The following is a 50,951-nucleotide window of genomic DNA, read 5'->3' on the forward strand; positions in this document are numbered from 1 at the left end:
TCCGCACTCCAGCAGACGTCGCTACCCACCTCGACAGGTACGGCAACCAGCCGCCAAGGAAGATCAAATCAGCGTGTTGATTCTCTGCGCGCCCTAACGACGTTGTGAACGAAATCGGGTGGGGTGTCTTGATCGAGGCCCGAGGCTTCTGGTGCCCACGCCGCGTCCACTGCTGGGGGCGGTGATGGTGCACTGAGGCCCGGTGGCTAATCTCGTCTCTCCGTCGATCTGGAGTGGAGGGGAGCAGGCTGTGCGCAGTGCCGCCGTGACGCCCGAGGGCGGCCGGATCCGCTGGGTTGAGCTGCCTGGACAGGAGCCGTCCCGCGTCTACGTCCATGGTCTGGGCGCCACGTCCCCGGCCTACTTCGCGGAGGTTGCGGTTCATCCTCTGCTCGCCGGACGTCGTTCGCTGTTGATCGACTTGCTCGGGCACGGCATCAGCGACCGGCCGACGGAGTTCGACTACACCCTGGAATCCCACGCCGATGCCCTTGCCGCGGCCCTGAACAGCGCGGGTGTCATGGGCGCCGAGCTGATCGCGCACAGCATGGGTGGCTCGGTGGCCATCGTCCTGGCCGCCCGGCACCCCCATCTGGTCTCCCGCCTGGTCCTGGTCGACGCCAACCTTGACCCGATCCCGCCCGCACCGGGCGCCGCGGGCAGCAGCGGCATCGCCGCGTACTCCGAGGAGGAGTTCCTGGCGGCCGGCTGGGAAGAGATCCGCGACCGGGCTGGTTCCCACTGGTGGTCCACGATGCGCCTGGCAGGCCGGGAGGCCCTGCATCGCAGCGCGGTCCACCTCACCCGCGGCACCGTCCCCACCATGCGTGAGCTTCTGCTGGACCTGAAAATCCCCCGCACCTACCTGCTGCCCCAGGCCGACGGCCCGCTCCCGGGAACCGATGCGCTCACCGCAGCCGGGGTGGCCGTGGTCTCCATCCCGGACTGCGGGCACAACATCATGCTGGACAACCCGGAAGACTTCGCCCGCGCCACCGCATCGGCGCTCTCGGACCACAACCAGCGATAGCGCCCAAGCGGCCCGTAACGCGGAGAGAGCCGCGCGGGTTCCTCCTGTGTGATGACGAAGGAATGGGCCCGTGCGGCCCTGTCTCATCCTGCCTTCACCGGCATCTCCCGTGCACATCTCGGCGGTTTGATCGACGAGCTGGCCGGGCCATGGACCGCGCGCTGTGAATCCGCACTGCACGAGCGGCGCGGCGGCAACCGCAGGCAGCGGCCTGGTGCCGGACCAAACTGTCCCGTCTGCTCGCAACCCTTCGACGGCCAGCCCGGCTACCTCGTCCAGGGATCGCGCTGGATGCACCGCCGGTGGCACCGCGGCACCTTACTTATCTGCCAGACCTGCCACACCGACCAGCGCGGCGCCTGGAACCACGACCACAAGGCACTGTCCGTTTCCTGGACGACCCTCGTCGGCCGAGGGGAACAGATGGCGCCCACGCCGTGCACGTCCTGCGGGCAGCCCGTCATCCGTAATTTCGACCCCTTGCTGAAGCGGGTCACCTGCTCGACCACCTGCCGAACAGACCTCACGCGTAGCCGTAACGGCAACAAGGGGAGCGGACAGCCGTGCGAGTCGTGCGGCGAGCAGATCACCACAGGCCGTGCAGACTCCCGGTTCTGCTCGCCGAAGTGCAGGCAAAAGGCCTACCGGCAGAGGATCTCTCACGCACAGCCGTAACGTACCGAGAGGCTGAGACGGACTCTCTGCCCGCCTTGAGAGTGGCGGCCGGCCGCCACTGACAGCCGTCTCCCGAATGCGCCTCACCTGCCGCTGGGGAAGGCTGAGGCCATGGCTGAGCGTCGCGTGATCGTGGATCCACCCGGTGAGGGCGGCGGCCGTCGCGTCCGGGTCGACAGTGAGACACTGGGCACCGCGTACAGCCTGCACGACCTGTCGGTGTTCCTGGAGCGTGCCGGCCTGGAGGGGTTGGACGTGGTGGACTTGGTGAACTCGCCGCTGATCGAGTGGCGGAGTGGCGGGCCGGAGGTTTGGCCGGCGGTTGAGTGACGTACGACGCCCCGTCCTGGTTCGGTCCGATGAGGGCGTGGCTTGCCCTGCGCCCGGAGCCGGCCGAGGGAAAGATCAAGACGGGCAACGGTCGGCCCATGCTGGACTTCACCGTGGCAGACCTCTTGGGCACGCAGCCTGAGGAGCTGCACCAGGGAGACGCCGTCGAGTTCAACTTCGACGAAGAATTCGAAGGACACGCGGTCCAGGTCATCAAGGTCTGAACCCCGAGGCCCGGTGCGGCAGGCACCATCTGGAGGTGAGTGGGTGGTGCCTGCACGGGCCTCTGCACCACGCAGCTCTGCCGCGGCCTGGTCGTGAAAGAGCCGGGCGGGGCTTTGCCCCACAGTTGCGACCGAGCACGGCTCAGTCGCAATGGGGCACGCGACCGGCGTGCCCCATTGGGGCAGCACAGGTGATGTCCCGTCTCGGCGAGTGCGCAGGCTCGGCGAGAACCACCAGAAATGACGAATCGCGGGGCAACGGCGCTCCCGCCTTCTCCCTCTGACAGGTTGCGACCGGTGACCTGATACGACGGATGCGGGCCGAGGAACAAGTTCACGTCCTCCGTCATCTCACGGTTGCCGAGCACGACACCATCCGCAGGGGGAGACAGATAATGGGCTTTCTCAACCGGCGCGCCGCGCGTGCCGCCGTCGTTACGGCAATCGGCATATCGGCACTCGGGCTGAGTGCGGTGACAGCTTCCGCGAAGATCAGTTACGACTTCAAGGTGAGCCCGCACACCGTGAAGGTCGGCGCGCGCGTCCACGTGAAGGGGTACGCCGAGAACGACAGCGATGTCCTTCAGAAGTTCTGCGTGCAACAGCGGCAGGACAAAGGGTCCTGGCATACGGTGAAGTGCGCTCACGGAGGCATCGGCCTTGGCGGCGCAGTCGATACCTGGGTACGGGCGAAGCACCGAGGCACACTGCAGTTCCGCGGCGCGCTCTACGAGGCCGACTTCGGCTCGAACAAGCTCCACCTGCAAATGGTCACGCCGACCGAGACCGTCAGGGTGCGCTGACCGCGAAGCCGCATCAGAGGGTGCCGGGGCCCATCCGGATCCCCGGCGAGTCCCGAAGGCCCTCATCGGCGGGACAGCAGCAGCATAGATTCGCGACGAAACGGTCCACGCCCAGCAGCGGCTCAATCACCGTCCAGAGCTCGTTGTCGACTTCCCACGGCTTCGGCCGAGCCGCGCTCGTGTACGAGGCTCGGCACTTGGGCGCGATCCGGCTGGAGCGGCACCGGCTGTGCAACGCGGAAGGTGTCCAGGAGAGTTTCGACTCGCTGGGCGAGATCCTCAGCGCCTTGTTCTGACCAGCCCAGATGGGTACATCCGTCACGCAACCAAGGCGCCGGTGCGGTCCGCGAACTCGCGCAGACCTTCGATGCGGGTCGGTCCGTACAGCAGACCGGCGGTCAGCGCCCGCAGAGCGGGCCGCCGCACCTCCTGCGGCGCCTCCTGCTCGACCTTGCGCAGCGCAGTGAACGTCTGCTTGCCGGCCCCGAGTGCGTTCCACATCCGGGCGACGTCAGTCCACGCCCGCGCCCGACGCTCCGCCGTCGGCATCCGGTCCACATTCAGCCGGGCCGCGACCTCGACCGCCTCGTCCGGAGTGCCCAGTGCGTTCAGCACGCTGATTCGGTAGGCGTCGACCTGGGTACGGGTGGCCTCCACCGTGAACAGGCCCGGCACCGCCGGATGCCTGCTCGTCTCCTGCTCGGCTTCCTCCAGCAGTGACAGGGCCGTTGTGCGGTCCCGGCTGGTCGCCGCCGAGTACGCGCCGGTCAGCAGCAGCGTCGTACGCACGGCACCGGTGCGGTCACGGGAAGCGTCTAGGTCGGAGGCCTCCTTGGTCAACAGGTGCACTGCGGCCGTGGACCGGCCCGAGCGGCGCATGGCGATCGCCAGCTGCCGGGACGCCTCCCCGACGGCCACAGGGATACCGCTGCAGCGCGCAGCCGCCAGCGCCCGGTCGGCCGCCACCCACGCCGCGTCCGAGTGCTGCTTGGTGGCGAGTTCGGCCGCCAGCACGTACGAGCGGGCCAGAGCCATGTCCGCCTGCTCACGGGCCCGACCCGACGAGGCGTCCCTCGTTGCGGTCGCCGATGCAATCAGGCTGGGCAGCACCTGCCCGAGACGTGTGTACTGGGTGGCGCAGTAGTCCTGCCGGGCGGCAGCGATCTGCCCCACGAGCCGGGGTAGCGGCATTGGCTCCGCCTGCGGCAACCGGAACAACGCCACATCCAGATCGACCGGAGCGGCGGCAGCCGGCTCAGCGCCGACGACGGCCGTCGCCCCCGCTGCCACCACTCCCGTCAGCAGGTTCCTACGACGCACCTCGTCCTCCTCAACCGACGGACAACCTCCGGACACCGTAGCGATTTTGGTCATGCGGGGTGTGGCAGACGCACGCAGCTGCTCGGGTGCGATCCGCAGGACAGCGGCGAACCTCAACAAGGTCGGGTAGTCGATGCCCATCTGCCCGTTCTCGATGCGGGATACGGCCGACGCCGAGTAGCCGCAGGCCTTGCCGACCTCGGTCTGCGTGAGCCGGAGGGCGCAGCGCGCTCCGCGTAAGAGGGCACCGATTTCGGCGTCCGCGCCCATGGGTACCTCCTCGGACCCTGGATGGGGTGGTGCAGAACTTAGTGTCGCCCGAGGGGTGTTGGGAGGGCGCGCGGATGCACACTGTGTGCCGGATCCGCACACCAGGTGCCGATGCCTACTCGGCAGCTTCGCACCGCCGGCGCGGGCCTCCATGGTGAGGACCGCACCCGGCAACTGCCGGGCGTCTCCACGACCGGACTCCCAACCGCGGCACGCCCCTGCCGCCGGCCGGTCATCCTTACCGGAGGCATCTATGAAGCTGCTGGTCACCGGCGGAGCCGGGTTCATCGGCTCCCACTTCGTCAGGCGCATTCTGGCTGCCGACGACGTCGAGCAGGTCACCGTGCTCGATGCGCTGACCTATGCCGGCCACGTCGCGAATCTCGGGTCGGCGTTCCTTTCTCCCAAGCTACAGTTCGTGCGTGGCGACATCTGCGATGCCGAGCTGGTCGACGCCCTGGTCCGCGAGCACACCGCGGTCGTCCACTTCGCCGCCGAGTCCCACGTCGACCGCTCGTTCGCCACCGCCGGAACTTTCCTGGCCACGAACATTCACGGCACCCAGATCCTCGTGGACGCGGCCATGCGACACGGAGCCGAGCGGTTCGTGCACGTGTCCACGGACGAGGTGTACGGGCCGCTGCGGGAAAGCGCGGCCACCGAGGACTCCCCGCTGCGCCCGTCCGTCCCCTATGCCGCGTCGAAGGCCGCCAGTGACCTGATCGTCCTGAGCTATTGGCAGACCTACGGTGCGCCTGTCTGCGTCACCCGCTCCTCGAACAACTATGGGCCGAACCAGCATCCCGAGAAGATCATCCCGCTGTTCGTGACCCGCCTGCTGCGCGGCGAGCAGGTCACCCTCCACGACCGTGGTCAGCATGTCCGCAACTGGCTGCACGTCGAGGACAACTGCTCTGGCATCGAGTTGGTCTTGCGCCTGGGCCTGCCCGGTCAGGTTTACAACATCGGCGGTGGCACCGACCTGTCCACCAAGGAGCTGACCGGGGAGCTGCTGCGGATCTGCGGCGCTGACTGGGACCGCGTCGAGTACATCCCCGACCGGCTGTCCAACGACCTGCGCTACGCCATAAACTGGTCGAAGCTTGCCGCCCTCGGCTACCGGCCCGTCCGCGACTTCCAGGCCGGGCTGGAGGAGACCGCCGACTGGTACCGCCGCAACCCAGACCGGTGGGCGCCGCTGTCCCGCAGCCCCCTGCCGGCCCTGTCCTCCCCGCGGATCGCGGCCGTCTCCCAGGAGGAGCGACAGCATGCCTGAACCAACGACCCCGCGCCGGATCCTCGTCACCGGCGTCGGCGCCGCACCCGGCCTTGGCCTCGCCCGCAGCTTGCTGCGGCTTGGCCACCGGGTCGTCGCCGTCGACGCCAACCCGCTCGCCCCCGGCTTCTTCCTGGAGGACGTCTCGCCGTACGTCGTCCCGTTAGCCAACGACCCCGACTACCCGTCTGCCATCGCCGAGCTGTGCCGGGCGCTGGCCGTCGACGCGATCGTGGCCGGCATCGAGAACGACCTGCCACCGCTGCTCGACCTGCGGCCCCGCCTGGAAGCCAACGGCGTACGCCTGTGGCTGCCGGACCCCGAATCGGTGCACGACTGCATCGACAAGGCCCGCTTCCACGATGTCCTGACCGAGCATGGCATCCCGACCCCTCGCACGTGGGAGCCCGAAGACCTCGACCTGGTGCCCGTCGGCGTCGAGCTGGTCGTCAAGCCGCGCAGCGGGCACGGCGCCCAAGGCGTGCACATGGTGACCTCGTTGCGGCACGCCCGCGTCCTGTGCGAGCTGGTCCCATCTCCGATCGTGCAGGAACGCGTCTACGGCACCGAGTTCACCGCCGACTGCCTCGTGGACCGCGACGGCCAGGCCTCCGTGATCCTGCGCCGCCGCGACCTGGTGAAGGCCGGGTGCGTCGCCGTCAGCACGACGTTCGACGACCAGGCCGTGCACGGCCTGGTCGTGGACACACTGCGCGCCGTCCGCGCGGCCGGCCTGTGCTGCGTCCAAGGGTTCACCACCGACGACGGCCGAGTCACGATCACCGAGCTGAACGTCCGCGTGGCCGGAGGGTTCGCGCTGACCGAAGCCGCAGGCGCGGACCTCGTCGGCCAGATGGTCAACGGCCTGTTCGACGAGCCGGTCGATCACGGCCGGCTCACCTACCGCACCGGCGTGTTCCTCACGAACTACCTGGAGACGCTGCGCGTAGGCGATATCACCGAGCTGCAGGTCTCCGCTGCCCCAAAGGGAGCTGCCGTATGACCACCACCGTCAGGCCCAACGCCGGGCGCAACGCCAGCCCGTTCCTGTTCGGCGAGGAGGCCGCAGCGGTCGCCGAGGTGCTGGAGAGCGGGCAGTACGGGCACACCGACGTCACCGAGGAGTTCGAGCGCCGCATCGCTACCTTCCTCGGCGTCCGTGACGCCGTCGCCGTCATGTCCGGCACCGCGGCCCTGCACACGGCGCTGCTCGCCGCCGAGGTCGGCCTCGGCCACGAGGTAGTCGTGCCGTCCATGACGTTCAGCGCGACCGTCCAGGCGATCCTCGCCGTCGGCGCCACCCCAGTCTTCGTGGACGTCGACCCGGCCACGCTGTGCGTGACTGACCGGCTCGTCATGAACGCCGTCACCGACCGCACGCGCGCGGTCATGCCGGTCCTGTTCGGCGGCCGGGCCATCGACTTCTCCCGCGTCCGCAAGGAGCTGACCGCGCGGGACATCGCCATCGTGGAGGACGCCGCGCACGCCTTCGGCTCCCTCAACGGCGCCCGCCGCGTCGGGGCGACCGGGGACCTGACGTGCTTCAGCTTCGGCCCGATCAAGAACCTCACGTGTGGGCAGGGCGGCGTCGTGATCCCGCGCGGCCATGTCGAGGCCGCCGCGCTCCGCCGGATCCGGATGCTCGGTGTCGTCCAGTCCCAGGCCGAACGCGCCAGGACAACCCGCTACGCCGTGGAGGGGTTCGGGTTGCGGTACCAGATGTCCGGCATCAACGCGGCCATCGGCCTCGCCCAGCTCCCGCACTTCGAGAAGACGGAGACCACCCGCCGAAGCCTGTGGCGCGCGTACCGGCGAGCCCTCGCCGGCCTGGACCGCGTGAGGCTGGTCGACGTCGACCCCGACCGGTCCGTGCCTCACCTGTGCCAGGTCCTCATCCCGCACCGGGACGAGGTGCACGCGCGGATGAAGGCCCGCGGCATCGGCGTCGGTGTCCACTACCCGCCCAACCACCTGCAGCCGGCGTTCGCCGAGTGGCGGCGCGACTTGCCCAGCACCGAGCAGGTCGGCCAGGAGATCCTGACGCTGCCGTTCCACCAGCACCTCACCGAGACCGACATCGACCAGGTCGTCACCGTCCTCGGCCAGGCCCTGAAGACCGTGGGAGCCGCATCGTGCGCAAGGTCCTGACCGTCTGCCTCGGCAACCACTGCCGATCGCCGTTCGCCGCGCTCGCCCTCGCCCGGCGGGGCCCCGCCGAGCTGGAAGTCCGTTCGGCCGGGCTGATCGGGAAATGGGCGGGTGAGCCCGCCAACGAGTCGATGATCACCGCTGCTCGGCGCCTCGGCCTCGGCCTCACCGCCCACCGCGGCCAGCAGATCACCCGCGACATGCTCAGCTGGGCCGACAGCGTCCTCGCGATGGACACCGCCGTCCTCGAGACGCTCCGCGCGATCTGTGGAAAGGCCAACGAGCGCAAGCTCGGGCTCTACCTCGGCGACCGCGACGTGCCCGACCCGATGGGCAAGGACCAGGAGGCGTTCAATGCCTGCGCCGTCCTCATCGAGGCGGGGACGGCTCTCCACGTCGACCAGCAGTGACCGGCTGCCCGGACGCGGCGGACAGGATCTCGTCCACGAGCCTGTCGGCCGCGTCCGGACGGCCGTACGCGCGGGCCCGCTCCGCCATGCCCCACCGAAGGTGAGCATCGGCAAGGAGCGGGCCCAACGCGTTGCACACCTGGTCCGCCGTCACGTCACCTTCGAGCGCGACCGCTGCCCCGGCCTCCTGCAGGTGCCGCGCATTGTGTGCCTGCTCGTTGCCCGCCGACGACGCCAGGGGTACAAACACCGCGGGCTTGCCCAGCGCGGTCAGCTCCGCCAGCGTCCCCGCACCGCTGCGGGAGATCACCACATCGACGAGGGCCAGCACGTCCGGTAGCTCCGGACCGACGAACCCGGCCAGGTAGTATCGGCCCGCGAGCCCGGAGGGCAGCCCAGCCGCCCGCGTCTGCAGGCTCTCGACGTTGGCGGGGCCGCACTGGTGCACCACGTTCGCCTGCTGCAGCAACCACGGCAGCACCTCGCCGACCAGTTCGTTGATCTGCTGCGAGCCCTGCGCGCCACCGGTGACGTACACGGTCGGCAGCTGCCGGTCGAAACCCCACAGCTGCAGCGCCTGCACGGCCCTGTCCGCGTGTCCGGACAGGATTTCCGGCCGTACCGGGTTGCCCGTCACCACGGCGATCTGCCGCGCCGACTCCGACAGCAGCGCCAGCGTCGACTCCGACGACACGCAGATCCGCGCAGCCGACGCTGCTAGCTTCCGGTTCGCCAGCCCCAGCCGCACCGTCTGCTCGTGCAAAACCAGCGGGCGGTGGCACATCCGCGCCGCCAGCCCGGCCGGGACCGCCACGTAGCCGCCCGTCGCGAGCACCGCATGCGGCTGGAACTGGTCGATGGCCCGGCGGGCCTGGATCACCCCGAGTGGCACCCGCGCCATGTCGCGTACGTTCGCTGGGGACGCCAGCTTCAGCGGGTTCTTGGAGCGGCGGATCTTGCCGGTCACCACGGTGGTGAGGGGGATGCCCTCGTCCGGCGCCACTCGCGCTTCCAGGCCGGTGGCCGTTCCGATCCACAGAGTCTTGAGCGCCCGGTCCTCAGCAGCGAGCCGAGCCTGCAGGGTACGCACGGCGGTCAGCGCGGGGTACGTGTGTCCACCGGTCCCGCCGCCCGTGACGACGAGACGGAAGGGGGCGATGTTCATCCGGAGCTGCTCCAAATCTGGCGGAGATCAGACGAGTCGCCACAGTAGCGGCTGTGGACCACGCTCTCGCCCTCGCAGGTGAGGGTTCAGCGGTCGACGACGCCCTTGTCGAGGTCGCGGTGGAGGAGGTGCACCGTCAGGCCCCGGCCGAAGTGGCATCCCCCGCCCATCCGCCGCCGACCCCACCCGAACCCGCACCGCATTGGCCAGCGCTCGGTGCTGAACACTGTCCGAGCCATCCTCACCAACCCCCGGCCCCTCAGCCCGGCGCACAGAACACAGCGCACCCCCTCTTCACCGGCTCATTACACGAACGAGCCCCGCCTCTTTGAAGCGGGGCTCGTCCCTCTGGCCAGAATCAGTGCCCGCAAATATGTGTCACGGTGTCCGGACTCAGCTCGGTTCACGCAGGAAGACCTCCAGCGCCGCGTCGGGCTGATCCCTCGTGGCCACGAGCAGAGTCATCCCCTCAGTCGGAGCGTTCTGCACCTCTCGGACCAGGGATCCCCTGGTACCGTCGCTTAGCGGGGTCAGTCCAACCCGGGCCACTCCGTCAGCGTCTCGCCGGTGTGCTCGTTAGTGAGGGTGATTCGGGCGTCGGGCAGGCTGCCGTACTCGCCGACCCAGCTGACGAATTTGCGGTGCGCGGTCTCCTCGACCTGCCACCAGCCGTGCTGTACCGGCCGGCCGTCGGAAGCGAGCCGCAGGTGGTAGCGGCCAGCGTTTGTCATGCGGGGCGGATTCCACGCGTCTGGCCGGGCTCGCGGACGATCGCCTGCTTCGATTCGAGCTCGACCAGCTGGTAGTGGACGGATGATCGGCTGCGCATGCCGACCGCGGCGCCGATCTCGGTCACGGTCGGTGCCTCTCCGCGGTCGCGGATGGCCTCCCGGATGCAGCGGAGGATGCGTTCCTGGATGTCGGTGAGGTGGTCTACGCGGTGCATAATCAGGATTAGAGCGCATGTTCGAATTTCTCGGCAAGTGAAGACACGGCAATCAGGAGCACCCGTGGGCGAGGAGATCTCCCGCCTAGACGCCCTCCGCTTCGCCCGCCGCGTCTTCCAGGAGCACACCGCGCGCCAGCTCGCCACCATCGACCGGTGGATCGCCGACGAGGAATGCCGCGAGGCCGAGAAGCGGCAGGGCGAGGAGAGTCGTCCTCCGGCGCCCGACTGGCTCCTCGAGCTTGGGCTCAACCGCGACCACGCCGTATACGTCCACCGCGCCGGTTGCTGGAACGCGGGCAAGCGGTCCCGCGGCGTCGGCGAGGCCGATGCACGCCAGGCGCTCGCCACAGGCGTCTCGGCCTGCCCGCACTGCCATCCGACCATAGCTTGATGGATCGCTCACACGACTGGTCCCCCGCCGGATGCGCAGGGGACCAGTTCCGGAGCTGTTTACGCAACCCCGCGTGAGCCGCGCCAGAGGTCAGCGCTTGAACATGTCCTTGATCTTCTCCTTGGCCTGGCGTGCATCGCCCTTGGACTTTTCCGCCTGGCCTTCGGCGACCATCGGTTCATCGACGGCGGCCCGTCCCGTGGCCCTCTTGAGTTTTCCCTTGGCCTGCTCAGCCTTGGCCTTGGCCTTCTCACCAGCCGACATGACAGACACGCCTCCTGCCGTGGTTAACGATTTGTCCGCGTTTGGCGACGAATCCCGTGTGCCCAGCACCGCCCCTCGCAAACGGGTGATGACCATGAAATGGCGGTATGCCGCGATCAGGCGCTGCGCGGCCGGCGCCCCGCGGTCTTCTTGGCCAGCTGCTTCTTCCCGACCGTCTTCTTCTTCAGCCCGTGTACCTCGGCGGGCCCGGTGTCCTCGCCGCGGGGGCGGCCTTGACCTTCGATACGGACTCTTGCAGTGCGGCCATGAGGTCGAGCACCTGGGTCGGCTGCTCAGGCTCGGGGGCTTCGGGGAGCGGCTTCTTCTGGCGCTTCGCCTCGATCAGCTGAGTCATTGCTTCGGTGTAGCCGTCCTGGAACTCGGGGCCTTCCAGTCTTTCGGTGGTCATGGTGTCCATGAGGGCGAGCGCCCCAGTGATCTCGTCCTCGGTCACCTCGATCGGCGGCGGGAGCAGCTCGGCGGGGTCGCGGATCTCGTCTGGCCAGCGCATGGCGTGGAGGACGAGGACATCGTCGCGGACGCGGAGCAGGCCGAATCTCTCGCGGCCGCTCCAGGCGTACTTGGCGACGGCCACCTTGGCGGAGCGGCCGAAGGCCTGAACGAGGAGCTTGTACGGCTTGGCCGCGACGGGGCTGGACGGCTGGAGGTAGTAGCCCTCCGCGATCCGGATCGGATCGATGGATTCGAGGGGCACGAACGCGTCGATCTCGATCGCCCTCGCCGTCGGCAGCGGAAGGTTGCTCAGCTCCTCGTCCGTGATCGGGATGACCTGGGTCTTCGACAGCTCGTAGCCCTTGCCAATCTCGGACTGGTCGACCTCACGGTCCTCCAGCTCACACACCTTGCGGCAGCGCACCCGGCCCATGTCCTCGAGGTGGTACTGATGGAAACGGATGCTGTGATCTTCGGTCGCACTCACCACGTCGCAAGGCACCGTCACCAGCCCGAACGAGATGGCGCCTGACCAGATAGTTCGAGGCATGGCAGACCTCCGCAGTAGCCCCAAGCAGCATCAGCCGGCCCGGGCCGCGAGCGGGAGTTCATCCCAGCGGGGTGGGGTGCCGACGAGGAGCCCGCTCCTGCAACACCTCAAGGACCGGACCTGGACTTCGGGTGACGCAGGGCAGAGGGACCGGGCAGGATCGCACCTTCCCGGCCCCGCTGCCCGGCAGAACCCATCCACAGGTGGCCCGGGGCCCGCCTCAACGCACCGTCAGCCGACCTGAACGGTGACCGGCGAGGAGTGGAACGTGCCGGACCTGACCGCCACCCGCACCTGCTCGGCGCCCTTGCGGGTGAACGCCCGCTTGATCGTGTAGGTGCCGTTCTTGTTCACCATCGCGGTCGTCCGCAGCGTGGTCCACCTGCCGTGGTGCAGATGCTGCAGCACCAGCGTGGAGCCGGCCTTGATGCCCTTGACCCGGCCGGTGAACACCACAGTGTCGCCCGCCTTGACGGCCTTGCGGTCGGCCGAGACGCTGATCGATCCCATGGCCCCTGGCATCCGCGACGGCTTCACGCTCGGCATACCGGTACGCGTCATGGAGGGCTTGGGCGTCGGCGTCCTGGTCGCAGCGCCGGTACGCGTCGCGGAGGGCGTGGATGTCGGCGTTCCCGTCACGGAAAGTGCGGGCATCGCTGTCCCTGTCGCAGCGACGGCCGGTGCCGTGCCGGCCGACAACACGGCGGCAGACACAGCACCAGCGGCAAGCGCACGGGCACGGCGGGTTCGGGTGAAGCTCATGATGCGTCTCCCGTTTTTGGTCGGAGCCCCCCTTGCGAGCGAGCCAGAGCGGCCCGCGGAATCAGACTGGCCCGAGCACACCCGAACGGCATGCCGAAACGGACACACGAACCGTTCAACGTTCCACGAATCCGAGCAAAACCGCAGGTCGAGCGGCATCTTCTCCCCCCAACCCCGATTACCCTGCCCCCTACCTTTCGTCACTCAATCGGCGCAATACAAGCACTCACAGTAATGCCAGCGGGTGCGGTCAGCACTGCCGGCACGTCGTCCGATCGATCCTCCGGCCGGCGGCGGTAGCCCAGAGAGATCCGCCGGGCGCGTCCATGTCGACGGCTATGACCCGTCCGCGTCGACGGCGATGCCCCCTTCGGCAGCGACGGAGCCGAAGGGGGGAAGGCGCCGGGTGCTTGGTGCGCGTGAACGTCGAGCACCCGACCGCGTACAGGACGCTGCCGTCAGGCGGTGGCGAACTCCGGCGCGATACGCGCCGCTGCGGCCGCCGCGTGACGCCTGACCTCTTCCTCGTCCAGGTGGTCCAGGCCGAGATCGACCAAGAGCCGGTCAGCCTGCTGACGGGCCAGCGCCTCCAGAGCGTGGGGCAGGCTCTGAGCGTCGGTAGACTGCCCGGACTCCTTCAGCTTCCGAGTGGCCTCCCAGGCAGCCGCGTGACCAGCCTGCTCCTCGGTGACCAGACGATCCAGGCTGCTGCTGCCGTAGATGACGGTGTGCGCGTCCTTGTACTGCTTGATGCTCTGGGACATGGTCTTCTCCTCGCACAGGGGTCAGACCGGCGCTTCACAACGCCGGCCGGTAACCACCCCAGACAAACCCGATACACCGCCCCGCGCCCGACAGTGACCCCCGAACAGGTGGCCCGCAAAGTCGTCCGAGGCGGGTGCAGCAGAGCGCGGAGAGGCCGCCTTCCACGTCGAAGTCCTGCCGGACGGCAGAGAGGTCCGCCTCGGCGTCCTTCTGTCGAATACCAACACCAGGAGGGCGAAGCTGAACGCGGAGCAGCTCCAGCGGCTGGCCGGCCTCGGGTTGGAGTGGGCGGCGCAGGCCCTGGGCGCGGCGTAGTAAAAGCGGGATCCGGACCGGCGCGGACCGGCTCGTACCTCTCTGCCGGCCGTCGGCCCGGCTCGGTTGCGACCGGCCTTTCCGCTCAGGAGGCCGGCCGCAACCGTCTCGGGAAGATCCGCGACCTGAGCTGAGCCGCCTCGGCAAAGGACGCTCGGTTCGCAGCCGCAAGCCCCGTCATCGGCTCTGTGCCGTGACGGCTATGCGTGCTCATCGCGGAGTCCCTCAAGCGGCCCCGGGTGGCCGCCAGGGTGCGGTGGCCCGCCCGAGCAGCCCTCGTCCTGGAGATCCTGGTCCTCTTCTGCGTGGGCCTGCTGCCGTCAGGACCGCCGACACCGCCGCCGCCGTGCTGGTGGCCTTCACCGCCTCACTACAGGTAGCCACCTTCCGCAAGCTGGTGGACACCCCCTACAGCACCGTCATGACGACGGGCAACCTCCGCACCGAATCCGCCAACAAAGTTCTGAAGGCGCGGGGTTCCTCGCCAGAAACAGCTGAAGTGATCACGACCTGGGCGTTGCCGCGCCTGAGCAGCACCGAGCTGCGGTCGACCTCGACGGAGTCCGCCACTCGCACGAAACCCAGGTCGGAGACGAGACGGCGCATGACCGGCTTCTTGTCGCGCGTGTGGATCTCGATGTGCAGTACGTCCGGTGCCTTCACGGGGGTCGCTCCTTCCGGGACCGGTCATTCCTGGTCATGCGCGGCTGGCCCGGCCGTACGGCCGGGTGTGCTCACCGTGCCAAGGGCTCGGTGGCGTACCGGCGTTCGTGTTCGCGTTCGCGTTCGGGCCGCTGTGCCCGTCACGGTGGCTCCAGACGTCGGTGTACGAGGAGGACGAGCGGCGGGTTCTAGGGGTGGGGTGGTCTGCCCGTGCCCGTCCGGGTGGTGCTCGCGGCAGGAAGGCCGAGCATCGACGTCAGGTCCGTGGCGATGACGTCGGCGACGGTCGGCAGCGCGTCGTTGATGAAGAAGTGGCCGCCGGGCAGGACGCTCTGCCGGAAGACGCTGTGCGTCTCCATCCGCCACGCCCCCATCCGTTCGGGAGAAGCGGGCCCGTCCTCGGCTCCGGAGAACGCCCGGACGGCTACCGGCAGTGTGGGCCGCGTGCGGTGGGGCCAGGTCGCGATCACGGTTAGATCGGCTCGGAGGGTGGGCAGCAGGAGGTCCAGCAGGTCGGGGTCGTCCAGGACGTGCGGTGCCGTGCCGCCGAGTTCGCGGAGGTACTCGACCAGCCGGTCATCGGACTCGTTCCAGGCGGGCACCTCGCGTTGCAGATAGGGTCCCGGGCTCGCGGCCACGAACAGGCCCACGGGAAGCGGCAGTCCGCGGTCGCGCAGGGCGTGCGTGAGGTTGAACGACACCTGTGCGCCCATGCTGTAGCCGAAGAACGCATAGGGCAGGTCGAGCCGCCGGCAGAGCGCCTCGGCCAGCGCCTCCACCAAGGGTCCCATCCGGTCGTAGGGGCGTTCTGCGATCCGGTTCTCGCGGCCGGGCAGCAGCACCGCTTCGACGGAGACGCAGTCGGGCAGATGAACCGGCAGGTCTCGGAACATGCCCGGTCCGCTGCCCGCGGCGTGCAGGCAGAACAGCCGACAGCGCGGATCGTCGCCGGAACTCAGCCGCCGCACCCAGCGGTCCTGACGGGCGGCGGTGGAAGCCGTGCCGCTCACCGCGGGTGCCCCGTGGCCGGGGGCAGGAGACCCGCCGAGGACACTCCGGGCGGCGCGACGGGCGCGGCGGCCCGCTCGGCAACCAGTCGGTGCATGCGGCGCGGTGGTTGCGGCGTGCGGTCGCCGACGCCGTCGCCCGCGGTGCCGTCGCCGGAGACGTGACGGTCGGCGGTGGCGTCGTTGTGGCCGGTGCCCCGGTGGATCACAGCGGCGAAGGAAGCGAGGGCGTGCGACGCCGTCACGCGCCGCGATACGGCCGGCCGGCTCATGCGTTCGGTCATGGGCGTCCTTGTCGAGGGAGGGATCAGGGATTTCGGCCGCCGGCCAGGCGGCTGTCGTGCCGTTCGTCACGGCCGCCGACGTTTCCCGGGAACGGAATGCGTCGCACCTTTCCGCAGACCCGGAGACCCGCAGACCGGAAGTCCGTCCCGTATCGCCCTGTCCGTCCATGTCCTGCGGTGCCGTCGGAAAGAGGGTCGGTCGCCCCGAAGCCGAAGCGTTGGAATTGAGCGCATTCCATGTCAGCGGTCTGTTGGTTTCAGTCGGTCCGTCGGGTGAAACGGACCGGGAGGGAGGTGACGCCGTAGAAGGACGTGATGTCGGGAAACCAGGTGACGGCATCGCGGTCGCTCACCCGGTAGTCCGGGATCCGGCTGAGCACCTCTTCCAGCATCACGGTGAACAGGGCCCGCACCAGGGAGGCGCCCAGACAGTAGTGCGAGCCGGCGCCGAAGGCGAGGTGTCCCGAGGTGTCGCGGCCGAGGTCGACGGTGTCGGGGTCGGCGAAGACCGTCTCGTCGCGGTTGGCCGAGGCCCAGCTGACGAAGACCCTCTCGCCCGCCCGCAGCGTACGGCCCCCGAGCTCGATCTCCTCGGCGACGGTGCGGCCGGTGCCCTGTACCGGAGACATCCACCGGAGGTATTCGTCCGCGGCACGCGGGATGAGGGCCGGGTCCGCGATCAGGCGGGCCCTGAGCTGCGGATGCTCCTCCAGGTGCAGAAGCGCCGTCGCGGTCAGGGAGGACACCGGGTCGATGCCCAGCAGGATGAGGTACAGCATCGACAGGATGTCCTCGTCGGACACGGGATCGCCGTCCACCCTGCCCGCCAGGAGAAGCGGGAACAGACTGCGGTCCGCGGGGTCGGTGCCGTGTTCTCGGCGTACGTCCAGCTCCTCCACCAGAGCCATCGTGATGCGCTGCGCGTGGGCGCGTGCCCCGGCGAGATCGTGCGGTGCGGCCAGCAGCGCCTGGTGGACCAGCGAGTCGATCTCGAACCAGCGGTCGTCCGGTAGTCCCAGATCGCGCATGGTGACGATGCCTGGCACCCGCAGCGTCAGCGCGGTGACCAGATCGCAGGCGCCCTCGCGGATGACGGCGTCCACGCTCTCCCGGGCCACCCGGCGCAGTTCCGGCATTCGTTCTCGCACCTTGCCCGCGGAGTAGAACGACGACAGCAACTTGCGGAACTTGAGGTTCCGCGGTGTGTCCTCCTCCAGCGGAACCAGCCTGCCGGTCTGTCCCAGAGGCGGAATGGTCACGCCCTGAAGGGTCCCGTCGGCCAGTACGTGCCCGGTGCGGAACACTCCGTCGCGCCCTGCTTCCGAGACCTCCGCATGCCGTGTCACGACCCAGAAGCCACCCCAGGCCCGGCTCCAGGAAACAGGGCACCGCGATCGCAGGCGCGCGTAGGAGGGAAAGGGGTCTTCGGCCAAGGCCGGGTCATGACTGTCGAAGTCCTCGGTGCCCGAGTCCGCACCGCCGGCTCGCCCGGCACCGCCGATGCTCTCGGCCCGCGCGCCGCTGTACGGACACCCGTTGCCGTACGCTCCTCCGACACCGGAGCCGGAACCGGCAATCCGGTCCGGCCGGTCACGCCGGTACGACTCGAGCTGGTCGTCCACGTTCACCTCTTCCTGCCTCCCCTTGGTCTCAGCGCCACGGGCACGGCCAGGGTCCGCCCTCCCGGTCGGGGCATCGACGGCGTCGCGCGGAGTCGGCACACGCTCGGGAAGGCGGGCCCTGGCGTCCGGTACGGCCGCTGGGGGCCGTCGGCCGTGCCGGTCTCAGGTCCAGCTCACCACCGTCTGGGTGTCGGTGAAGCCCATGATGAAGGACACCGTGGTGCGGTTGCCGCTGTTGGCGTCCACTGCGTGCACGAAGGCCCCGTTGAAGGCGTAGACATCGCCCTCGTGGATGTCCAGGCGCAGTTCCTCGAAGCCGGCCAGGGCCTCGGCCGTGTAGGGCAGGCCGGTCAGCTCGATGCCCAGGGCGCGCCGTGTCGCGTCGTCGGGGCGGATGTTCCAGATCACCAGCCGTCCTCCGGCGGTGTGCTCGATGCACATGTTCACCGCGCAGATGTCGTGCTCCAGCACACGCTGGATCTCGAATCCCGTCTGGCGCGGATCCTTGCACTGTGCCTCGTCCTCGTGCGGGTCGAGGGAGAAGTCGCCCTCCTTGTCCCAGGCGCGGATGAGGGCCGCGGACGCGGAGCGGCCGTCCATCTCCGCGACTCTCAGCGAGGCGCCTTTCTGCCCCAGGGCCTCGTTCACACCCTGCCGGAAGGTGTGCCAGGGCGAACCGGGAGCGTCGATCACCTCCTGCACATGGTCGGCCACCTCGGCGGCTTCCCTGAGGTACGTGTCGGCGCTCTTGTTCCAGTGGTAGGCGCCGACGTAGTGCGACGGCTCGCCCTCCCGGTGCTGACGTGCGGGACTCGCCCAGAACCGCTCGGTCAGTTCCTTGCGCGCGGCCGGAGGTATGACGTCCCGGAAGATCACTCCGAGTCGGCGGCCGTGCAGGACGTCCAGGACGAGCGCGTAGTCGAGTTCGCTACGCTCCTCGAAGCGGAAGAACTCCGGATCGGCCTGTCGTCCGTTCAGCCTTGCCTTGCTCTGCTGCATGGGTGTTCCCTCTTTCACACGTACACGAGTGCTGCCACGGGAGCGCGGGGTCCGGGAACGCTCGGTCCCGGCTCAGGACCGCGGGGCGCGCGGGGTGACGAAGGTGTCCCCGACCACGTAGCCGTCGAGGTCGTGCTGCTCGCCGTAGCGGATGAGGTCGCTGGTGCGGTTGATGAAGCCGCGGCCGGAGAAGTTGAGCGAGGTGTTGCACAGCACGCTGAACCCGGTGACGCCGCGGAAGGCCTCCAGCAAGGAGGCCACGGCCGGGTTCTGCTCACGGGTCACGGTCTGGGCCCGCGCCGTGCCGTCGACGTGTGTCACGGCCTTGAGCGCCTCGGAGCGGACGGTGCTGAAGTAGAGCATATAGGGGTCCGGGACGGAGCCCTCGAACCATTGCCCGGCGTCCTCCTCCAGGCAGATCGGTGCGATGGGACGGTATCCTTCCCGCTGCTTGATCTTGTTCAGCCGGGCGGTGGTCTCCGCGCTGAACGGCGCCGCCAGGATCGACCGGTTGCCCAGCGCCCTGGGGCCCATCTCCCACCGGCCGCGGGCCCAGCCGATGATGCCTCCGTCGGCGATGAACCGCGCCACCTCCCCGTAGTCCAGTGGCCGGGTCTCGTAGCGCTCCGGGTCGAAGGCGGTGTCCTCCACGAAGTCGTCGCCGGCGTAGACGTCCCACTCCACGGTCGCCATGCCCGTGTAGTGCAGTTGGGCGTCGACGGCAGTGCCCAGTGAGGAGCCGCTGTCGTTCGGGCACGGTGGCACGAAGACCTGCGGGAAGAGGCCGCATTCGGCCCAGCGGCGGTTCCACTCGCAGTTCAGCCCGCAGCCGCCGGAGATCAGCAGCGGCAGTCCCTCGGTCAGGTGCTCCGCGGCGTAGGCGTGGAAGCGGTCGAAGATGGCGTCGGAGAACTTCGCCGCCAGGTCCTTGTACTCCTGCGACTCGACTCCGATGTTCCGGAACGGCGTCCAGTCCATCTCGTCCTTGCCCAGGGTCGTGATGATCCGCTCCTGCGCGAGCAGGAAGTCGATGAGTTCCCGCTCCTCCGCGGTTGTCTCGGTGCGCCGGGCGAAGCCCGTGAGGGCCATCTGCTTGCCCGCGTCCTGGAGCCGGAGGACGCCCTTGTTGGCGGTGAACTTCCGGTCGGCCAGGGCGAACAGGTAGGCGTACTTGTTGCCCGGGTCGGACATGACGTGCCGCAGGTGGGTGACGCTGCCGGTTTCGTCGATGCGGTAGAAGGAGCCGATGTTGCCCTCCCACACCAGGCAGTAGCAGGGCTGCCCCGCAGGGAACGGCGAGAGCCCGTAGGCGGTCATGATGTGCGAGCGCTCATGGGTGGAGGAGAAGACCCGCACGTCTTTGCCGAAGAACCGGCCGGCCCGGTCGGACACCGACCCTTCGCCGACGCCGAAGTAGCCGGTGAGCGAGGGCGGCTCCTCGGAGTACGTGCCCTTCACCCAGCCGCCGACGGCCACCACGTCCGGGAGCCGGTCCAGCCGCTCCGCGGCGGCCAGCAGCACCTCCGCGGTGAGCGAGTCGTAGCGCGGGAAGGAGTCCTTCTCCGCCTCCAGCGAGAACAGCAGGCGGCCGTCGTCGATCGCCGAGACCGCGCTGTCGTGTCCTTCCTTGAACGACAGGATCAACATGCCTCTTCACTCCTTCCGCCGGCTGGTCCTGTGGACGGCCGGTCTGCGGTGACGCCGTCGGCCAAGAGCCGCAGTAGCCTCTCGGGGCCCTCGATGAAGCCGTAGTGGCCGCCGTCGAAGACGACCTGGTCCATGTCGCCGCATGCCGCCCAGCCGGTCATCCGCTCCGGCTCCATCCCGACGTCGCCGCTCCACCCGATCGCGGTGATCGGGCACGGCAGTCTCGGCGGATCGGCTAGGTGGTAGCGGCGGTTGACCTCGATGTCACGCCGCAGCACACCCAGGGTCATGCTGACGAACGTGGGCAGCGGAGTGCCGCCCAACTGCACGATCAGCCCGCGCAGCTCCTGGGCCAGTTCCTCGTCGTCCATCTGGAGGTGACGGCCGTACGGACCGTCCTGCGGGGCCACCTCGGAGGAGACGAACAGCCGTTGCGGCGGCCGTGCGCCGCGGCCGACGGCTTGCACGGCGGTCTCGTATGCTGCGAGCGCCGCGCTGCAGTGGCCGAACAGGGCGTAGGGGACGTTCAGATGGGGTTCGAGGACCTCGGAAAGGACGCGGCCCAGCTCCTGGTACGTTTCGAAGGGCTGCTCCCGCAGCCGGTTCTCGCGGCCCGGCAGCTGTACCGGCACGAAGCCGACGCCCTGGTACTCGGACGGCCACTGGCGGTACATGGACGCGCCGCATCCCGAATAGGGCAGCAGGAACACCCGGGCTCGGGCGTCGGGAAGCGGTTCTCTGAGAAACCAGCGTGGGGGTCGGCCGGCGGTCGGCATCGGCTGGTGGACCTCACCTTCGGTTCGGCTGACGGTCGCCCGGCGGCGGGCGGCGGGCGGCCACTGGTCAATAGGCGGCCTGGCGAGCCCGCGGCCGCGTGCGGGCGGTGATCGGCATCTCGGTCCAGCCGTAGATCGTGTTGGAGTACAGGCGCTTGCCCGGACCGACCGGGACGATGTCGGTGAACCGGCTGAACAGCTCGGAGAAGAAGAGCCGCAGGGTCACCTTGGCAACGGTGTGGCCCACGCAGTAGTGCGGGCCGATGCCGAACGCCAGATGCTTGTTGGGGCGACGGGCGATGTCGAAGGTGAACGGGTCGGGGAAGACGTCCTCGTCGCGGTTGGCGGACGGCAGCCACACGGCGACCGCGTCGCCCGCCGCCACACAGGTGCCGCCCAGGTGCACGTCCCTGGTGGCGTAGCGGATGAAGTGGGTGGTGGGCGTGGCCCAGCGCAGCGCCTCGTCCACTCCGCTGATGATCAGGTCCGGCCGGTCGGCCCAGGCCTGGAGGGCCGGCGTGCCCATGAGTTCCGCGAGGGTGCTCACCGGGACCTGGGCCGTGGTCACGTTGGCGCCGAGCAGCAGGCTGTAGCAGTTGGAGATGACCTCGCCCGCGGTGAGCGGGCGGCCGTCGATCTCCATCCTCAGCAGCAGGCTGATCAGGTCATCGCCCGGGTGCGCGCGCCGCTCGTGGACGATCTCGTGGAAGTAGGCGAACAGGCCGCGGTGGGCCGTGTTGAGCACCCGGTCGATGCCGCGCTCGTCGCGGTAGCGCGGGTCCTCAGGTGCCACGGACGCGGTGGTGAGGTCGACCAGCCGGCCCCAGTCCTCCTCGGGCAGCCCCATCAGCACGCCGGCCACGGCCATCGGCAGCCGGTTCGCGTGGGCCGCGAGGTCGTAGGGGCCTCCGTCGGCCAGCGGTGCCAGCAGGTCCGTCACCACCGCGCGGATCTGCTCCCGCCGCTCCATGGTGGGCTTGACGGCCAGTGCCCGTTGCAGCGGTTCGCGCAGCAACGTGTGCCGCGGCGGATCCGTCGCCGCCATCTGGTGGCCGCCCGCTGGGTCGCCCCGGCCGAGGAGGTAAAGCAGGGTGCCGCGTTGCGAGGTGAACGTGGCGTGGTCGCGCAGCACCCGGTCGATGTCCGCGTACCGCGTCACCGACCAGTACGGGTGGCCGTCCTTCTCGTGCCGGGCGACGGGTGCCCGGCGCCTCAGCTCGGTCCACGTCGCATGGGGGTCGCGGTCGCGGTAGAGCGCGGGATCGGCCAGGTCGGCGAGGGCTCCCAGGCCGGCTGCGTCCTGGTGCGCCGGGCATCCGGAGGTGACGGGCGGGGCCGCCGTGTGGTGCGGTGAGACGGTCACGATCGGCTCTCCCGTCCGGCCAGGGTCTCGTCCACAGCCTCACTCAGTTCGGCGACGGTGGAGCGCAGATACAGCGCGGTGGCCGGTACCTCGACGCCCAGCTCCTTGTGCATGCGGTCCAGCAGCTCGGCGGCCAGCAGCGAGTGGCCGCCCAGGTCGAAGAAGTCGTCGTCGATCCCGACGGGCGCGATGTCCAGCAGCGCGCTCCACAGTTCGGTGAGGCGCCGCTGGAGCGGCGTGGCGGGAGGAACGTAGGGGTTGGCCACTGCGCGCGGTCGGGGGCCCGCGCTCGTGAGGGCGGAACGGTCCACCTTGCCGTGCGCGGTGACCGGCAGCGTGGTGTGCACCAGAATCGTGTCCGGGACGGCGTAGCCGGGCAGTTCGGCGGCCAGCGACGCGCGCAGCCGTGCGCCCAGCCCCTCGTCCGGGGTGCCGCTCGGAACGGCATGGCCGACCAGCCGTCTACGGCCAGCGTCGTCCTGTTCGACCACGACGACCGCCCGGTCGACGCCGGCCTGCCGGGCCAGGGCCGCCTCGACGGCACCCGGCTCCACCCGGTGACCGCGCACCTTGACCTGCCGGTCGATGCGTCCGGCGAACTCCAGGTTACCGTCCGGCAGCAGCCGGGCCAGGTCGCCGGTGCGGTACATCCGCGACCCCGGCGGCCCGAACGGGCAGGGCAGGAAGCGCTCCGCGGTGGCCGCGGGCCGACCCAGATAGCCGCGGGCCAGGCCCGCACCCCAGGTGTATATCTCGCCGGCGCCGCCCGCCGTCACCGGGCGCATCGCGTCGTCGAGCACGGCGACCCCGGTGCCGGTGACGGCCGTACCGATGGGAACGGCGTCCGGCGGCGGCCCACTGGTGGTCCAGCAGGTCGTGAACGTGGTGTTCTCCGTCGGGCCGTAGCCGTTGGTGAACGTCAGACCCGGCCAGGCGGCCAGGAGCCGGGCCACGAGAGCGGGCGAGGCGACGTCGCCTCCCGTCACCACGTGCCGGAGACCGGCGAAGAAGGACAACCGGCTCTCGATCAGCTGGTGGAGCAGGCCGGTGGCCAGGTTGACGACGGTCACCCCGTGGCCGGTGACGGTGGCGGTCAGAGCATCGAGGTCGACCGGTCCTCCGCCGGGGTGCACCACCAGGCGACAACCCGCGCAGAGCGCTCCGAAGATCTCCAGCGTCGACGCGTCGAAGGACACGGAAGAGACCTGGAGCACGCTGTCCTCGGGTGTCAGACGCAGCCAGTCCTGCGACGCCACCAGACGCAGCACGCCGCGATGGGTCACACCCACGCCCTTGGGCGCGCCGGTGGAGCCCGACGTGTAGCACACGTAGGCCAGGTCGTCGGCCGTGCGGGCCCCGTCCGCGGCTGCGCGGTCGCCCCGCGCGGCGGCCGAGGAGACGTCCGGCTGGCCGGTGGGTGAGGACCCTGTGGCCGGTGTCAGGGTCTGAACGGTGTCGGGCAGCCGTCCGGTGTTCTCGGGTGCCGCCACGGCCAGACGTGCCCCGGCGTCGGCGACCAGCTCGGCCAGACGCCGGTCCGGGTCGGCGGTGTTGAGCGCCAGATACGCACAGCCCGCCTTCAGCACGCCGAGCAGGGTGACGATCAGGTCCGTCGAACGGTCCATCAGCACGGCGATGACGGCGTCCTCGCCGTGCACCCGGGTGCGCAGGCCGGCGGCGAGCCGCTCGGCGCGGGCGTCCAGCTCTCCGTAAGTGAGCGTCTGTCCTTCACAGGTCACCGCAGGCGCGTCCGGCAGGCGGTGCGCGTGGGCGGCGATGCGTTCGTGGAGCAACGCCTCGCGGGCCTCAGGCGCGTGCGGGCCGGAGCGACTGGCCACGGAGTGTGACTCCGCCGTGGTGTCGGCCACAGTGCTGTCGATCAACTCCAGACCACCTTTCACCCTCCGAAGAGCGGGGCCGCCGGCGGGACGACCCGGTGCCGTTCCGGCGGAATCGGCTTCCGTGAAATGACTCTAGGCGCCGCCGGCGGCCTGGTAATCCGTGGAACGATCGAACCCGGTACGCATCTTCCGCTGAGCCCTCATCAGCATTCTGTTGGTGCCGTCGCATTGAAGTCGCGAGGGCGGTGATGACAAAGTGCGGAATAGTCTCGGATCCCTTGACCGGTGTATCACCGGGACCTGAAGCTGATCCCTGGAGCAGGGTCAAACCGGCCTCGTCACCGATTCATCGACCGGTCGGTTCCTGCCGGAACGACCTCCATTCTTGAAAGGTCCCTGAAAGGTAGACCGCATGCCGGTGCAGGAAATACATCGTGCGGACCGGGAGCTCGGGAAGGACCTCCTGCGAGCGGCGCGGACGCTGGCTGCCGGCGGCGCCACAGGCGACACCGTGCTGTCCGCTCCCGACGCGGGGCGGCTCCCGCAGAGCCTGGCGGCGGGCCTCGACGAACTCGTCCGGTCTCCCGATCCGCACATCGGTCACCGTGTCGTCAAAGGACTGCTGAACTGCGGTGACCCGGGTCCCACGCCTCTGCACTGGCGGGCGAGCGACCCCCGGCGCAACGCCGGCCTCGACATCGCTCTCGCCCTGATCGCCTCCCGTCTCGGGCGGGTGTTCGGCTGGCGCAACCAGCAGGACGGGCGAATCGTCCACAACATCCTGCCCACTCCCGGTCAGGAGCGCCTCCAGGTCGGCGCCGGCAGCGTGGTCCCGCTCGCCTGGCACACCGAGGACGCCTTCCACCCGTACCGGGCCGACGTCCTGCTCCTGGCCTGCGTGCGCAACCCGGACGACGTCGGCAGCAGACTCTCCAGCGCCACCACCGCCTCCCTGACGGCAGCCGACGTCGAACAGCTGCAACGGCCCCTGGCCGTCGTGCTGCCCGACGACAGCTACGGCGACCGGGAGGCGGAGCTGCGCCCGCCGGTCGGGATCGCCACGCTCTGGCACCGCGAGCACGGCGCTCTGGGCATCCGCTACGACCCCTCCTACACCCACCGGCTCACCGACGACCCGGCCTTCAACGCCGCCTTCCACCGGCTCGGTCATGCTCTGGAGGCCAACGGCCATGTCGTCCCGCTGGAACCGGGCGACCTGCTGATCATCGACAACGACGCCGTGGTGCACGGCAGGCTGGCCTTCACGCCCCGGTACGACGGCACGGACCGCTGGCTCAAACGCGTTCTGGTGCGATCACCACGGCCGCGCCCGGCCCGCGAGCGGCAGGAGCACGGATACGACCAGGAACGGGTGGACGCCCACGCGATATGACCAGGCGGGACCCGGGGGGAGGGGGGGGGGGGGGGGGGGGGGGGGGGGGGGGGGGGGGGGGGAGAGTGGGGGGGGGGGGGGGGGGGGGGATGGGGAGCCCCGCCCCCCCCCCCCCCCCCCCCCCCCCCCCCCCCCGCCCCCGTCTCCCGGTGCGCGGCCAACCCGCATCAGTAACCGCGCGCCGGATCCACCACGTTGCGCAGCGGCCGCCCCGCGCCGAACCGGGCCAGGTTGTCCAGCAGGAGCTCCAAGCACCGCTGATCCGTCTCGGCCGTGGCGTCCGCGCTGTGCGGCGTGATCAGCACTCCGGGCTCCGACCACAGCGGAGACGACGCGGGCAGCGGCTCGGCGGCGAACACGTCCAGAGCCGCGCCGGCCAGCCTCCCGGTGCGGAGCGCGGACAGCAAGGCGGCCTCATCCACCACCGGGCCCCTGCCGACGTTGACCAGCACGGCTCCCGGCCGCAGCAGCGCTAGTTCGGCGCTGCCGATGAGCCCGGCGGTCTCCTCGGTCAGCGGCACGGCCACCACGAGGACATCGAGTCCGGTGAGGAACTCCTCCATCCGCTCGCGCCCGTACACCGCGGACATCCCCGGGACCGGGAAACCGGCACCCGGGCCGCCTCCCGCACCGCGCCGACAGCCCCTCACCCGCGCCCCGAACGCGTCGAGGAGGCGGGCCGTCCGGCTGCCGATGTCCCCGAGACCCAGGACTCCGGTCCGCCGGCCGCGCAGTTCCGCGGCGACCGGCACCTTCCAGTCCCGCTCCCGCTGCGCCGCCAGCGTCTGCGGGAGGCCCTTGAGATGGGCCAGCAGCAGCGCCAGGACGTGTTCCGCCACCGCGCTGCCGCGCGTCCCGGCGCCGTTGGTGACCGTGAGACCGGTGGCGTCCGCGTGCCGCAGCACCGCTCGCGGCACCCCCACGGCGGTGGTGTGAAGCCAACGGCACTCCGGGTGCGCTCCCAGGAACGCCGCCACCTCGGCGTTGTCGCCCTGCCACACGAGTGCGGCGGCGCAGGGACCGGACGTCACGGGGTTTTCCGGTCCCGTGCCCGCCAGCGGGCCCGGCCACAGAGCGGCGACCCGCTCGCACGCCTGTGGCGGCAGCCCGAACAGCCGCAACCCCTCACGCTGTTCCGCGGCCACCTAACCCTGCGCCCCGGTACGCTCCCGCACACTGCGCGGACGCAGGTCGGTCCACACCGTGTCGATGTGCGCCAGGCACTCGTCGCGCGTACCCGTACGCCCCTCCCTCCGCCAGCCCTCCGGCAGCGCACGGCCCGCGGGCCATATCGAGTACTGCTCCTCGTCGTTGACGACCACCGCGAACTGCTCCGTGTTTTCCTGTGTTTCCATCACGATGATTTCCTTCTCTCACTTCATCCGGTGAGCGGAGACAAGAAAAAAGGGGAACTCCTCAAGAGCCTATTTCTTGGATCAGCGGAGTCGACAGCGGCTCGGAGGTGATGCTCTCAGCGGATTGTTGAGGCGTTTCCGCGAACCTCTGACCGTAGTTGATCCGGCCGTTCATTGCCCCCGGCTCCGGGTGTTCCTAGGGTTTTGCGTGGGCGGTCGCATCGCGGACTGCCCAAGCGCGGTACCGGACGCGAGCGACCGAGTGACGAGCAGAGAGTCTGGGTCAACCGAATGGATCGCACCAAGCATCTGTTGGACACCTGCGTGGCCGGACTCCACCGCCATCCCGCGGTGCGTGAGGCCATCGGCACCACGCACAGCGACGGCGAGCCGATCGTGTACGTCCTCGTCGAGGACGGCCACGCCTTCGACGAGGCGGAGCTGCGCCGGCACCTGGAAGAGGAGGCTCGTCCCGTTCCCGACGGGACCGCTCTCCTCCCCGTCCCGGAGCTTCCGCGCGCCGGTGACGGCTCCGTGGACCGGGCGGAACTCCCCGCGTTCGGCATCCTCGGCGGTCTGCTGCCCCTGTGGCGGGAGGCGTTCGAGGACGACGGCATCGGCCCGGACGACGACTTCTTCGCGCTGGGCGGCTACTCGATGCTGGCCATGCGGCTCGTCGGCAGGATCGCCGACCGCTACCACGTCGACCTGCCGTTGGCCGACTTCTTCGACCTGCCGACCGTGCTCGACGTGGCACACCGGCTGACCGAGCTCGGCGCGCGGCCCTCGGCACCGGAGGTGTCCCCTCACCCGGCGGACGAGCTGAGCCTCGAGGACCTCCTCGCCGACATCGACCGCCTCTCCGACGAGGAAACGCTCAGGCTGCTGGGGTCGGACGGCCCCGCGGCCGACGACGCCGCGCACGGATGACCACCGGCACCGCCGCGCACCTGACCTTCCCACGGAGCTGAGCATGTACCGGATAGACCTGACCGACGCCGACCGCGCGCTGATCGACGCCCTCCTCGAGGAACTGCTCGCCGAGGAGCCGGCGACCGACGAGCAGCTCCTCGACGCCGTCGCCCTGCGCGCTCAGGAGATGCCGCGGACGCTGCGGGCCCGGCTGAACGCCTTCCGCGTCAAAGAACCCTCCGGCGGGTGCGTGATCAGCGGCTTCCAGGTGGACGACGCCGCGATCGGCGCGACGCCCGCGCAGTGGGGCGAAGCCGACGACGACGGTCGCACCCGACGTGAGGACATGTTCCTGCTGATGTGCGCCTCGTTGCTGGGCGATCCCATCGCCTGGGCCACACAGCAGGACGGGCGGCTCCTGCACGACGTGGTGCCGATCAAGGGCCATGAGCACGCCCAGCTCAACTCGTCCACGGCCGAGCCCCTCACCTGGCACACCGAGGACGCGTTCCACCCGTACCGCGCCGAGTACGTCGGTCTCCTGTGCCTGCGCAACCCGGACGCGGTGCAGACCACCTACGCGCTCTTCGACGACCTGGAGCTGGACGAGGAGACCAGGCGGGCGCTGGCCGGCCCGCGCTACGTCATCCGCCCGGACAACTCCCACCAGCCGGAGAACCGCACCGCGCGCAGTCGTCTCCAGGCACCGGCCGACCTCGTCGAACGCAGCGTCCGCAGGATCGACCGGCTCAACACCGCTCCCGAGAAGGTGCCGGTTCTCTTCGGCGACCCGCGGACACCCTACGGCCGGCTCGATCCCTACTTCATGGACCGGACGGACGACGACCCGGAGGCGGCGGCCGCGTTCGAAGCCCTCGTCGAGCAGATCGACGCCAAGCTGACCGGCATCGCCCTGCGGCCGGGCGATGTGCTCTTCATCGACAACTACAAGGCCGTCCACGGCAGGAACCCCTACCAGGCCCGCTACGACGGACACGATCGCTGGCTGCGCCGGGTCAACGTCACGCGCGACCTGCGCAAGTCCCGGGACGCCCGGGTGAGTGCCGACTCACGTGTCGTCTTCTGATCCCCGCCGCGCGCCCCTCCGTCCCAGGCATCCAGCGAAAGGCGTGACCGCCCCATGAGGAAATACCGGCTGATGGTCCCGGGGCCCACACCCACACCTCCCGAGGTCACCGCGGCCGCGGTACTGCCCGTCGAGGACGAGCGCACCCATGCCTACGCCGAGGTGTTCACCCGGGTCGTCGCCAACCTCCAGCGGACCTTGCGTACCCGCGCCGACGTGCTGCTGTTCGCCTCCAGCATGACCGGCGCGTTCGAAGGCACCCTGCAGAACCTGTTCGCGCCCGGTGACCGGGTCCTGGTGGCCGCCAACGGCGCCTTCGGCGAGCGCTGGGTCCAGATGGCCACCGCGTTCGGGCTGGACGTCACCGAGGTGCGGCACGCCTGGGGCGAGCCGCTGGACCTGGCCCGGATCGCCGCGGCGGCCGCCGGCCCCGGCCTGAAGGCCGCGATCTCCGTCCACTGCGAGACCTCGACCGCCATGGTCAACGACATCCGCGGATTCGCGGCCGCGTGCGCGCCGCTGATCACCGTGGTGGACTCCGCGTCCGGGGTCGGCGCCTGCGAGCTGCGCACCGACGACTGGGGCGTCGACGTCGTCGTCGGCGGCTGTCAGAAGGCACTGATGACACCGCCCGGCCTGGCGTTCACCAGCGTCGGCGAACGCGCCTGGGAACAGCACCGGCACGCCCGCCTCCCGCGCTTCTACTTCGACTGGGACGAGGCCCGGACCGCACTCGCGGCACCGATCCCCCGCACCCCGTGGACTCCGGCCGTCTCCCTGATCAGCCAGCTCGACGTGGCCCTGCGGCAGATCCACGCCGAGGGACTGGACCAGGTCCTGGCCCGTCATGTGCGGCTCGGCCGGATGGCCCGGGCGGGCGTGCGCGGTCTCGGACTGCGGCTGTTCTCACCGAACGACGACCGGCACAGCGCCGTCACCGCCGCCGAAATGCCTGCGGGTGTGGACGCGACCGCGCTGGTCGACCGGCTGCTGGACCGCTACGCCCTGCAACTCGCCGGTGCACAGGCACCTTTGGACGGCCGCGTCCTGAGGATCGGTCACTGCGGCTTCATGGACGAGTTCGACGTGCTGACCGCGCTGTCCGCCGTCGAACTGGGCCTGGCCGAGTTCGGCCACCCGGTGCGACCCGGCAGCGGCGTCACGGCCGCGCTGGAAGTCCTCCACGGCCTGTCCCCCACCTCCGCCACCACCGCAAGCCGCACCGTGCGCGAGGGCCATCCCGTGCCGTGACCGGCGTCGGCCGGCCGCCGCCCCGCACGTACCGACCGGAACGCCCCGAGGACCCGCCGAAGGACCGCGTCCCCCTCACGAATCAGGAGCACGCCATGCATCTGCCACGCGCCGCCTTGGAGGACTGGATGCGTGACTTCTACTTCGACACCTCGATCGACCTGGGCAGCAGCGGTGTACAGTGCTGGTCCCTGGCCGAACTGCGGCGCCTTCTCGGGATCACCGTCGAGGAACTGGACGTCATCAGCCTGGACGACACCCCCTCCTACGGAGGCACGGCGCTGCGCCAGGCCGTCGCCGACCGCTTCGCCGCCGGTGACACGAACCGTGTGATGACCACCCACGGCTCCACCGAGGGGATCTTCGCCGTGATGAACGCCCTGCTGTCCGCCGGTGACGAGGTCGTCGTCGTGGATCCCGCCTACCACTCGTTGACGTCCGTCGCCGAGGCCATCGGCTGCCGGCTGGAGCGCTGGCGGCTGCGTCCCGAGAGCGGCTTCACGCCCGACCTCGACGACCTGCGCGCCCTGGTCACATCCGGCACCCGCATGATCGTCGTCAACTTCCCGCACAACCCCACCGGCGCCCACCTGGCCCGTGAACAGTTGGACGACCTGCTGACCCTGGTGGACGGCCACGACCTGCACCTGGTGTGGGACGGCGCCTTCGCCGAACTGGTCCACCACGGTGAGCATCTGCCAGACCCGGCCACCCTGCACGACCGCTGTATCGGTCTGGGCACGATGTCGAAGGCCTACGGACTGCCGGGTACCCGCGTCGGCTGGTGCCTGGCCGCGCCGGAGATCCTGGCCCGTCTGGTACCGCTGCGCGACGCCCTGACGATCTGTCTGTCGCCCGTGACCGAGTTCCTCGCCGCACGCGCTCTGGTCGGCGCGGACCGCATCCTCGCCGACCGCCGTGCCCAGGCGGCACGCAACCTGCGCCGGTTGGGCGCATGGGCCGAGGAGAACGCGGACCTGGTGTCGTGGACGCCGCCGTCGGGCGGTGTCACGGCCTTCCCCGCCGTCCGGGGCGTCACCGACACAGAGGACCTCTGCCGGGTCCTGGGCAGCCGCTACGACGTGCTGCTGGTCCCCGGCTCCGGCTTCGGATATCCCGACCGCGTCCGGCTGGGCTTCGGCGGCGCCGAGGACGCCTTCGGCGAAGGGCTGGCCCGCTTGCACAAGGCACTGGTGGAACGACGGGGGGCGCTGGCGCTGTGACGGACGTGGCGGACCTCCTCGCCAGGCTCAACGAACTGCCGCCGCAGCAGCGGGCCCTGGTGGAACGGAAGCTGCGCGAGCGCGGCGGCCCGAAGACCTACGAGACCTCGGTCACCCAGCAGGGACTGTGGCTCATCGACCAGATCACCCCCGACGACCGGCTCTACACGATCGGCTGGCGCCTCAGGCTCGGCGGCCGTCTGGACACCGACGCGCTGACCCGGGCGGTGGACGCGCTGGTCGCCTGCCACGCGGCTCTGCGCACCACGTTCACCGTCGAGGACGGCCGCCCGCTCCAGGCCGTGCAGCCCCGGCTCCGCATACCCGTCCCGGTCGACGACCTGCGCGAGCTGGGCGGCCCCGCGCGCGAACAGCGGACGGCAGACCTGTGCGCGGCGGAGGTCGCCACCCCGTTCGACCTGGAGAAGGGTCCTCTGGTCCGCTTCCGGCTGATCCGCGTGGCGGACGAGGAACACGTCTTCACGATCGTCGTCCACCACATCGTCTTCGACGCCGTCTCGGTGGACGTGGCCCTGCGCGACCTCTCCCGCGTCTACAACGCTCTCGTCGCGGGCGACACGCTCCCGGACACCGCGCCCGCGCCCCAGTACCCGGAGTTCGCCCGCTGGCAGCGCCGCCACCTCACCGGTCCGCGACTGGAGCAGCTGATCGGCTACTGGCGCCGACAGCTCGCCGGCGCACCGGGCCTGCTGGCCCTGCCGACGCTACGGCCGCGCCCGGCCGAACAGTCGCACGCCGGAGCGGAGTACACCGCCGTCCTCCCCGCCGAACTCAGCGAGCGACTGCGCGATCTGGCCCGCGAGGAACGCAGCTCCCTCTACACGGTCCTGCTCGCCGGCTTTCAGCTGGTCCTGTCCCGCTACAGCGGACAGCGCGACATCAGCGTGGGGACGGTGGTCCACGGCCGGGTCCGCAGCGAGTTCGAGCAGATGATCGGCTACTTCGTCAACACCCTGGTCATACGCGGCGACCTCACGGGAGATCCGAGCTTCCGGGAGCACCTGCGCCGAACCCGGGCCACGTTCCTGTCCGCCTGCGACCACCAGGCGCTGTCCTTCGACCGCCTGGTGGAGGAACTCGCCCCGCACCGCGGCCTCAGCCACAACCCGCTCGTCCAGGTCGTGTTCGAGTCCCACGACGAGGACGAATGGCAACAGCGGACCTGTTTCACCGGCTTGGAGATGGGACAGCTCCTGCCCATCGAGCTCGGCCGCTCGAAGTTCGACCTCAACGTGTCGGCCGTCGAGCGCGGCGGCACCATCGACGTGACCGTGGAATACGCCACCGATCTCTTCGACGAGCCAGGCGTCGCGCGCATGGTCGCGCACTACCGGCAACTCCTCGAGAGCGCCGTGGCACAGCCGGACACGCCCATCGGCGCCCTGGAGATGCTCCTCCCGCGGGAACGGCTCCTGCTCACCGAGCAGCCCGCACCACCGGGACGCCCCGCCTGCCTGCACGACCTCGTCCGGCGGCACGCGATCGCCACGCCCCAGGAGCCGGCTGTCACGCACGGCGAACGCACCCTCTCCTACGGAGACCTCGACGCCGGCGCGACCCGGCTCGCCCAGCGGCTGACCACCCACGGAGTCACCCCGGAGACGGTTGTGGCCGTGGCCCTGCCCCCGTCGCCGGACCACGTCCTGGTCACCCTGGCGCTCCTCAAGGCGGGTGCCGTGTGCCTGCCCGTCGACCTGCGGGCGACGACGGACACGCTGCGCGCTGTCCTGGTCGACGCCCGCCCGGCTCTGGTGATCACCGACAAGGCGGCACTGCGCGAGCCGCTGGACGTCGAAACTGTTCTCCTGCTCGACGACGAAGCCCTCGCCACCGACACCGTCGCCCTCACCCGCACCACCCGGCCCGCCCGCGTCCTGCCCGGCCAGGCCGCCTTCCTGCTGTACACCGGAGCGGACGACGCCGAACCGCACGGAGTGCTGCTCACCCATGGCGGCCTCGCGAACGGGCTTCATCACACGGCCACGACCTTGGCGGTGACGCCGGGCAGCTCGGTCCGACTGCACGGCGCCCCGGGAACCGACCTCGCTCTCTGGGAAACCTTCACGGCGCTGACCACCGGCGCCCACCTGGCCATCGCCTCCGCCGACCAGCCGTCGACCCACCACCTCACCCTCGTCAGCCCCGGATCCGGTGAGGGCCCGGGCCGCGCCCGGGCCCTCGCTCTCACGGACGAGGGCCCGGTGACCCGGGGCGCCCGGCAGGACAGCGAAGGCGCGCCGACCATCGGGTACGGACAGACCGAGACCTCCGTCCACGCCCTCACAGCCGAGCTCCGGCCGACCCCGTCCGGGCTGCTCCCGGCCGCCCCGGCCGCCGGGGTGCGCGTCCTGGTGCTGGATGCTGACCTGCGCAGGCTTCCGCCGGGCGTGACCGGCGAGCTGTACATCGGCGGGCCGGGTCTGGCACAGGGGTACCACGGACGGCCGGCCCGCACCGCGGCACGGTTCCTCCCCGACCCCTACGGACCGCCTGGGGCACGGATGTTCCGTACCGGCGATCTCGCCCGCCTGGACGACCGCGGGCGGGTCGTCGTCCTCGGACGCGCCGCCCATCGAGTCCTGGTGCACGGCCTGCCCCTGGAGCCCGGCGCGGTCGAGGCCGCGCTGCGGAGCCACCCGGCGGTGGAGCGGGCGGTCGTGTCGACGGCCGACCACGCCGACGGCCCGCGCCCGGTCGCCCACGTGGTGCCGGCCCCGGGCGCGACCGTCGATCCGGGAGAGCTGCGGCGGTACGTCGCGGGTCTGCTGGCGGCCCACATGGTGCCCGCGGCCGTCCTGGTGGCCGACGATCTGCCCACCGCACCCAACGGGCGGCTGGACCGGGCCGCCCTCCCCGCGCTCGACCCCGACTGCGGACCGGCCGACCGGGAGCCGGTCACCCCCCGCGAGGCCGTGCTGCGCGACCTGTTCGCCGACGTCCTCGGCCTGCCCTCGGTCGGACTCGACGACGACTTCTTCGACATCGGCGGTCACTCCATGCTGGCGGCCCGCCTGATCGCCAGAGTGAGCGACGTGCTGAACGTCGAGATGAGGCTCCGGACGCTGTTCGAGGCACCGACGGTGGCAGAACTGGCCCGCGCGCTCGAAACCGCGGACGAAGCGCCGGAAGCGGTCGCGGGTGACCTCGACGTCGTGCTGCCGCCGCGGATACAGAGCGATGAGACGAGCGAGCCGGGTCGGCCCGATTCCGGCCTCTCGCCGGAGGACCTCCCCCCGCGGCAGAGCGGACCCGTCAACACCGACTCGATCGCGTTGCGGGCTGCTCTCGCCGGGGCCGCGCCCGTGCCCGCGTCCACGGCTCAACGCGCTTTGTGGTTTCTGGACCGGATCATGGAGCCGGGTGACCGGTCCGCCTACAACCTGGGCAAGGCGATGACCTTGCACGGCCCTCTCGACCCGGACCTGATGGAGCGATGCCTGACGGAGATCGTCCGCAGGCACCAGGTGCTGCGGACCACCTTCACGGCCGAGGACGGCGTCCCCATGCAGGTGGTCCACGAGGCCGGCCCGGTTCGACTCCCGATGCGAGACGTCAGCGCGCTCCCGTCGGCGGAACGGGCCGCGGCGGTGCGCGCGCTGGCCGAGCGCGAGCTGTCCCGCCCGCTCGACCTGGCCCAAGGGCCGCTCTTCCACGCCCTGCTGGTACGTTCGGCCCCGGCTGAGCACACCCTGGTGCTGGTCTTCCACCACGCGGTCTTCGACGGCTGGTCGTTCGGCGTGCTCTTCGACGAACTGGCCGCGTTGTACGCGGCGTTCGGAGCGGGAGACAGCTCGCCGCTCGCGGAACCGGCGTTGCAGTACACCGACTACTCGTTGTGGCAGCAGAGCCGGTTCGACCAAGGCGCCCTGACCGAGGGCCTCGCCTACTGGCGGCGTGCCCTGCACGGCGCCCCTGGCCTGCTGGCCCTGCCCACGGACCGGCCCCGCCCGGCCACGGCGTCGTACACCGGTGCGCAGCTCGCCTTCGTCCTGCCTCCGGAGCTGACGGCCGCCCTCCGCTCCCGGGCGCGCGCGGAGGGCTGCACCCTCTACATGGTGCTGCTTGCCGCCTACCAGGTACTGCTGGCGCGGCTGTCGGGGCAGCGCGAGGTCCTGGTGGGATCCCACGTCGCCTGCCGGCCGCGCACCGAACTGGAGGGGCTTCTCGGATTCTTCGTCAACACCGTTGTGCTGCGCGGAGAGGCCGCGGACGAGCTCACCTTCAGGACGTACCTGCGGCGGACCCGGCAGACGGTGCTCGAGGCACTGGAGCACCAGGACGTGCCCTTCGAGCTGGTCGTCGAGGAGCTCAAGCCGGAACGGACCCTGAGCCACAACCCACTGTTCCAGGCCATGTTCACCCTCCAGAACAGCGGCGCCGAGGACCCTGTGCGACTTCCCGGCATCGAGACCGTCCCCTGCGAGGTGACCACCCGTGACGCCAAGTTCGACCTCAGCCTGGACGTGGTGGAGGACGGCGAGACACTGCGGTGCGAGATCGGCTACCGCACCGACCTGTTCGAGCCGGAGACCGCGCGGCGGCTGAGCCGGCGCTATACGCATCTCCTCGCCCAGTTCCTCGCCGAACCGGAGCGCACCCTGGGAAGCGCGGACCTGCTCCTGCCCGAAGAGGCGTCGGCGCTGCTGCGCCAGGGCCAGGGCCCGGTCGTCCCGGGCCCGCCGGCCACGCTGCACGGCCTGATCGAGGAGCAGGTACGCCGCACACCGGACGCCCCGGCCGTGCTGTGCGACGGCGTCGACACCCACCGCGAGATGCGGGTGCCATCCACGGTGGAGGGTGAGGTCGCCCCCGAGCGGGAGGAGCTGTCGTACACCGGTCTGAACGAGCGGGCGAATCGTCTGGCGAGGGCCCTGGTCCGGCACGGCGTCGGCCCGGAGTCTTTGGTCGCGGTCGCTCTGCCCCGATCGGCGGACCTGATCGTCGCCTTGCTGGCCGTACTCAAGGCCGGCGGAGCCTACGTGCCGATCGACCTCCACTACCCCGCGGACCGCATCGGCTACATCCTTGACGACGCCCGGCCCGTCACCGTGATCACGCAGACTTCCTTCCAGGAGACGAACCTGCTGTCCGGGCGGCACTGCGCCGGCGTCCTGCTCCTCGACGCCCCGGAGACGGTGTCGCTCCTGAGCGATCTGGACGGGACGGACCTCACCCACTCGGACCGCAACGGGCTCCTGTCGCCCGAGCACCCGGCCTACGTCATCTACACCTCAGGCTCCACCGGCCGGCCCAAGGGCGTGACCGTCTCCCACGGCAGCGTGATCAACCAGTTCGCCTGGATGCAGCGCGAGTACAAGCTGACCGCTGCCGACCGCGTGCTGCACAAGACACCGGTGGGATTCGACGTATCGGTGTGGGAGCTGTTCTGGCCGTTGATGTCGGGAGCCTCCATAGTGGTGGCCCGGCCGGGCGGCCACCGGGACACCCGTTACCTCACCGGGCTCGTCCAGGACGAACGGGTGACGGTCGTCCAGTTCGTCCCGTCGATGCTCCAGGTGTTCCTCGACGACCGCAGGGCCCGCGACTGCGTCGGCCTGCGTCTGGTGATCTGCATCGGTGAGGCGTTGCCCCCAGAGCTGCATCGTGCATTCGACGCCGTGTTCGACGTCCCCTTGCACAACCTCTACGGACCGACCGAAGCCACCGTCGCCGTGACCTCGTGGACCGGCCGACCCATGGGCCCTGACGGCGGTCCGACGCCGATCGGCCGGCCCATCGACAACACACAGGTCTACGTGCTGGACGCCTCCCTCCAGCTCGTTCCCCCCGGAGTCGCAGGGGAGCTGTATCTGTCCGGCGCACAGCTGGCCAGGGGGTACTTCCGGCGGCCCGCTCTGTCGGCAGAACGGTTCCTGCCCAACCCCTACGGTGCTCCGGGCGAGCGGATGTACCGTACCGGCGACGTCGTCAAATGGAACGCCGACGGCACACTCGCCTACCTCGGCCGCACGGACGACCAGGTCAAGGTTCGCGGCTTCCGTATCGAACTCGGCGAGATCGAGTCCGCGCTCCTGACGCATCCGGCGGTGTGGCAGGCCGCCGCCACAGTCCGCGAGGACGTTCCGGGTGACAAACGGATCGTCGCGTACGTCGTGCCGACGACGGGCGCCGCTCCGGAAGCCGCCCTCCTGCGTGCACATACGGCGGCGGTGTTGCCGGAGTACATGGTGCCTGCGGCCGTGGTGACGCTGGAGGCGCTGCCCCTCACGGCGAACGGCAAGCTCGACCGGTCGAGGTTGCCGGCGCCGACCGTGGACCGGCCGACGAGGGAAGCCGTCGAAAGGCCACGCACCCCGCACGAGCGCCAGGTCGCGGACGCCTGGGCAGAGGTCCTGCACCGGGACGACATCGGCCCGCACGACAACTTCTTCGACCTCGGCGGCAACTCCCTCTCAGCCATGCGGATGGTGGCCCGCATCGAACAGGCCTGCGGCCGGACCGTCCGGCCCGCCGCCGTCTTCCAGGCACCCACGGTCGAGCAGCTGGCCGCCCTGCTGAGCGGAGAGGACGCCACGGCCGACGCGTCGCCCCTGGTGACGTTGCACGGCAGCGGTGCCGGGGCGCCCGTGTTCCTCGTCCACCCCATCGGCGGCAACGTCCTGTGCTACGCCGGGCTGTGCGACGAACTGGGCTCGGACCGGCCCGTACACGGCCTGGTCGCGCGCGGACTCAGCGACGAAGAGGCGCCGCGCGACAGCATCGAGGCCATGGCCTCCGCCTACCTGGCCGCCCTGCCGAAAGCCGCCACCGACGGGCCTTTCCTCCTCGCGGGCTGGTCGATGGGAGGCGTCGTCGCCCTGGAGATGGCCCGCCAGTTCCTCCGGTCGACGGGGCGGACTCTCCCGGTGGTGATGCTCGACAGCCACCCGCCCCGGCCGACGGTCGACCCGCACGGCGCCACCCGCGGCAAGCAGGACGAGATCGCGCTGCTGGCCGACTTCGCCGCGGACTGGGGAGGCACCCTGGACCTCGACTTCGGCCTGGCGCACAGCGATCTCGCGGAGACCGGAGTGCGCGCCGGCCTCGAGCGGTTGCTGGCACATGCCAAGGCCGCAGGCGTGCTCTCACCCGACGACGACGTGGTCCTGCTCGACCGCCTGTTCCGGACGTACGCGGCACACGCCGTGGCGATGGACCGCTACCGGCCCGCCACCCCGTACCCGGGACCGGTGACCCTGCTCGCCGCACCCACCGGGCGGCCGGGCGACGCGGTGGACCACGGTTGGTCCCACCAGGTGACAGGGCCGCTCAGCGTGGTGGAAGTGCCAGGAGACCACTACAGCATCCTGCGCGAACCCCTGCTCCCGCACACTGCCGCTGTCCTGCGGGCGCAACTGACGGCGAGTGACCCCTCATGAGGCTTCCGCCCGCGCCACTCCCACATCGGGCCCCGCCCGGCAGCACACATCGACCGGGCCCAGCGCGTCGACGGAGCGGCCCGGTGCCCCGGGCGTACGACGAAAGCGATCGGAGACAGCCGTGGCAGGCAAACCCTATGTACTGATCGGCGGTGACCCGGACGCGGCCGCGTGGCGCGTCCTGCTGGTCCCGCACTCGGGAGCTGGAGCGGCCAACGCACGCGTGCTGAGCCCGCACCTCCCGCCGGACTGGCAGCTCGCGGCCGCGCGGCTGCCGGGCCGTGAGTCCCGTATCCGCGAGCCGGTCGGGGACCTGAGCACCCTGGCCGCCGATGTGGCGGCCACCGCACGCGCCCTGCCAGGCACGGCACCTCTGCTGGTGGTCGGCGTCTGCGCCGGTGCCGTGATCGCCCTGGAGGCGGTACGCGCACTGCAGAACTCCGCCCCGGGACTGGTGGCCGGTCTTGTCACGGTCTCCTACTGGTCGGTCGACCGTCCCCCGCACACCACGCGCCTGCTGCCCGACAGCGACGATCCGGCCGAACTCCTGGCGGCGGTACGCGGCTTCGGCTACGTGCCCGAGCACGTAGCCGACGACGACATGGCCCACACCTACCTGCCGCTCATCCTCGCCGACATGCGCGCCGTCCAGGACTACCAGAGCGGGCCCGAACCTGTGCTGACCTCCGCCCTGCTGGTGGTCTCCGGCGAGGACGATCCGCTGTGCCCGCCCGACCGGATGGCCGACTGGGCGCCGTTCGCCAAACGGACGAGGCAGGCCCGGGTGCCGGGCGGCCACATGCTCCTGGTCGAACGCCCGGCCGAGCTGGTGGGGGCGATCAAGGCGAACCTGGACCACTTCCGGTGAGCCCTCACCGGCCGGCCGCACGGCGCGACACGACGCGACACCCATGAGGCCACACGACGAGAAAGGCGCACGGTGATGGAATCGACCGACGCGGCGGCCGGAGCGCGGCTGGACCGCCTTCTGCGGCGGCAGTGGGAGCGTGAACCGGACTTGCCCGCGCTCATCCACGGCGACGTCGTCGTCACGGCGGGCGAACTCGAAGACCGTGTCCTGGCGCTGGCCGCAGCACTGCGCGACCGGGGCGTAGTCGACGGCGACCGGGTCGCGGTCTACCAGCCGCGCTCCATCGAGTTCGTGGTGTCCGTCCTCGCCGTCGTATTCGCCGGTGCGGCCCATGTCGCCTTCGACGTGAACGACCCGCCCGAACGGACCCGGCACGAGATCGAGGACTGCGCCCCGCGCCTGGTCATCACTTCTCCGCACGGCGCGGCCCAGCTCGACCCGCCGGTGCCGGTCCTGTCCCTGGACGGCCGCGGGCTGCCGCCACCACGCACTCCGCGGCCGTACACCGAGGGCGCACCGGAGGCACCCGCGGTCGTGCTGTTCACCTCCGGCTCCACCGGCCGCCCCAAGGCCTCCGTCATCAGTCACGCCGCGGTGGCCTCCCGGATGACGGCCTTCCAGAGCGGCCACCCGATGGGACCGGGCGACCGCGTCCTGCACCACACCACCTGCACCTTCGACCTGTATCTCGCCGAGCTGTACTGGCCTCTGCTGGTCGGCGCGGCCGTGGTGATCGCGGAACCGGGACGCCAGCGCGACGCCGCCCACCTGGCCCGGCTGATCCGTGACGCCCACGTCACGACGCTCTGCTGCGTGCCGTCGCTGCTGGAGCTGTTCCTCCTCGAGCGCGACGACGACGAACGCTACGACGGCCTCAAGTACGTCATCGTCGGTGGCGAGGCCCTCGCTCCTGACCTGGTCCGGCGCTTCCACGCGCGCTCCACGGCCTCGCTGACCAACATCTACGGGCCCAGTGAGTGCACCGTCTTCGCCACCGCCTGGACCTGCCCGCGCGACCCGGATCCGGAGCTGGTGCTCATCGGCCCGCCGATACCCGACACGACCGTGCACCTCCTCGACGAGAACCGCCGGCCGGTCCCCGACGGGCAGCCGGGAGAGATCTACATCGGCGGCGTGGGGGTGGCCGACGGATACCTGGGCCGTCCGGAACTGACGGCTCAGCGGTTCGTCTCCGGCGTTCCCGGCACCGAGGGCCGCCTGTACCGCACCGGGGACCTGGCCCGCCGCCGCGCGGACGGCGCACTGGAGTTCCTGGGGCGTATCGACCACCAGGTCAAGATCCGTGGGGTGCGGGTGGAGACCGGGGAGATCGAGGCTACGGCGCTGCGGTGTCCCGGGGTGCGCCAGGCCGCCGTGGTCGCCGCGGGCGACGGCGGCGACAAACGGCTGTACGCCTACGTCGTACCGGAGCCGGACGCGGATCGGACGGCGCTGCCCGGCAAAGTACGCGATCGCCTGGGGAAATGGCTCCCGCAGGCCATGCTGCCCTCCGCCGTCGCCGTCCTCGACGCGCTGCCCCTGACCCAGAACGGCAAGCTGGACCGGCGGCTGCTGTCGGAACGTGCCCTGGCCGAACGCCCGGCGCCGCCCGTGCCGCTTCCGGCGGCCACCGACCTCTCCACCCCCGAGCGCATGGAGGATCTGGTGTCCGGGATCTGGCAGGCCGTACTGGGTGTGGCCCGGCTCGCCCCGGACGAGGACTTCTTCGACATCGGGGGGGACTCCTTCCGCGCGGTACAGGTCATGGACGCCGTCCGGGCCGCGCTCGGCCGCAAGGTTCCTCTCGACGTCCTGCTGCGCCGGCCGACCGTACAGACGTTCTCGGCCGGGCTGCTGGCCCTGACCAAGAACGAAGAGCCCGCGCGCTGACCCCCTTCCGCCTCGCGTTCGCCCGCCCGAAGAGACCGGAGCTCAGTCATGGCCACCACTTCCGCCCTGGACTGCCTGATCATCGGCTACAACGACGTACCGTTCTCACAGCAGTGGAACCGGGTCAGCAACCGCGGCGCACGGGATCCCGAGCGCCTGATGTTCATGCGCGACCATCTGCTGTTCGACGGTGAACGGCTGCCGTACATGGACGTGATGAACAAGGTCCTGCACCGCGCGGGAAAGCTGGACGAGAACGTCTACATACACGGCGGCGAGACACCCAACCTCGCCGCTCACTACCTGGCCAACTACCTGATCAAGCGCGGCTTCTCCGCGGAGTGCACCAGTCTCTTCGGCTGCGAGCAGGACCGCATCCGCGACATCCTCCAGACCCGGCGCCCCCGCGCCGTGGCGATCACCACCACGTACTACATCATCCCGAACCCGGTCGTGGAGATCACCCGCTTCATCCGCGAGCTGCTGCCCGAGACGACGATCGTGGTGGGCGGTCCCCTGGTCGGCAACCTGCTCAAGGACCTGGAGAAGGACGAACTCTCCGAGGTGCTGACGTGGATGGACGCCGACGTCTACATCAACGAGTCCCAGGGAGAGTGGACCCTCACCCAGGTCGCCGCGGCGCTGCGCGACGGCGGCAACCTGAAGGACGTACCGAACCTGCTGCTGCCCACCGGCGCCGGTGACTTCGCACTCACCCGCATCAAGGCCGAGGCCAACGTGCTGGACGAGTGCGCCGTGGACTGGTCCGTGTTCGGTGACGGCCTCGGCCCGACCGTGCACACGCGCACCGCACGCAGCTGCGCCTTCAAGTGCAGCTTCTGCGACTACCCGGTACGTGCGGGCGCGTTGACGCTGGCCAGTGTGGAGACCGTGGAACGGGAACTGCGACAGCTCGACCGGATGGGCGTCAAGCAGATGGTGTTCATCGACGACACCTTCAACGTGCCCGGGCCCCGGTTCAAGGAGTTGTGCCGGATGATGGCGCGCAATGACTTCGGATTTCAGTGGTACTCCTTCTTCCGCGCCGGCACGGCCCGTGACGAGGAGACCTACAATCTGATGGCGGAAAGCAAGTGCCGCGCGGTCTTCCTCGGCATCGAGGCCGGCGACGACGGGATCCTGCGCAACATGTCGAAGGTGGCCACGCTCGACCGCTACCGGCTCGGCATCGAACGGCTGCACGCGCGGGGCATCGACACCTTCGCCTCGTTCATCTCCGGGTTCCCCGGTGAGACCGAGAAGACCGTCCAGAACACCATCGACTTCATCAACGAGGTCGGGCCGACCTTCTGGCGCACCGAGCCCTGGTGGTACAACCACCGTGCGCCGGTGCAGAAGCAGGCGGCCGAGTTCGGGCTCTCCGGACGGGAGTACGACTGGCGGCACAACACCATGGACATCAACGGTGCGGTGGACGCCTGCCACGCCCTGTTCGACCAGGTGACCAACTCACTGTGGATGCCGGGGTACAACTTCGACTTCTGGGCGCTTCCCTACCTGCTGGGCAAGGGCCTCCAGATGCCGGACATCATCGAGTTCCACCGGCTGGCCCGGCAGATCATGGAGTTCAACGACCGCCCGGGTGCCGGTCCGGCACCGGAGATCGTCGACCGGATGTACCACGTCTTCGACAACGCGCCGCGCATCACCGGAAAGTACCGTCCGCCCGCGGGACGGGAGGCCGTGCCCGCGATGGCGGCCTGAGCGACGCGAGCCGCGCCTCGCGCAATGCCCCTTTTCCGACCTTCCGCAGCGCCAGATCACGAGGATGGAACCGCATGACCGCGCCCCAAGACCTGCTCACTCCGGGGCTGTCCCCCGGAACGTCGTCCGAGACCGCCGGCGTGCACGACGTCTTCGCCCGGCGTGCACGGGAGCATCCCGCCGCGACCGCCGTCGTCTCGGTGTCGGCCTCCCGCACCGACGGGGCCGGCACCGAACAGCTCACGTTCGCCGAACTCGACGCTCTCGCCGACCGCTTGGCACACCGGCTGGTCGCGCTGGGCGTCGGCGCCGAGTCCCGGGTGGGTGTCTGTCTCGAGCCGTCCGAACGGCTGGCGGTGGCCATGCTCGGCATCATGAAGGCGGGCGCGGCCTTCGTGCCGCTCGACCCCGACTATCCCGCCGCCCGGCTGAGCCACCTGCTGGAGCACTCCGGCGCGGCCGTGGTCGTCGCACAACCGGAGACGGCGGCGCGGCTCCCGCACGGCAACGCCGAACTCCTGCTGCTGGACGCCGGATTGACGGAGCTGGCCCATGTGCCCGCGCTGCCGCCGCGGGGGGAGACCGACCCGGACAGCCTGGCGTGCGTCATCTACACCTCAGGTTCCACCGGCGCGCCCAAGGGCGTGCTGATCACCCACCGTGGTCTCACCAACCTCGCGCAGGCCGCGGCCGGCACCTTCGGTCTCGGGCCCGGTCACCGGTTCCTCCAGCTCGCCTCCGTCAGCTTCTCCGCCGCCCTGGAGGAGATCTTCCCCGCCCTGCTCAGCGGGGCGACGCTGCTCATGGCCGGCTATCAACGGGCGCTTCCGACCGTCCGCCACTTCCTGGGGGTCCTGGAGCGGTACGAGGTCACCGGCTTCGAGATCACCACCGCCTACTGGCACCAGCTGGCCGACGAACTCACCGAGTCCGGACAGCGCCTGCCCGACACGGTCCGCTTCGTGGTGATGGGAGGCGACCGGGTGCGGCCCGACCGGGTGCTGGCCTGGCGCGAGTCCGGGATCCCGCTGATCCATGTCTACGGACCCACCGAGTCGACCGCCACCGCCACCTACCACCACTCGGGCCGCACCGTGCCTCGCGCGGACGGACTGCTGCCGATCGGCACCGCCATCGACAACACCGGCGTACGGCTCCTGGACGACACCCTGCTTCCCGTGGCCAAGGGCGACGCGGGCGAGGTGTTCATCGCTGGTGACGCCCTGGCCCGCGGCTACCACCAGGCGCCCGGCGAGACCGCGGCTCGCTTCCTGCCCGACCCGTACGGTCCCGCCGGCAGCCGTATGTACCGCACCGGTGACATGGCGCGGCTGCTCCCGGACGGCCAGCTGGAATTCCTGGGCCGCACGGACAACCAGGTGAAGATCCGCGGCTTCCGGGTCGAACCCGGCGAGCTCGAGGCGGTACTTCAGCAGCATCCCGCTGTGCGACAAGCCCTGGTCACCGTGGAACGGCGGGAGGACGGCAGCGAGAGCGCCGTCCTGCGGGCCCACGTCACACCGGCCCCCGGAGAGCGCCCGGCCCAGCCGGACGACCCCCGCGCCGCTCAACTGCACGACTACCTGGCCGGGTTGCTTCCCGCCTACATGATCCCGGCCACCGTCACCGTCCTGGACGCGATACCGCTCACCGCGCACGGCAAGGTCGACTTCGCGGCGCTGTCCTCCCCGGCACCGGGCGACGCGGACGGCACAGCGGCCGGCCGGCCGCCCAGGCCGGGCACGGAGGCGGACCTGGCCGCGATCTGGCAATCGGTGCTCAAGCTCGACCACGTCGCCGCGGACGACGAGTTCCTCGCCCTCGGCGGCAACTCGCTGCAGGCGGTGAAGATCGCGGCACGGCTGCACCGCGAGTTCGGCATCGACATCCTCCCGAACGACCTGCTGGCGTCCCGGACGGTCGCCCAGCTCGCCGCCCTCATCGACGGCAAGCGACCCGACGGGCAACGAGCCTCGCAAGCCGCGCAGTTGGCCAAAGAGATCGAGATCCGCGAGATGGCCCAATGGGCCCGCAGACGCGCCGCCGTCGAGGCCTCCCTCGCCCGGTACTCCGGCGGCCGTCGCGCCGCACCGATCTCACCGACCCAGCAGGGTCTGTACATGCTCAGCCAGCTCGCACGGGACATCCCGCTGTACAACGAGGCCTGGCAGTGCAGGCTGACCGGACCGCTGGACCGCGACGCGTTCGACCGCGCCATCCAGGAGATCGCCCGACGACACGAGTCGCTGCGCACCTCCTTCGGCCTCCTCGGCGGCAGCCCCGTCCAGTTGGTCGCCGCGGACACGGACATCCCCGTACGGTACGCCGACGTGTCGGCCCGGCCGCACGACGTGCCGGCACTGCGCGAAGCGGAGATACGCCAACCGATCGACCCGGGCGTGCCTCCGTTGCTGCGCGTCCTCGTCCTGTCCCTGTCACCGACCGAGCACATCGCCGTGTTCACCGCTCACCACCTCGTTGTCGACTTCGTGTCCGTGGACGTCTTCATGGACGAACTCGCCGCCTGCTACTCGGCCTTCCGCGCCGACCGCGACCCGGACCTGTCGCCACCCGCGCTCCAGTACGGCAACTACGCCCTGTGGCAGCGCGACCACCTGCGGGGCGACAACCTGGACCGGCTGGTCGACTACTGGCGCGGCCGGCTCGCCGATCCGGAGCCCCGGCCTCTGGACCTCGGCTTCGACCGCCCCGTACCGGAGCCCGCCGACTACCGCGGCCGGCGTCTGGCGGTGGACCTGCCCGCCGCCCTGCAGGAAGCCGTCCACACGCTGGCCAGGCGCGAGGGCGTCACCCCGTTCATGGTGCTGCTCACCTGCCTCTACTCCCTGCTGCACCTCCGTTCGGGCAGCGACGACCTGTGTGTAGGCTCGCCGGTCGCCAACCGGGAGGGTCCGCTCACCGACCGGCTGATCGGCTGCGTCAGCAACACCGTCGTCCTGCGCCAGCAGGTGCCCGCAAACGTCCGCTTCCGCGACCTTCTGGCCGTGGTGCGCGACAACTGCCTCGGCGCCTACGCACACCAGGCGCTGCCGTTCGACCAATTGGTGGAGAAGCTGGGCCCGCGCCGGTACCCCGGTCGCAGTCCCTACTTCCAGGTGCTGTTCGCGCTGGAGGACGCGAAGGCGCTGGAGCGCTCCTTCTCCGGACTGACCCTCGACCAGAACGTGATCCTGCCGACCGGATACGCGAAGTTCGAACTGGCCTTCGTGCTCGAGGACCACGGCGACCGGCTGGAAGTGGGCCTGACCTACCGCACGAGCCTGTTCGACGAGACCACGGCGCGTGACCTCGCCTCGGCGTACGAACGGCTACTCACCCAGTACACCACCGACCCGGACCGGCCCGTCCCGGCCGGAACCGATGCCGCGGACACCCGCGGTCGACGCACCCCTCTCAGCAACACCGTGGAGAAACCATGACGACCGATGCAACCGACGCGCCGGAACGGCCGGCTCCGGACCGGCCGGTGGCTGAACTGATCAGGAACGCCGCCTACTGGCGGTGGGTGGCCGCCACCATGCTGTACCGGATCCCTCCCATCATGGCTCCGTTAGCCCTGGTCCTGGCCAGCACGCACTACACCGGCGGCCCCGCCGTGGGCGGCATGCTGGTCGGCTTCACGACGGTGCCCTGCATCCTGATCGCGCCGCTGTTCAGTCGCCTGCTGGAGCGGCTGGGCCGCGAACGGTGGACTCCACGGGTCCTGGCCGTGGGCGGTGTCGGTCGGCTCGGAGTGGCTGGCGGCTTTGTCGTGCACGCACCGGTGTGGACCCTGTTCGTCGCGTCCCTCATCGGCAACATGGCCACCTTCGGGGTCGGCGGCGCCATAAGGACCCTGCTGCGCACCACGGTGCCGCAGCGGCTCATCGGCTCCGCGTTGTCGCTCGACGCGGTTCTCGTCGAACTCATCGTCATCGGAGCACCCTTCGTAGTGGTCCTCTGCGCCCTGGCCGGTCCCGCGTACGCCCTGGCCGCCATGGGCGCCGCCATGCTGGCCGACGCGCTGCTGCTGTGGCCGAAGCCGTCCCGCAAAGCCGCTGTCGAGGTCGCGAATGAGACCACCGGCAAGGCGGAGGAGGACGGCGGAATCCCACCCGGCCTGCCGGACTCGGTCGGTGTCTGGCGCAACCCGGCCTTCCTGTTCTGGGCGCTGGTGACGATGGCCTTCGGACACTTCCTGGGCACCGCCGAAGTGGGCGCCCTGCCCCGGGTGGCCCTCGACGGCGGCGGTACCACCGAGGCCGCCGTCCTCACAGCAGTGCTGGGCGGGGCCAGCGCCCTGGCCGGGCTCGTCTACGCCTGGTACGCGACCCGGATCGGGATCGGGCTCACGGTGCGGGCCGTCGTCCTGCTGCTCACGATGATGGCAGCCACACTGGTCATCGCCACCGTCTCGGGCTGGTGGGGCCTGGTCGCGGGCTTCGCGCTCCTCGGACTGTGCGCCGCACCGCTGAACTCGGTGATGACGGAAGCACCCGGGTACGTGGTCCCGCAGTCCCGGATGTCGGAGGCCTTCACCGTCCTCGTGGCCACGCAGAGCATCGGATACGCCTTCGCCGGCGCGCTCCTCGCCGGTGTCAGCGTCCATCAGATGCTGCTGCTCGGCCCGGCGACCGCAATCGTGGCGCTGGCCGCCGCCGTCGTGCTGCGGCCTGCTCGGGCAGCGGCCGCCCTGACCGACGCCGCACACTAGCTCTTCCAAGACGAACCGGTGGTCCGCCCTGGGGACGGACCACCGGTCGTCATCGCCGTGCGTGTTCAGCTCGGCGGCCGCAGGGCCGGACGCCTGTTCGCGTAGCTGTGGCCCAGCAGTACCGCCTCGGTACGGGTGCGCAGGTTGAGCTTGGTGAGGATGTGGTACACGTGGCTGCGGACCGTGGCCTCCTGGACGTGCAGTCGACGGGCGATGGCGGTGTTAGTGATGCCGTGCCCCAGGGCTTCCAGAACCTCCAGTTCCCGCTCGGTCAGCGCGTCCTCGACCTGGGACAGCGACAGGTGTTCGCGCCGGATCCCGTCCGCCATCCAGGCCACCAGGACCTCGGCGATGGAGGCGGACAGATAGGTGCGCCCCCTGTGTGCCTCCAGGACGGCGGGGCCGAGATCACGCTGACTGGTGTTGCGGTCCACGAAGCCCCGGAACGCGTGCTTCACCGCCTTACGCAGCGTGGCGGCGTCGTCCGGCTGCATCAAGGCCACCACGGCCGGCCTCCGACCGTTCGGCGCGTGATCATGCAGTGACGTTTCTGCCCTGTCCTTGAGGCAGGCGCCACCGACGAGCAGCACATCGGGCCGTGTCTGCAGGGCACGGCTGGGCGCCTGGCTCGCCGAGCCGAAGTCGGCAACGATCTCGATCTGTGCGTAGGAGTCGAGGATCGCCCGGATCCCGGCCCGCAGAATCGGGTCTTCGTCCAAGATGACCAGCCGGACGGGCTGGTCCGTCGCGCGGGGCGCGAAGCCGGTGCGGGGAGATGCGGTCTGACCCTCCGTCGAGGTCACGGTGAGCTCCTTGGGACTCATGGCGCGGTCTCGTGATGTCCGGGGCGGGCAGATTTCCTGGTCAGAGCCACTTGACAACGTTATCCGAAGCCAGAGCGGACTGCGCGGTCCGACTGGAGCCGTGCAGGGCCGAGACCGATCCCCTGGAGTCCCAGCCGATGCCGTCTCCCGTCGGGGTGTCGGAGGCCGCCCTTCCGACGGCTGACAGGGAAGCGACGGCGAGGATGGCAGCGGCCACGAGGCCCGTGATCTTGGACATGCGAAGTACTCCTCGTTCACGATGCGGCAGGGATCAAGACAATCCCGAGAGGGACGATCCCTCGCTTCTGGTGGGTCGGGGATCGATCCGTCTGGTGCGGCGGTCGCCGGCGATCAGCAGTCTGGCCGACGGGCCAATGCCGATGGAATACCCACCTGGTGGCACCTCCGTGCCGAGGCACCTAGGTGCCACATCCCTGGTCAGACCACTTCAAGCCAACTCGCCTGGGGTTGAAACGAGTCCCGCCTGGGCACAATCAGCGCATTGCGTGCGGGACGGGGGAGGGAACACGACAGGAGAAAAACGCGCGGTGACGATGTTAGCTGTTCTGGGCCTCAGCTCGACGGCCGAAGCGGTATACATGAGGTTGGCGGGCCGGTCGCAGTCACGGTCCGTAGAACTCGCAGAAGCACTCGGCCTCAAGGAAGACGAGATCTCTGCCGCACTCGCGGAACTGGCCGAATTGTCTCTCGTCCGCCCGTCGAGAGAAGACCCAGCGAGCGTCCGCGCGGTGAGCGTCTCGGTCGCCCTCACCAAGTTGATACGCGACCAGGAAGCGCAACTCGCCCAAACCATCCAAGAGTTAGCTGCCATGAGGGCGGCGGTGGTGGAAGCCGCAGCGTCCCTGGGCCTCGCGTACGACTACACGGAACGACTGATCGGCATCGACGCCATCGAGACGAAACTCGAGATCCTCGCCCAGGAGGTCAAGGACGAGTGTCTCGCGGTGCTCCCCGGCGGCGCCCAGTCCCAGGCGAGCCTCAACGCCTCCCGTCCTCTCGACGAGGAAGCGCTGAGACGGGGAATCACCCTGTGCAACCTCTATCAGGACACCATGCGCCACGACGAGCCGACACGTACCTACGCGGAGTGGCTGGTCGAGCAGGGGGGACAGGTACGCACCGCCCCCGTGCTGCCGCCCCGCATGCTGATCTTCGACCGGAGGGTCGCTGTCGTGCCGATGGATCCGGACAACTCCCTTGCCGCCGCGCTCATCACGCGCGAACCCGGCATCGTCGCCACTCTGGTCGCGACGTACCAGCTGGCATGGACCGCCGCCGTCCCGTACAGCAGAGGCCAGAACATGCACGCGGACCACGGCCTGACGGAGATCCAGCACAAACTGCTGACCCTACTGGCCCAGGGCATAACGGACGAGGCCGTCGCCAAACGACTGGGAATCGGACTGCGCACGGTACGCCGGCAGATGTCCGCCATCATGGAGCGCCTCGGCGCACAGAGCCGGTTCGAAGCAGGAATGAAGGTGGCGCAGAACAGTTGGCTGTGACACCTCGGGCCCACCCCGCGGTCCTCAGCCCAAGAATGAGGCTAGGGACGGACGAGGCCGGAGACAACCACGATTGTGCTGAGCCGACGTCAGTGACTCCTCCCCCTCGTGAACGAGGGGGCTTCTCGCTATGCCGGGTTGGCGTCGCGACGGACCAGCCCGGCCCGTAGAACGTTGATCGCGCCCACCATGTCAGCGTGCGCGGTGTGGCCGCACGCCTGGCAGTGGAACTTCTCCTGAGTGGGGGTGACGGCGAGGAATGCGTGGGCGAGGAGGGCCAGGGTGACCCAGCGGTGCCAGGAGTAACAGCGGCGGACCTGGTGCTCGTCCAGCCCCGCGAGCGTCTTTGAGCTCTGGAACATTTCCTCCACCGTCCAGCGGCGACCCGCGACCGCGACCAGCGTGGACAGCGGGACCGGGCGGGGCGAGTAGCAGCGGTAGTAGGCCAGTTCGCCGGTGCTCCGGTTGCGGCGGATCA

The 50,951-nt window shown here is 70.2% G+C and carries 44 protein-coding genes and 1 pseudogene; 23 read left to right on the plus strand and 22 right to left on the minus strand.

Annotated features, from left to right (window positions below):
* Positions 1 to 250 precede the first annotated feature (250 nt).
* The 6 genes from ACZ5NH_RS41795 (at position 251) to ACZ5NH_RS41820 (ending at position 3,358) form a co-directional block, all read left to right on the plus strand.
* The gene (locus ACZ5NH_RS41795; RefSeq protein WP_468783247.1) at positions 251 to 1,030 is read left to right on the plus strand and encodes an alpha/beta fold hydrolase; all 780 of its coding nucleotides are present in this window, start codon (positions 251 to 253) and stop codon (positions 1,028 to 1,030) included.
* A 51-nt stretch (positions 1,031 to 1,081) separates the two neighbouring features.
* On the plus strand, positions 1,082 to 1,705 hold the full coding sequence (locus tag ACZ5NH_RS41800) for a hypothetical protein (RefSeq protein ID WP_468783249.1): 624 nt from the start codon (positions 1,082 to 1,084) through the stop codon (positions 1,703 to 1,705).
* Between the two features lie 111 nt (positions 1,706 to 1,816).
* Positions 1,817 to 2,035, plus strand: a complete 219-nt coding sequence (locus ACZ5NH_RS41805) for a hypothetical protein (protein WP_468783251.1) — start codon at positions 1,817 to 1,819, stop codon at positions 2,033 to 2,035.
* A 29-nt stretch (positions 2,036 to 2,064) separates the two neighbouring features.
* On the plus strand, positions 2,065 to 2,259 hold the full coding sequence (locus ACZ5NH_RS41810) for a hypothetical protein (protein WP_468783253.1): 195 nt from the start codon (positions 2,065 to 2,067) through the stop codon (positions 2,257 to 2,259).
* A 395-nt stretch (positions 2,260 to 2,654) separates the two neighbouring features.
* Positions 2,655 to 3,062, plus strand: a complete 408-nt coding sequence (locus ACZ5NH_RS41815; protein WP_468783255.1) for a hypothetical protein — start codon at positions 2,655 to 2,657, stop codon at positions 3,060 to 3,062.
* Between the two features lie 143 nt (positions 3,063 to 3,205).
* Positions 3,206 to 3,358, plus strand: coding sequence for a hypothetical protein (locus tag ACZ5NH_RS41820; RefSeq protein WP_468783257.1), 153 nt, complete (start codon positions 3,206 to 3,208; stop codon positions 3,356 to 3,358).
* A 22-nt stretch (positions 3,359 to 3,380) separates the two neighbouring features.
* Here the strand turns inward: ACZ5NH_RS41820 and ACZ5NH_RS41825 are convergent, their stop codons facing one another.
* A complete protein-coding gene (locus tag ACZ5NH_RS41825; protein ID WP_468783259.1) occupies positions 3,381 to 4,652 on the minus strand; it encodes a helix-turn-helix domain-containing protein in 1,272 nt (423 codons plus the stop codon).
* A gap of 253 nt (positions 4,653 to 4,905) precedes the next feature.
* On the opposite strand from ACZ5NH_RS41825, the gene rfbB reads away from it, so the two are divergent.
* The 4 genes from rfbB to ACZ5NH_RS41845 are packed head-to-tail and all read left to right on the plus strand — an operon-like array spanning position 4,906 to position 8,486.
* A complete protein-coding gene (rfbB, locus tag ACZ5NH_RS41830) occupies positions 4,906 to 5,928 on the plus strand; it encodes a dTDP-glucose 4,6-dehydratase (RefSeq protein ID WP_468783261.1) in 1,023 nt (340 codons plus the stop codon).
* Complete coding sequence (locus ACZ5NH_RS41835; RefSeq protein WP_468783263.1) at positions 5,921 to 6,931, plus strand: ATP-grasp domain-containing protein; 1,011 nt, start codon at positions 5,921 to 5,923, stop codon at positions 6,929 to 6,931. The genes rfbB and ACZ5NH_RS41835 overlap by 8 nt, the downstream gene beginning before the upstream one ends.
* Positions 6,928 to 8,076: a DegT/DnrJ/EryC1/StrS family aminotransferase gene (locus ACZ5NH_RS41840; protein ID WP_468783265.1), complete on the plus strand. Its 1,149-nt coding sequence runs from the start codon at positions 6,928 to 6,930 to the stop codon at positions 8,074 to 8,076. Before ACZ5NH_RS41835 ends, ACZ5NH_RS41840 begins: the two co-directional genes overlap by 4 nt.
* Positions 8,061 to 8,486, plus strand: a complete 426-nt coding sequence (locus ACZ5NH_RS41845; RefSeq protein WP_468783267.1) for an arsenate reductase/protein-tyrosine-phosphatase family protein — start codon at positions 8,061 to 8,063, stop codon at positions 8,484 to 8,486. The genes ACZ5NH_RS41840 and ACZ5NH_RS41845 overlap by 16 nt, the downstream gene beginning before the upstream one ends.
* On the opposite strand, the gene ACZ5NH_RS41850 is transcribed toward ACZ5NH_RS41845, so the two are convergent.
* The 3 genes from ACZ5NH_RS41850 to ACZ5NH_RS41860 all read right to left on the minus strand — a co-directional run bounded on the left by ACZ5NH_RS41850 (position 8,446) and on the right by ACZ5NH_RS41860 (position 10,597).
* Positions 8,446 to 9,651 (minus strand): UDP-N-acetylglucosamine--N-acetylmuramyl-(pentapeptide) pyrophosphoryl-undecaprenol N-acetylglucosamine transferase, encoded by a 1,206-nt coding sequence (locus tag ACZ5NH_RS41850; protein ID WP_468783269.1) that lies wholly within the window; start codon positions 9,649 to 9,651, stop codon positions 8,446 to 8,448. The genes ACZ5NH_RS41845 and ACZ5NH_RS41850 overlap by 41 nt on opposite strands.
* A gap of 530 nt (positions 9,652 to 10,181) precedes the next feature.
* Positions 10,182 to 10,382, minus strand: a complete 201-nt coding sequence (locus tag ACZ5NH_RS41855; protein WP_468783271.1) for a hypothetical protein — start codon at positions 10,380 to 10,382, stop codon at positions 10,182 to 10,184.
* Positions 10,379 to 10,597: a LexA family protein gene (locus tag ACZ5NH_RS41860; RefSeq protein WP_468783273.1), complete on the minus strand. Its 219-nt coding sequence runs from the start codon at positions 10,595 to 10,597 to the stop codon at positions 10,379 to 10,381. The genes ACZ5NH_RS41855 and ACZ5NH_RS41860 overlap by 4 nt, the downstream gene beginning before the upstream one ends.
* Positions 10,598 to 10,661: 64 nt before the next feature.
* Between ACZ5NH_RS41860 and ACZ5NH_RS41865 the strand changes: the two genes are divergently transcribed.
* Positions 10,662 to 10,991, plus strand: coding sequence for a DUF6233 domain-containing protein (locus tag ACZ5NH_RS41865; protein ID WP_468783275.1), 330 nt, complete (start codon positions 10,662 to 10,664; stop codon positions 10,989 to 10,991).
* Positions 10,992 to 11,081: 90 nt separating this feature from the next.
* On the opposite strand, the gene ACZ5NH_RS41870 is transcribed toward ACZ5NH_RS41865, so the two are convergent.
* The 13 genes from ACZ5NH_RS41870 to ACZ5NH_RS41930 all read right to left on the minus strand — a co-directional run bounded on the left by ACZ5NH_RS41870 (position 11,082) and on the right by ACZ5NH_RS41930 (position 24,344).
* The gene (locus ACZ5NH_RS41870) at positions 11,082 to 11,255 is read right to left on the minus strand and encodes a CsbD family protein (RefSeq protein WP_451008910.1); all 174 of its coding nucleotides are present in this window, start codon (positions 11,253 to 11,255) and stop codon (positions 11,082 to 11,084) included.
* 184 nt (positions 11,256 to 11,439) lie between these two features.
* The gene (gene ku, locus ACZ5NH_RS41875; RefSeq protein WP_468783277.1) at positions 11,440 to 12,195 is read right to left on the minus strand and encodes a non-homologous end joining protein Ku; all 756 of its coding nucleotides are present in this window, start codon (positions 12,193 to 12,195) and stop codon (positions 11,440 to 11,442) included.
* Between the two features lie 294 nt (positions 12,196 to 12,489).
* The gene (locus ACZ5NH_RS41880; protein ID WP_468783279.1) at positions 12,490 to 12,768 is read right to left on the minus strand and encodes a hypothetical protein; all 279 of its coding nucleotides are present in this window, start codon (positions 12,766 to 12,768) and stop codon (positions 12,490 to 12,492) included.
* A 710-nt stretch (positions 12,769 to 13,478) separates the two neighbouring features.
* Positions 13,479 to 13,784, minus strand: a complete 306-nt coding sequence (locus tag ACZ5NH_RS41885) for a DUF3759 domain-containing protein (RefSeq protein ID WP_468783281.1) — start codon at positions 13,782 to 13,784, stop codon at positions 13,479 to 13,481.
* Between the two features lie 724 nt (positions 13,785 to 14,508).
* Positions 14,509 to 14,763 carry a VOC family protein gene (locus ACZ5NH_RS41890; RefSeq protein ID WP_468783283.1) on the minus strand — a complete coding sequence of 85 codons (255 nt, stop codon included), beginning with the start codon at positions 14,761 to 14,763 and terminating at the stop codon, positions 14,509 to 14,511.
* Between the two features lie 188 nt (positions 14,764 to 14,951).
* Positions 14,952 to 15,773, minus strand: coding sequence for a thioesterase II family protein (locus tag ACZ5NH_RS41895; protein WP_468783285.1), 822 nt, complete (start codon positions 15,771 to 15,773; stop codon positions 14,952 to 14,954).
* Complete coding sequence (locus ACZ5NH_RS41900) at positions 15,770 to 16,054, minus strand: hypothetical protein (protein ID WP_468783287.1); 285 nt, start codon at positions 16,052 to 16,054, stop codon at positions 15,770 to 15,772. Before ACZ5NH_RS41900 ends, ACZ5NH_RS41895 begins: the two co-directional genes overlap by 4 nt.
* Before the next feature lie 257 nt (positions 16,055 to 16,311).
* Complete coding sequence (locus ACZ5NH_RS41905) at positions 16,312 to 17,313, minus strand: cytochrome P450 (protein ID WP_468783289.1); 1,002 nt, start codon at positions 17,311 to 17,313, stop codon at positions 16,312 to 16,314.
* A 525-nt stretch (positions 17,314 to 17,838) separates the two neighbouring features.
* On the minus strand, positions 17,839 to 18,675 hold the full coding sequence (locus ACZ5NH_RS41910; protein WP_468783291.1) for a hypothetical protein: 837 nt from the start codon (positions 18,673 to 18,675) through the stop codon (positions 17,839 to 17,841).
* Positions 18,676 to 18,747: 72 nt separating this feature from the next.
* Entirely contained in the window at positions 18,748 to 20,322 is a 1,575-nt protein-coding gene (locus tag ACZ5NH_RS41915) for a carbamoyltransferase C-terminal domain-containing protein (protein ID WP_468783293.1), read from the minus strand.
* Positions 20,316 to 21,098, minus strand: coding sequence for a thioesterase II family protein (locus tag ACZ5NH_RS41920; protein ID WP_468783295.1), 783 nt, complete (start codon positions 21,096 to 21,098; stop codon positions 20,316 to 20,318). The genes ACZ5NH_RS41915 and ACZ5NH_RS41920 overlap by 7 nt, the downstream gene beginning before the upstream one ends.
* A 67-nt stretch (positions 21,099 to 21,165) precedes the next feature.
* Positions 21,166 to 22,461: a cytochrome P450 gene (locus ACZ5NH_RS41925; RefSeq protein WP_468783297.1), complete on the minus strand. Its 1,296-nt coding sequence runs from the start codon at positions 22,459 to 22,461 to the stop codon at positions 21,166 to 21,168.
* A complete protein-coding gene (locus tag ACZ5NH_RS41930) occupies positions 22,458 to 24,344 on the minus strand; it encodes an amino acid adenylation domain-containing protein (protein ID WP_468783299.1) in 1,887 nt (628 codons plus the stop codon). The genes ACZ5NH_RS41925 and ACZ5NH_RS41930 overlap by 4 nt, the downstream gene beginning before the upstream one ends.
* A 370-nt stretch (positions 24,345 to 24,714) precedes the next feature.
* Between ACZ5NH_RS41930 and ACZ5NH_RS41935 the strand changes: the two genes are divergently transcribed.
* A complete protein-coding gene (locus ACZ5NH_RS41935; protein ID WP_468783301.1) occupies positions 24,715 to 25,695 on the plus strand; it encodes a TauD/TfdA family dioxygenase in 981 nt (326 codons plus the stop codon).
* Positions 25,696 to 25,862: 167 nt separating this feature from the next.
* On the opposite strand, the gene ACZ5NH_RS41940 is transcribed toward ACZ5NH_RS41935, so the two are convergent.
* On the minus strand, positions 25,863 to 26,840 hold the full coding sequence (locus ACZ5NH_RS41940) for a D-2-hydroxyacid dehydrogenase (RefSeq protein ID WP_468783303.1): 978 nt from the start codon (positions 26,838 to 26,840) through the stop codon (positions 25,863 to 25,865).
* On the minus strand, positions 26,841 to 27,050 hold the full coding sequence (locus ACZ5NH_RS41945) for an MbtH family protein (RefSeq protein WP_468783305.1): 210 nt from the start codon (positions 27,048 to 27,050) through the stop codon (positions 26,841 to 26,843).
* Positions 27,051 to 27,341: 291 nt separating this feature from the next.
* On the opposite strand from ACZ5NH_RS41945, the gene ACZ5NH_RS41950 reads away from it, so the two are divergent.
* From ACZ5NH_RS41950 to ACZ5NH_RS41995, 10 genes are all read left to right on the plus strand, one after another.
* Positions 27,342 to 27,980 (plus strand): phosphopantetheine-binding protein, encoded by a 639-nt coding sequence (locus ACZ5NH_RS41950; RefSeq protein ID WP_468783307.1) that lies wholly within the window; start codon positions 27,342 to 27,344, stop codon positions 27,978 to 27,980.
* A gap of 43 nt (positions 27,981 to 28,023) precedes the next feature.
* On the plus strand, positions 28,024 to 29,049 hold the full coding sequence (gene gntD, locus ACZ5NH_RS41955) for a guanitoxin biosynthesis L-enduracididine beta-hydroxylase GntD (protein WP_468783309.1): 1,026 nt from the start codon (positions 28,024 to 28,026) through the stop codon (positions 29,047 to 29,049).
* A gap of 54 nt (positions 29,050 to 29,103) precedes the next feature.
* Positions 29,104 to 30,300: a pyridoxal-phosphate-dependent aminotransferase family protein gene (locus ACZ5NH_RS41960; RefSeq protein WP_468783311.1), complete on the plus strand. Its 1,197-nt coding sequence runs from the start codon at positions 29,104 to 29,106 to the stop codon at positions 30,298 to 30,300.
* 95 nt (positions 30,301 to 30,395) lie between these two features.
* Entirely contained in the window at positions 30,396 to 31,523 is a 1,128-nt protein-coding gene (gene vioD, locus ACZ5NH_RS41965) for a capreomycidine synthase (RefSeq protein ID WP_468783313.1), read from the plus strand.
* Positions 31,520 to 38,923, plus strand: coding sequence for an amino acid adenylation domain-containing protein (locus ACZ5NH_RS41970; protein ID WP_468783315.1), 7,404 nt, complete (start codon positions 31,520 to 31,522; stop codon positions 38,921 to 38,923). The genes vioD and ACZ5NH_RS41970 overlap by 4 nt, the downstream gene beginning before the upstream one ends.
* A gap of 121 nt (positions 38,924 to 39,044) precedes the next feature.
* On the plus strand, positions 39,045 to 39,791 hold the full coding sequence (locus ACZ5NH_RS41975; RefSeq protein ID WP_468783317.1) for a thioesterase II family protein: 747 nt from the start codon (positions 39,045 to 39,047) through the stop codon (positions 39,789 to 39,791).
* A 75-nt stretch (positions 39,792 to 39,866) separates the two neighbouring features.
* Positions 39,867 to 41,684, plus strand: a complete 1,818-nt coding sequence (locus ACZ5NH_RS41980; protein WP_468783319.1) for a non-ribosomal peptide synthetase — start codon at positions 39,867 to 39,869, stop codon at positions 41,682 to 41,684.
* A gap of 48 nt (positions 41,685 to 41,732) precedes the next feature.
* Positions 41,733 to 43,409, plus strand: a complete 1,677-nt coding sequence (locus tag ACZ5NH_RS41985) for a PhpK family radical SAM P-methyltransferase (RefSeq protein WP_468783321.1) — start codon at positions 41,733 to 41,735, stop codon at positions 43,407 to 43,409.
* Between the two features lie 74 nt (positions 43,410 to 43,483).
* The gene (locus ACZ5NH_RS41990) at positions 43,484 to 46,849 is read left to right on the plus strand and encodes an amino acid adenylation domain-containing protein (protein WP_468783323.1); all 3,366 of its coding nucleotides are present in this window, start codon (positions 43,484 to 43,486) and stop codon (positions 46,847 to 46,849) included.
* Positions 46,846 to 48,123 (plus strand): MFS transporter, encoded by a 1,278-nt coding sequence (locus tag ACZ5NH_RS41995; protein ID WP_468783325.1) that lies wholly within the window; start codon positions 46,846 to 46,848, stop codon positions 48,121 to 48,123. Before ACZ5NH_RS41990 ends, ACZ5NH_RS41995 begins: the two co-directional genes overlap by 4 nt.
* Before the next feature lie 65 nt (positions 48,124 to 48,188).
* Here the strand turns inward: ACZ5NH_RS41995 and ACZ5NH_RS42000 are convergent, their stop codons facing one another.
* Positions 48,189 to 48,926 carry a LuxR C-terminal-related transcriptional regulator gene (locus ACZ5NH_RS42000; RefSeq protein WP_468783327.1) on the minus strand — a complete coding sequence of 246 codons (738 nt, stop codon included), beginning with the start codon at positions 48,924 to 48,926 and terminating at the stop codon, positions 48,189 to 48,191.
* Between the two features lie 61 nt (positions 48,927 to 48,987).
* Positions 48,988 to 49,185 carry a hypothetical protein gene (locus tag ACZ5NH_RS42005; protein WP_468783329.1) on the minus strand — a complete coding sequence of 66 codons (198 nt, stop codon included), beginning with the start codon at positions 49,183 to 49,185 and terminating at the stop codon, positions 48,988 to 48,990.
* A 316-nt stretch (positions 49,186 to 49,501) separates the two neighbouring features.
* Here ACZ5NH_RS42005 and ACZ5NH_RS42010 point away from each other — a divergent pair, with 316 nt between their 5' ends.
* Positions 49,502 to 50,473, plus strand: a complete 972-nt coding sequence (locus ACZ5NH_RS42010) for a LuxR C-terminal-related transcriptional regulator (RefSeq protein WP_468783331.1) — start codon at positions 49,502 to 49,504, stop codon at positions 50,471 to 50,473.
* 128 nt (positions 50,474 to 50,601) lie between these two features.
* On the opposite strand, the pseudogene ACZ5NH_RS42015 reads toward ACZ5NH_RS42010, so the two are convergent.
* Positions 50,602 to 50,951, minus strand: a pseudogene (locus tag ACZ5NH_RS42015) (hypothetical protein); the annotation flags it as partial.

It is taken from the genome of Streptomyces sp. NPDC031426 (assembly GCF_055581585.1).

Coding starts and splice junctions, on each gene's coding strand:
- ACZ5NH_RS41985 (WP_468783321.1), top strand. CDS start 41,733: ATGGCCACCACTTCCGCCCTGGACTGCCTGATCATCGGCTACAACGAC.
- ACZ5NH_RS42005 (WP_468783329.1), bottom strand. CDS start 49,185: ATGTCCAAGATCACGGGCCTCGTGGCCGCTGCCATCCTCGCCGTCGCT.
- ACZ5NH_RS41815 (WP_468783255.1), top strand. CDS start 2,655: ATGGGCTTTCTCAACCGGCGCGCCGCGCGTGCCGCCGTCGTTACGGCA.
- vioD (WP_468783313.1), top strand. CDS start 30,396: ATGCATCTGCCACGCGCCGCCTTGGAGGACTGGATGCGTGACTTCTAC.
- ACZ5NH_RS41850 (WP_468783269.1), bottom strand. CDS start 9,651: ATGAACATCGCCCCCTTCCGTCTCGTCGTCACGGGCGGCGGGACCGGT.
- ACZ5NH_RS41920 (WP_468783295.1), bottom strand. CDS start 21,098: ATGCCGACCGCCGGCCGACCCCCACGCTGGTTTCTCAGAGAACCGCTT.
- ACZ5NH_RS41960 (WP_468783311.1), top strand. CDS start 29,104: ATGAGGAAATACCGGCTGATGGTCCCGGGGCCCACACCCACACCTCCC.
- ACZ5NH_RS41840 (WP_468783265.1), top strand. CDS start 6,928: ATGACCACCACCGTCAGGCCCAACGCCGGGCGCAACGCCAGCCCGTTC.
- ACZ5NH_RS41805 (WP_468783251.1), top strand. CDS start 1,817: ATGGCTGAGCGTCGCGTGATCGTGGATCCACCCGGTGAGGGCGGCGGC.
- ACZ5NH_RS41800 (WP_468783249.1), top strand. CDS start 1,082: ATGACGAAGGAATGGGCCCGTGCGGCCCTGTCTCATCCTGCCTTCACC.
- ACZ5NH_RS41980 (WP_468783319.1), top strand. CDS start 39,867: ATGGAATCGACCGACGCGGCGGCCGGAGCGCGGCTGGACCGCCTTCTG.
- ACZ5NH_RS42010 (WP_468783331.1), top strand. CDS start 49,502: ATGTTAGCTGTTCTGGGCCTCAGCTCGACGGCCGAAGCGGTATACATG.
- ACZ5NH_RS41910 (WP_468783291.1), bottom strand. CDS start 18,675: ATGCAGCAGAGCAAGGCAAGGCTGAACGGACGACAGGCCGATCCGGAG.
- ACZ5NH_RS41825 (WP_468783259.1), bottom strand. CDS start 4,652: ATGGGCGCGGACGCCGAAATCGGTGCCCTCTTACGCGGAGCGCGCTGC.
- rfbB (WP_468783261.1), top strand. CDS start 4,906: ATGAAGCTGCTGGTCACCGGCGGAGCCGGGTTCATCGGCTCCCACTTC.
- ACZ5NH_RS41835 (WP_468783263.1), top strand. CDS start 5,921: ATGCCTGAACCAACGACCCCGCGCCGGATCCTCGTCACCGGCGTCGGC.
- ACZ5NH_RS41900 (WP_468783287.1), bottom strand. CDS start 16,054: ATGACCGAACGCATGAGCCGGCCGGCCGTATCGCGGCGCGTGACGGCG.
- ACZ5NH_RS41950 (WP_468783307.1), top strand. CDS start 27,342: ATGGATCGCACCAAGCATCTGTTGGACACCTGCGTGGCCGGACTCCAC.
- gntD (WP_468783309.1), top strand. CDS start 28,024: ATGTACCGGATAGACCTGACCGACGCCGACCGCGCGCTGATCGACGCC.
- ACZ5NH_RS41885 (WP_468783281.1), bottom strand. CDS start 13,784: ATGTCCCAGAGCATCAAGCAGTACAAGGACGCGCACACCGTCATCTAC.
- ACZ5NH_RS41935 (WP_468783301.1), top strand. CDS start 24,715: ATGCCGGTGCAGGAAATACATCGTGCGGACCGGGAGCTCGGGAAGGAC.
- ACZ5NH_RS41810 (WP_468783253.1), top strand. CDS start 2,065: ATGAGGGCGTGGCTTGCCCTGCGCCCGGAGCCGGCCGAGGGAAAGATC.
- ACZ5NH_RS41915 (WP_468783293.1), bottom strand. CDS start 20,322: ATGTTGATCCTGTCGTTCAAGGAAGGACACGACAGCGCGGTCTCGGCG.
- ACZ5NH_RS41995 (WP_468783325.1), top strand. CDS start 46,846: ATGACGACCGATGCAACCGACGCGCCGGAACGGCCGGCTCCGGACCGG.
- ACZ5NH_RS41945 (WP_468783305.1), bottom strand. CDS start 27,050: ATGGAAACACAGGAAAACACGGAGCAGTTCGCGGTGGTCGTCAACGAC.
- ACZ5NH_RS41880 (WP_468783279.1), bottom strand. CDS start 12,768: ATGGGATCGATCAGCGTCTCGGCCGACCGCAAGGCCGTCAAGGCGGGC.
- ACZ5NH_RS41855 (WP_468783271.1), bottom strand. CDS start 10,382: ATGACAAACGCTGGCCGCTACCACCTGCGGCTCGCTTCCGACGGCCGG.
- ACZ5NH_RS41870 (WP_451008910.1), bottom strand. CDS start 11,255: ATGTCGGCTGGTGAGAAGGCCAAGGCCAAGGCTGAGCAGGCCAAGGGA.
- ACZ5NH_RS41860 (WP_468783273.1), bottom strand. CDS start 10,597: ATGCACCGCGTAGACCACCTCACCGACATCCAGGAACGCATCCTCCGC.
- ACZ5NH_RS41990 (WP_468783323.1), top strand. CDS start 43,484: ATGACCGCGCCCCAAGACCTGCTCACTCCGGGGCTGTCCCCCGGAACG.